The organism is Nocardia sp. NPDC004718, assembly GCF_053601535.1.
In genome coordinates this window covers 1-56403 of record NZ_JBSGCA010000028.1, presented here as the reverse complement: position 1 = coordinate 56403, position 56403 = coordinate 1, and the positions used below count along the sequence as shown (strand labels likewise).

The following is a 56403-nucleotide window of genomic DNA, read 5'->3' as shown; positions in this document are numbered from 1 at the left end:
GCTGCCCATCGCGCCGCTGCCCGGCATGTCCGAAGCGCTCTGGGCCAAGACCATGACGCTGTACTTCGGCGTCATGAAATCGCTTCGGCAGAAGTAATTCGCAGGACTCACGGATCAGGAAGCGGTACGGATGAAACTGGACACGGTGGCGGGCAAGAGGGTCCTGGTCACGGGGGCCGCGATGGGCCTGGGCAAGCTGTTCGCCGAGCGTGCGGTCCGCGAAGGCGCGGCGGCGGTGGTGCTGTGGGACATCAACGAGGCCGCGCTGAAGGAGACCGCCGCCGAGCTGACCGGCCGCGGCAGCGCCGTGCATCATCACGTGGTCGACGTGGCCTCGGCCGAGGCGATCACCGAGGCGGCGGCGAGCGTGCGCGAACAGGTCGGCGGCATCGACATCCTGGTCAACAACGCGGGCATCGTGCGCGGCAACGGCTACTTCTGGGAAACCGGCAACCGCGCCGACATCGACAAGACGATGGCGATCAATTCGCTCGGCCCGATGTACGTCACGCTCGAATTCCTGCCCGCGATGGTCGCCGGATCCACCGAGGCGCGAGTGCTGACCATCGCGTCCTCGGCGGGCCTGGTGTCCAACCCGCGCATGAGCGTCTACGCCGCGTCCAAGTGGGCGGCGCTCGGCTGGTCGGACTCCGTGCGCATCGAGCTGGAACAGGCCGGCCACGACCACGTGAAGATCACCACGGTGTGCCCGACCTACATCAACACCGGAATGTTCGAGGGCGTCAAGGGATTCCTGTTCACGCCGATCCTGGACCAGCAGAAGGTAGTCGACACCTCGTGGCGGGAGATGAAGAACGGCACCCCGCTGCTCGTACTGCCGTGGACCTCACGCTTGAACAAGGCGCTCTCCGGTCTGCTGCCGATCAAGCTGCGTGACCTGTTCCTCGACACCGTCGGCGTCTACCACTCGATGGACGAGTTCACCGGCCGCAAGAAGTAGCGCGGCGTCGGGTCGGCGCAGGGCGATGCGTCCTCGTCACCGGGGACGGGTGCCGATGACCACGGTCGCGTAGTGCTCGTCCGACTCGGCGACGCGCCCGGCGAGGCCGTGCTCGGCCAGGACGCCGAGCGCGATCGGCGCTTGGTCCTCGCTGGACTCGACGAGCAGTTGTCCGCCCGGGGCCAGCCACTCGGCAGCATCGGCCGCGACCCGGCGGAAGACATCCAATCCGTCCGGGCCGCCGTCGAGCGCGGTGCGCGGCTCGTGATCGCGTGCCTCCGGTGGCATCCGCGCGATCATCTCCGAGGGGACGTAGGGGGTGTTGCAGAGCAGGACGTCGACGCAGCCGCGCAATTCCTCCGGCAAGGGCTCGAAGAGGTCCCCTTCGTAGACCGGAGCGCCGAGCGGGGTGAGGTTGCGGCGGGCGCACGCGACCGCGACCGAATCGATGTCGGCGGCCGCCAGCGTGATCGAGCGGCCCGCGTCGGCGGCGGCCCGCGCCGCAGCGAGGCCGAGGGCGCCCGAGCCACAGCACAGATCGACCACCACCGGGTGGCCGGTGCGGTCGCGGATCAACTCGACCGCAAGATCGACGAGGAACGCGGTGCGCTGCCGCGGCACGAAGACGCCGGGCGACACCGCGACCCGCAGTCCGTGGAACTCCGCCCAGCCGAGCAGGTGCTCGAGCGGACTGCCGGTGACGCGCCGGGCGAGCAGCGATTCCAGGGGCACACCGGTCTCCGCGGCGGCGGCCGTGAGCAGCCGCGCCTCGTCCTCGGCGAACACGCAGCCCGCCGCCCGGAGCCGAGCCACCACATCGGTACTTCCCGCTGACGTCACCGGGCCATCCTGCCGCGCGCACGCGTGACGCCGCCAACGGATTTCCCCGGGCGATCGGGACCGGCGTTTCGGGCGCGGGTCCCGATCGCCCGGAGTCAGCGTGCCGTGTCGAGCTGGAAGGTGCGGGTGGCGTCGAGGTAGATGCCGCGCTGGCCCGCCCGGCCCGGCGGCGGCAGTTGCGAGACCAGCTGTTCGAGCGAGGTCGTCGCGCCGACGACCCTGGTGCCCGCGACGATGAAATCAGCCACGGCACGGCGGATGTGATTGGGCGAGGTGACCACGATCGCGCTCGTCGCGCCCACGTCCCGCAGCAGCCTCGTGCTGAACAAAGCGTTCTGCACGGTCGAGCCCGCGCGGCTCTCCACGTGGACGCGCGTTGGCGGCACGCCGTGGGTGACCAGCCAGTCGCGCATGGCCTCGGCCTCGGTGATGCCGTTCTGCGGATTGCCGCCGGTGACGACGATCGGCGACAACGGCGCGGCGATCGACTGCAACCAGGCCGCGGTGAGCCGGTTCACCAGCTCGGGACGCAGCGCCCCGTCCGGGAGCAGGCCGTAGCCGAGCACGACGATGCCGGTCTGCGGCCCCGCCAGCGCGGGCAGCGGGTTCGGCAGGGTGCCCACCGCGGCGCGGATGGCGCCGAGCACGTTGTCGGTGCCCTGTGCCAAGCCCGGATCAACCGCGTGCAGCCGGGCCATGGCGTCCACCAGCGCGGGCAGGTCACCGGCGTAGTCCGACCAGATCGCCTGCAGCGCCAGCGCTTCGGCGTCGGCGGGGTCGGCGCCGATCAGATTGCGCAGGTCGGCGCGGCCCGCGTTGTCGTCGCCGTTGGCGAAGTGCCGCTGGGCGGAGTTGTAGAGGGCGTCCGTTTCCGGCGCGGCGTGCGCGGGGACCCCGGCGAGCCCGGTGAGCGAGAACGCGGCGAACGCCGCCGCGACGAGAGATTTCCAATGCCTCGAGATCATCACTACAGTCGTCACCTTTCCGCTGCGGGACGGGTTGGCACGTGCTAGCAGTTAGCTGGGGCAAGCAGGAATTACCATACGGCCGAAGTTCCCGGTGATCCGGCAATTGGCGAACGGGTCATGCGCCGCCGTCATGGCTGCGTGTGCTCGGCGGAACGACAGGTCGCGAAATCCGCTGCCGGCGATCTTCGATGCCGAGTCGGCACAGTCATCTTCGCTCGGTACCACGAAGACGTTCAGTTCGGCGCACGGCGGCCTGCCCTGCCAATGCTCGTCCGCGTCGCTCTGCTCGGCCCTGCCGGCCCGGTGGTGGACGAGTGCCTTCCGGCGTGTCGGAACGGTCTTCGTTCGATTCGCCGAGCGTCCGCCCGCGGTCCGGCGTTCGATTGCCATGCATTAGCTCAACTCGACGTGGGCGCGGGAGGGATTCGTCCGGCCGCGCCCGTTAGGCTGTGTCAACGTGGATACCGTTTCGCTGTCCGGCAAGGAACTCGCCGCCGCCATCAACGCCGACACCAAGGCCCGCGCCGCCGCGCGCACCGAAGGCGGCGCCGCCCCGCGTCTTGCTCTGGTCGTGGCGAACGACGACCCTGCGAGCGCGTGGTATGTGAACTCACTTCGCAAAGCGGCCGAACGACTCGGAATCGCTTGCGACACGGTCGATCTGGGGGCAGCGGCCGGTGCGGCGGAGATCCGTGCCGAGCTCGCCGCGCGCGGTGTGGATCCGGCGACCGACGCGATCATGCTGCAGACCCCTCTCCCGAAGGGCGTCACCCTCGACGACGTGAGTTCCGCGATCGTCGCGTCCAAGGACGTCGACGGCGTCAGCCCGCTGTCGCTCGGCCTGTTGGCGGCCGGGCTGGACGGCTTCGTCCCCGCCACCTCCGAGGCCGTGGTCGAACTGCTCGAACACCACCAGATCCCGCTGGCAGGCCGCCACGTCGCGGTCGTCGGCCGGTCGAACGTCGTCGGGAAGCCCCTCGCTCAGCTGCTGCTGGCGAAGGACGCGACCGTCACGGTGTGCCATTCCCGCACCGCCGACCTCGCCGCGGTCACCGCCGCCGCCGACATCGTCGTCGCCGCGGCGGGCCGCATCGGCCTGATCTCCGGCAAGCACGTCCGGGAGGGCGCGGTGGTCATCGACGTCGGCACCAACGAGGCCCCCGACGGCAAGATCGTCGGCGATGTCGACGCTGACTCGGTACGCGGCAAGGCCGCCGGGCTCAGTCCCGTCCCCGGCGGCGTGGGCCCGGTCACCACAGCCCTCCTCATGCGCCACGTGGTCACCGCCGCCGAATCCGACTGAGCGGGCGCTCGCGCCTGCGGAGAGCTGCCTGATGGGTGCGGTCGGACGTAGTCCGTCGTCAGCCCACGCCTGGCCGGAGCGAAGGCGGAGGACGCAGCTTGCGCATGGCCGGAGCGAAGGCGGAGGTACGCAGTACGCGCATGGCCGGAGCGAAGGCGGAGGTACGCCTAACCGCGGGCGATGGCGCTGATGAGAGTGCGCTCGCCGTCCTTGGTGGTGGTGACGATCTGCGGATTGTAGGTCACCGGTTGCTGTCCTGGGCGGTGCTCGGTGATCACCACGATGTACTGGCCCGCGAAGGCGCCGGGACTGATCGCGACACAGTGGGTGGTGCCCGTGGGAATGCTGTCGATGCCGCGCTGGATCGCGTCGGCTGCTTGTACGGCGGCGTCCGCGGTGGTGGTGGCGCGGACCTGCTCGCCGGACCGGTCCACGTAATAGGCGTGCTGGAAAGCGAAGATCACCGCGGGACCGGAGTCGAAACCGCCGACGCCGTTGCCCTGGATCCGGTTGCCCACCCGCTCGGCGGGGCACTGCGCGGTCGGTGCGGCGGGCGCGGTGGCCTGCGCGGACGGAGCCGGTGCGGCGGCCTGCCGATCGGGACCGCCGGTCCCGACCAGCACATAGGCCACGAGGGCCAGCGCGGCGATACCGAGTATGCCGAGCAGTGGTACCGCCCATCGCCGTGCCGCACGCGGCGCGGGCGAGCGGTCGATCAGCCCGGCGAATTGGTCCTCGTACGGGTCCGTCTCGGGTTCCGGCGGCTGCCCGGGTTCGGACGGCGGCACGGGCGGCCGATCCACCCACGCGGCCCACTCGCCGCGGTAGTCCTCGCCGGACGGTGCCTGTACCGGCCGTTCGGCGCCGTACGGATGCCCCCGGTCGTAACCGGGTCGTGCGCTCATCTCCGGTCGATCCATCGCCCCACCCTTCATCAGGTCCCCGTCAGATTAACCGCATCGTCCCGAGGCGGGAACGCCCTGCCGCGTTCACAATTGAGCCGTCCCGCCCCCTGGAGGGTACCGCCCGGTACGTCGATCCGGCGCACGTGTGCCGCGCCATCCCCGCCCGGCTCGCTGATTCGCGCCGACCGCGACCGAGTCGCGCAACGCCGTTCCGCGGCGCCGAAAGTGCGGGCGCCGTTGCCCGAGAAGCCTTCGGGAAGCGGCACTACCGCAGTAGATCCAGCCATTCGTGCTCGGGATAGTGGTCGGTCACGTAGGTCCGCACCACCGCGCGCTGTGCGGCGCTCAGCTCCGGCCAGGTCCGCTCGAGATCCACGCGGTCTTTCGGCCTGCGCTGCTTGGCCTCGAAGATCAGCACCAGCTCCGGGTTGAGGTATCGGATGCCGTCGTCGGCGATCCAGGTCACCTCGTCGAGCGGTGCGACCATGGAGCGATCGCGCCGGTTGACCCATGCCCCGTCCTGTCCCGGATTCAGCAGAAGGTCGATCAGCCACGGGGATCGCGCGTTCGCGCGCAGCCACACTTGATCGGCGCTCTCGGCTACGTCGGGGCAGCGCTCGTCGACGGGGCGGATGCCGTCCGGGCCCGCCGACCAGATGTGCAGGCGGCCGCGCGCGGCGGTGCGCAGGGCGGGCAGATCGGCACGGAACATGGCCACGTCCACGTCGCTGTGCCGCCGCCGGGTGCCGGTGCAGGCGTCGATCGCCCAGCCTCCCGCGATCCACCAGGGAGCGTCGATGTCGCCGAGTATCTCGCCGACATCGCCCGGCGTGACGAATGCCCACGGGCCCCAAAGGTCCTGGAAATCGGCTTCTTTCGCGTCACGAGGCGGTGGGATCGGAAACTCGCGCAACGGTGGCCCTCCCTCGGGTACGTCTTCCGAACGCTACTCGGAGGAGGGCGCCGTTCACCAGTGCGTGATGACCGGGTCGCCGACGCCGATCGTGTGATAGACCCATTCGGCGTCGTCGCGAGCGAGGTTGATGCAGCCGTGGCTCACGTTCGAGTAACCTTGCTGGTCCACCGACCACGGAGCCGAGTGGATGAAAACACCGCCCCACGTGAGCCGTTCGGCGAACTCGCCGTTGATGATGTAGCCCTCCGGCGAACTCAGCGGAATGCCGATGGTGCGGGAGTCGAACACGACGGACCGGAATTTCTCCAGAACCGGCCATGTGCCGGTGGGCGTTTCGTATCCGGGCTTGCCCATCGAGGCGGGCATCGTCCGGACGACGGTGCCGCCGACGGTGAGCGTGAACGTGTGCGCCGACATGTTCGCTTCGCCGAAAACGCCTGCGTTGGTGGTGAATTCCGTGCGCACGCCGCCGACCGAGACGAGGATGTTCGAACCGGCGGGTAGGAACCCGCTGGGCGTCCACGTCACTTCGCGATCGTCGGTCCACGCGAATGTGCCCGGCAGTGGCCGGGTCGTTCTGATGTCGATGGATTGTTCCGTCTGCGCGCGATTCGCGACAGGTGCGGCGAAACGAACGGTCACGGGCTGGGCCACGCCCACCACCTGGCCGTTCGAGGGTCCGATCGCCGCCACCGCGGGCGTCGACGGCTTTCCGATCATCGTCGCTGTCGCCGCGCCCGACCCGAACGCGGCAAGTGCCACGATCACGGTCGCGAGGAACAGGTACCGAATGGCGCTCCTCATGGCGTCCACCCCTTCGAGCTGGTGTGGTAGGCAAGAGACAGTCTAAGCCCCCATGATCAACTCGGCCACGGATAGAACTTGGTCCGTGGTCCAGTTGTGATCGGGGACACGCCCACCACGGAGCGCTTACCCCGCGCGGTCGCGTCGAAACGGGCACACATACCGGTACCAGGGCTCCGGCTAGGGTCAGCGCGCGCCGCCGACGGGCAGCGGTTCCGGCGCGGCTGCCGCTCGCGCGTCGAAATCCGCTCGGGCGGCGAGGATCCGGTCCTGGTGCTCGACGGCCCAGATGCCCATGGCATGCGTGATCGCGCCGATGCTCGCGCCGAGTTCGGTGAGCGAGTACTCCACGCGGGGCGGCACCGTGGGGTAGACCGCGCGGTGCACCAGCCCCTCGCGCTCCAGGTCGCGCAGCGTGCGGGTGAGCATCTTCTGGGTGATGCCGTCCAGGCGGCGGCGCAGCTCGTTGAAGCGGATCGGCCCGCCATGGCCCCGCAGCACGCCGAGCACGAGCATCACCCATTTGTCGGCGAGCACGGTCAGTACTTCTCGTGCGGGGCAGTGGTGCAAGTAGTTGTCGACCAGGCTACCGGCCGCGGGCCGGTCACAGACAGTATCCATTGGGTACCTCGGTATCAAGAAGGTGCCTTCTTTCCGAAAGATACCACGGGTGGCCAGAATCGGTGCATGCTCGCAATCACGCAATACGCGTTCGGTGGCCCGGAAGTGCTCCAAGTGGTCGAGGTGGATCGGCCGCGGCCAGGTCCGGGGGAGGTGCTGGTGCGGGTCGCCGCGACCAGCGTCAACGCCGCCGACTGGAAGGTGCGCGCCGGACTGGTCGGAAAGCTCGGCGACCCACCGCTGACGCTGGGGCTCGACGTGTCGGGTGTCGTGGCCGAACTCGGACCCGGTGTGGACCGGTTCGCGGTCGGTGATCCGGTGTACGGCATGGTCTTCGGCGGCGCGAACGCGGAATACGTTGTGGCGCAAGCGCACGCCTTGGCACCGAAGCCGAGGAGCCTCGACCTGGTGCACGCCGCGGCACTGCCGACGGCGGCGCTGACCGCGTGGCAGGCACTGGCCGCTCTGGGGGCGGGGCAACGCCTGCTGGTGCACGCGGCCGCGGGAGGCGTGGGGCATCTGGCGGTGCAGATAGCCCGGCATCGCGGCGCGTACGTTATCGGCACCGCACGCGCGGTCAACCACGAATACCTGCGCGAACTCGGCGCCGACGAGGTGATCGACTACACCGCGGTCGATTTCGGCGCTGCGGTGCGCGACGTCGACGTTGTGCTCGACCTGGTCGGCGGTGCGTACGGTTCTCGCTCGGTCCCGGTGCTCCGGCCCGACGGCAGGTTGATCGACACCCAGGGCTCGGATGCGGAAGCCGATCCGCGTTACGAGCGGTTCTATGTCGAACCGTCCGGGGTATCGCTGCGCGAGATCACCACGATGGTCGAGCGCGGTCATCTGCGCGCGACCATCGACCAAGTGCTACCGCTCGCGGATGCCGCGAAGGCGCACGAGCTCAGCGAATCCGGACGGGTGCGCGGCAAGATCGTGCTGGTCGCTTGGAACCCGCCCGCCTGACGGAGCCGGGCCGCGCGAGCGAGTCAGCGGCGAACGGCGTGCACGACGTCGGCGTGCAGGGCGTCCGCCCGCGCGGTGAGCTCGTCGATCCGCACCAGGACCGCGGCGAACCGGTCGCCCTCGGCGGCGGGCAGCGATGCCACGTTGATCTCGATGTTGAGCTGCGAGGAGGTCGCGGCGGCGCGGCAGGCGTCGGCGGCCGCGCCGATGTCGGTGACTACGTTCGGATTCCCGATCGGGAACAGCTCCGCCGCCAGCGACAGCACCTCGTCCGCCTCGTCGACGACGGCGGCGGGCACGCGGGCGGCCTCGATCAGCGCGGCGTTGATCGCCGCGGTGCGGGCGGCGAGGTCCTCCGGGGTGTCCTTGGGCAGCTTGTAGGCGGCGCCGACAGCCGTGAACGCGGCGGCGTCGGCGTCGGCCAGCGCGAGAGCGCGCTCGCGGGCCGCGTCGGCGGCCTCGATGATCCGATCGACCACCGGCCGGTTCTCGGCGTCCTTGGCGCGGGTGGTGTAGCGCGCGACCATCGCGACGAGCGCGGCGGCCTGCGCGGCGTGCAGCGCGGCTACCGCGCCGCCGCCCGGCGCGGGAATCTTGGCGGCCAGATCGCTCAGATACTGCGCCAGGGCGGCCCCGCCGAAGGACGGCGCAGTTTCCGTGGACGACGAGCTGGTCTGCGACACGAGGGTGTTGCCTTTCGTTTACGGCGAGGATGGTCTACGAGTAGACGCTACCCCGTGACGCCGGTCGTACGGTCGTGACCACGCCTTGCCGAACCTTCTCCCGTGGCCGGTGCGCGGCCCGACCGTACCCGCCGTTATGTTGAGTGCCATGCGCATCGGATTGAGCATCAACTACTCGGGGGGCTTCAAAGAGGCGGCGGCCGAAGTCGCCGACCTCGAGCGGGCGGGCCTGGACATCGTGTTCGTGCCCGAGGCGTACTCGTTCGACGCGGTGAGCGCGCTCGGTTACCTGGCCGCGAAGACCACGCACCTGCAGTTGGCCTCCGGCATCCTGCAGCTCTACACGCGTACTCCGAGCCTGACCGCCATGACCGCGGCGGGCCTGGACTTCGTCTCCGACGGACGCTACGTGCTCGGGCTGGGCGCGTCGGGTCCGCAGGTGATCGAGGGCTTCCACGGCGTGCCCTATGACGCGCCGATCGGCCGGACCAGGGAACTGGTCGAGATCTGCCGGAAGGTCTGGCGGCGCGAGCGCCTGGAATACCAGGGCAAGTACTACCAGATCCCGCTGCCCGCCGAACGGGGCACCGGTCTCGGCAAGCCGCTCAAGCTGATCAACCACCCGGTGCGTGAGCGCATTCCGGTGCTGCTGGCCGCGCTCGGACCGAAGAACGTGGAACTGGCCGCCGAGATCGCCGAGGGCTGGCAGCCGATCTTCTTCCTGCCGGAGAAGGCGAAGGATGTGTGGGCGGACTCGCTCACCGCGGGTCTGGCCAAGCGCGACCCCGCCTTGGGCGACCTGGACGTGTACGCGGGTCCGGCCCTGGCCATCGGGGACAACGTCGAACCGCTGCTGCAGTTCGTGAAGCCGCATCTGGCGCTCTACATCGGCGGCATGGGCGCCAAGGGCAAGAACTTCTACCACACCCTGGCCACCAAGTACGGCTACGGCGCCGAGGCCGACCGCATCCAGGAGCTGTACCTGGCGGGGGAGAAGGAGGCCGCGACGAAGGCGGTCCCGGACCAGCTGGTCCGGGACATCTCCCTGGTCGGCTCGGCCGGATACGTCAAGGAGCGGGTCGCGGCCTTCAAGGAAGCCGGCGTGACGGTCTTGAACGTCGTTCCGATGGCGGCCACCGCCGCCGAGCGCGTCAAGCTGATCGAACAGCTGCGCGAACTGGTCTGAGAAAGGCGCTGCCGCCGTCGACGGGCGCGACGGCGGCAGCGGCAGGCGTCATCTCTGCCGGAGCGCCGCCAGCGCGGCGTCCAACGTCGAATGCAGCGCGAACACCTGATCAAGGCTGGTCATCTTCAGCTGCCGACTGGTCGCCGGGCCCTCGGCGACGACGGCGATCGCGGTGGTCGAGCCGGCGCGCTGGTGGGCCGCGACGAGCGTCGCCATGCCCGCCGAGGCGAGGAAGCTGACCGCGGTGAGGTCGATGATCAGGGCCGCGGGCTTGCCGCTGAGAATGGCATCGATCGCATTCTCCAGTGCGGGCGCCGTCGCCAGATCGACCTCGCCGGCCACCGTCAGCACCGTGGCGCCGTCGTGGGCCGCGACCGTGGTGGTCATCGTGTCCGCGAGGGGATACGCGTCTCCGGAAGTGTTGGTCACAACTTCACAACACACAAATCGCGGCGGATTCGCAACCTTTGGGTGTTCATAGAGCTAACCATACCCCGTTTCGCCGACCGGCCCGCCGAGCCGACGGCCGCGGGGGCAGCGCTCGCACGCCATCAGCTCGGCAGCCCCAGCCGATCGGCGAGCGTGCCGAGGATGCGATGCAGGTCGGCGATTTTTGGAGTGAACGATGCAAGACCAGAAGCTCAATCGAATCGCGGTGATTCTCAATGCGATCGGCGCGGCTACCGCCGTGGCGTTCAGCGTCGCGGCACTGGTCGATCCGACCGCCGCGATCTCCACCGGCGCGGACTCGCCCGGGATCGATCTGTATGCCCGGGCGTACGCGGTCCGCGCGATCCCGCTGGGTGCCGCGCTGCTGTTCAGCCTGGCCGGGCGCCGCAACCGGGCACTCCTCCCGCGCCTCACCGTGTCGGGCGCGGTACAGCTCGGTGACGTCGCGCTCCGCGCCGGTCGCGGCCTGAGCCGCGACTTCGGCGTGAGTCGGACATGCCCGGCGAAGCCGAGGTCGGCGACGACGGAAATCCCGGTTCGGATGGCTCGTGTCAGCAATCTCCGAGGAAACTTCTGTGGCAGGGTGGTCGGCTGTGCGGACAATCCTGATCACGGGGGCGACATCGGGTATCGGGCTGGAGTCGGCTCAGCAGCTGGCGGCGCAAGGGAATCGGCTCGTGTTGGTCGGGCGGAATCCGGAGAAGCTCTCCGCCGCGGCGAAGCTGGTCCGAGACGCGGGGGCGGCGGGAGTCGACACGCTGGAGTGCGATTTCGCGTCGCAGTCGTCGGTCCGGCAGCTGGCGAAGGAGGTTTCGTCCGCCTACGACCGGCTGGATGTGCTGGCCAACAACGCAGGTGGCTACCACAAGACCCGGAGCGAGACCGTGGACGGTATCGAGGCCACGTTCGCCGTCAACCATCTCGGTGGTTTCCTGCTCACCGAACTGCTGACGGATCTGATGGTGCGCAGCGCGCCGTCGCGCATCGTGTTCACCTCGTCGGTCATGCAATTCGGCGCCACCATCGATTTCGCCGATCTGGAGTTCCGGCAGAGTTATTCGGGAGAAAGGGCATACAGCCGGTCCAAGCTGGCGAACGTCCTGTACACCCGGGCGCTGGCGCGGCGTCTGGAGGGAACCGGCGTAACGGTCAACGCCTTTCACCCCGGTGCGGTGGCAACCGGGATCTGGGATTCGATGCCGTGGTTCGGGCAACCCTTCGTGGCGCTCGCCAAGCGATTGTTCATGATCTCCGCCGCGGAGGGAGGACGAGCGCTGACCTACCTGGCCGCCGGCCCGGAAGTCGCCGCGGTCAGCGGCTGTTACTTCCAGAACAACTGCGTCAAGGCTCCGTCCCGTCTCGCGCAGGACGACGCGCTCGGGCAGCGGCTGTGTGAAGTCAGCGCCGCTCTGGTCGGACTCACCGGGTAAGCGCACACACGACCAGCGACACCGTTATCGCTGAGCAACACGACAATCGACGCCGACTGAAGCGGGAAGCAGGGGAGCGTGCTTCGTACTCGTTTCGAGTCGATCGGCGCGTACACGCCGACGACTGTCCGCTCCACCGAGGATCTGATCGCCGAGCCGGCCCGTGCCGCGGTCGCTGGATCTGGAGCGCATCACCGGGATCAAGAATGGTCGTGTCTACGACTCGGATCCGGACCGGTACGAATCGTCCTTCGAGCTGGCGTTGCACGCGATCGAGGACTGTCTGTGGCATTCCGGGTATCGGGCCGACGAATTGGACGTCGTCATCTCGGCCTCTATCACGCGTACTCGCGGCGCGGGAATATTCTGCTACGCACTGTCTTTCGCGCCCATGCTCGGCAATGCGATCGGCGCGAACGCGGCTCGGCACTTCGATGTCTGTCTGACCTACAGGCCGCGGTCGGCGTTGCCCACGTGCGGCGAATCGCGCGGTGGAACCACGCGAGCCGGGACACCGACCGGCTCCGTGGACATCCGCGACAGCGCCGAACCGATACGTCCGGGCCTCGTCGAAGCGCGACGGGCTCAGGAATCCGCGATGGGGTCCGTCGGGGCGGCTGCCGCACCAGCGGACAGCAGTTTCTCGGCCAGCGCGCGGGCGCGGTGCACGAGCTCGGGCGGGTCGAGTATCTCGAAGTCGTGCCCCAGCAACAGCACATGCACGAGCACGATGTCCAGGCTGTGGTCGGCTCCGCTGCGGACCTCGCAGCGTCCGCTGCCGCACGGCCGTACGACGGCCGCCGACGCCGGAATCTGCGCGCGCACCGTGTCGGCGGAGGCGTGCACCAGGAAGCGTGCCCGCAGCGGGTACACCCGGCTCGCCACGCCTTCCTGCACGTAGGCCGCCGCCTCGGGCGCCGCACGCGGGCGGAAGCGCCACGTCCGTGCGGCGACATCGGTCATCCGGTCGACGCGGAAGCTGCGCCAGTCCTCGCGATCGAGGTCGAAGGCCAGCAGGTACCAGCGCCGGTCGGAGGCGACCAAACGGTACGGCTCGACCCGCCGCCGTCGCACCCCGTCTCCGGCGGGATAGTCGAAACCGGCCTCGACTTCGTCCCGGCACGCTCTGGCCAGCGTCATCAGCACCTCGGGGTCGACGGGCGGGTGGCCTCCGCCGAAGGACTCCACGGAGCCGGAGAGCGCCTGCACTTCGTGCCGCAAACGGGTGGGCAGCACCCGGTCGAGTTTGGCCAGCGCCCGGAGCGCGACATCCCCGGCGCCCGCGACCGCCGCGCCCGCGCCGCCGAGGAGCGAGACCGCGGTGACGATCGCTTCCTCGTCGTCGAGGAGCAGCGGCGGCAGCTCCTGCCCCCGGCCGAGCTGATAGCCGCCGCCGACGCCGTGGCAGGCGTGCACCGGGTAGCCGAGCGCGCGCAGGCGCTCGACATCGCGCCGTACCGTGCGCGGCGTAACACCCAGCCGCTCCGCGAGCTCGCGCGCGGTCCAGACCTGGCGTTGCTGCAGCAGTCCGAGCAGGGTCAGCACCCGCTCGGTCGTGCCCCGCTCGGCACCGCTCGCCGCTTCCATGTCGCTCAGCCTGCCAAATAGCGGACCGATTCTGTCCGCTAGGGGTGCCAGGGTGGGCGGCATGAACGCAGACGCACTCGACTGGAACAGGACACTGCGGGAGCAGTGGGAAGCCCACTGGAACCATCAGCTACGCGACCGGCTCCACGGTCTCACCGACGACGAGTATTTCTGGTCGCCGGTACCGGACGCCTGGAGCGTGCGGCCGCGTGGCAGTTCGACGGCGCCCGTGCAGGCAGGGGCCGGGGACTTCACGATCGACTACGCCTTCCCGAATCCCGTCCCCGCGCCGTTCACCACGATCGCCTGGCGACTCGGTCACGTCATCGTCGGCGTGCTCGCCGCGCGCAACGCGACCCATTTCGGCGCACCGGCTGCCGCGTACGAGACATGGGAATACGCGGGCGACGCGGCCACCGCGCTGGACCAGCTCGAAGCCCAGCTCGACATCTGGCTGACCGGAGTGCGTGGTCTCGGCGATGCCGGCCTGCGGGTCCCGATCGGCCCGAACGAGCCCTTCCCCGAGGCGCCCATGGCCGATCTGGTGCTGCACATCCATCGTGAGCTGATCCACCACCTGTCCGAGGTCTGCCTGATCCGCGACCTCTATACGCACTCCGACGCTGTCAGGAAACCCGTGATCACGAAGACGACCCACCTCGACCCCGAGGAACTGCAGCACAACCCGGCCTTCACACAGGGCGTGATCGCGCCCGCTGCCCAGACCGTCTATGTCGGCGGTCAGCTCGGCACCGACAGCACGGGAGAACTGCTGGACGGGTTGGAAGCGCAGACCATCCAAGCCATGCGCAACGTACTGACCGTGCTGGCGTCTGCGAATACCGGTCCCGAACACGTCGTCAAACTGACGATCTACCTTGTCGCCGGGACCGACGCTCAGGCGGGCTACGCGGCGGCGCGAAAAGTGTGGGGCGACCACCGCACCGCCATCACGGTCGTCTCCACCGCGGGACACGCTCGCCCCGGCGCGCTGGTGGAGATCGATGCTGTAGCGACCATCCCCGAATAGCCGCGCCTGTGGCCGATTCGCCGCGCGGTCGGGCGTCGCCGCGCGGAGAGATAGGCGGCTTCGCGGACTCCGGCGTTCAGCGGTGCGCCGCGCGGTCGGCGCTGATCTGGGATGCGACGATGCGGACCAGGTCGCCCAGTGCGATCTCCACGTCCCCGAGGTGCAGGCCCCAGGTCGCGTCCGGGACGGCGTACAACTCGGCGCTGCCGGGTTCCGGCGTCGCCAGTAGCGCCGCCGCGTCGCCGTCGCGGACGCATTGGAGCCGGTACTTCTCGGCGGGGACCAGCCACGGAGTCGGCGCGGCGACGGCGGACGGCCCGTGGCGCAGTGCCAGTTCGGCGGCGAGTGGGCTGGGCACGGGAGCGGTGCGGAGCACGGTGGCCGCGGTGCGGGACTCGTTGCCGCTCAACGAAGTCGGATTGGTGCAGGCGACCTCGTAGTCCGGGCCGTACGGACGCGGCAGCGGCTCCGGGGTCGTCGGGTTGCGGCCGAATCGGCTGTCCGGGGGCGGGGTCGCGCCGAAGGTCTGCCAGGCCAGGACGCACCGTGTCTGCTGTTCGCCGCGGCACAGCGGAAGGTGCTGGAAGTCGCCGCCGACGTCACCGTTCTTCGGCACCACCACATTGCCACCCAGCAGGATCGCCGACAGGATCCGCTCGCGCACCGCCTGCTGCGGGTCGATCTCCTCCCGGATCAGTTGGCGCAGCATGCGGGCACCCTGCGAATGCCCGAGAAGGACGATCGGCCTTCCGCTTTCGCGCTCCGCGAGGAACTGCCGCCACGCGCGCAGGACGTCCTCGTACGCGATACGCGCCATCTCGGCGCGCTCGTCGGGGGAGTATGCCCGTTCCCGCGCCAGCGCGGTGAGGGTCCGCTGCCGGTACACCGGCGCGAATACCTGACAGACCTGGGAGAATCGGGCGGCCTGTTGTTCGGCCACCGCCCGCACCTCCCGGGTCACCGCGGTATCGGAGTTCGGCGTGGGCTCCAAAGACACCGTCGGATACACATAGAAGCAGTCCACCCCGGAATCCCCAGCAGGCGTGGCGTCCTCCCGCACATCGGGTTGCCCCGCCTGCCGCACCGTGGTCGCCGAGCTGCCTCGACAGGGGTCGTCCGCTCGATCCGGCCTGCACAACCACACGACACCGGTGTCACCGGCCGGGTCCGCCACCGCGCCGACCGACGATCCCGCCAGCACTCCGACTCCGCACACGACGGATGCGACCGCCCGCCGCCACCGACTGTCCCGCATAGCGCATACCTCGCTTTTCCGCGCCCGACCGTTGAGGACGGCCTCGCCATACCGGGATCGGCCGTTCGGTCACCTTCGACGGCGTCAGCCTAATGGCGAACGCACCGGCTCACGCGCGCATCGTCTCGGACGGCGAAGAACTCGCTCGCGGTGGCGGATGGCTCCGAGAGCGGTCAGTCACGCCGGGTCAGTCGGCCGCCGCCGTTGCGGAAACGCGCTCGGCCGTCACGGATGTCGTGAAAGGAGACGAGCAGCAGTCGCAGGTATCCGTCGAACGTCTCGAACGGGTATCCGGCGGGCGCGAAAAGGCCGGGCCGGATCGGCACGTACCGCTGCGGAGGGGCGGCGGTCGTGCCCCCGGCGAACTCGGTGAAGATCCGCTCCTGCGACGGGTCCGCCGGTTCGTAGGTGACGCGCTCCTCGAGTTGGCCGTCGACGACGCCGACCTCGACGCGCAGCTGATCGGAACGGTAGGTGCCGATGTAGGGTGTGAGATCGATGTCCTGCGCCGATTCGGTGATCAGAGTGGGGATCCGAACGCCGAGGTGTTCGCTCAGCAGCCAGCGCAGGATCTGGTCGTGCAGCACGATCGCTGCCGGGGTGTTGCCGAAGGCGGTGAACACCAGGTCGTGCTCGGGCACGACGCACAGGATGGACACGCCACCGGGTGACGCGCCCGACATCGCGAGGACGATCGTGTCGCCGAACGGATACCGCACCCAACCCAGGCCCATCGGGGGGACGTTCGGGGTGGCCATGTCGTGCGAGACCTGTTGCATCAGTGCGGTCGACCCGGCCGAGAGGACGCGCGTTCCGGAGGGGGACACACCGCCCGCGAGATGGGTGCGTCCGAAGGCGAGCAGGTCGGCGACGGTGCCGATCGGCGTGCCGCCTGCCGGTCCCCAGGTGTCGGGCAGTGTGAACATTCCGGTGGGCTGGGCCGCCATGGTCTCGGGGTCCGGGAAGTGCCCGATGGCGGTGCTGCGCAGGATCGCCCGTTCGGCCGACGTGCTGGAGTCGGTCATGCCGACAGGTGCGTAGACATCGCGCTCGAGCAGGTCGGGGAAGGACAGACCGGTCACCACCTCCAGCAGGCGGCCCGCGACGATCATGCCGCCGTTGGAGTAGCTGAGCTGCTCGCCGGGCTCGAACAGGACACCGCAATTGCGCGCGAGACCCTCGACATAAGTTTTCAGGGAGTCGCGCCCTTTCGCATCGGGGAAGAACAAGTCCGCATCGATGCCGTTGGTATGCGAAATGAGGTGGCGAACCAAGATCTTCTGCGCGGCGCCCGGCGCGGTCAGGGCGAACTCGGGCAGGTACCGCACCACCGGCGCGTCCAGATCGAGCAGCCCCCGCTCGACCTGCTGGAGGACCAGCGTGGTGGTCAGCACCTTGGTCACCGAGCCGAAGAGGAACCCGGTGTCCGCGCGCATCGGCGCCCCGGAGGCGACGTTCGCGGTGCCGTGGGCGACGACGATCTGCTCGCCCGCACGGTAGACGCCCGCGACGAATCCGGGGACTTCGTTGGACATGCAGTAGGCGGCGATCTGCTCGCGGATCCGGGCTTCGGCGGTGTGCAGTGCGTTGTTGTTCATGCCGACCACCGTCCAACCTTGCCCCGGGGGCAAGGTCAAGCCCGTGCGACGGAGTCCATTCCCGCGTAGGCCTTACGTGGCGGCGTGGCGGGGTGCGCGGTGCAGGACCAGCTTGGTGGTGTGCGCCGTGTAGGCGTCCGGGGCGTCTTCCCCATCGGCGGTGATGGTGGTGTGCGGGCACAGTGTCGCGCATCAAGAAGAATGGTCATCAACATGGTCTGGTCGCCCGCTGCTCTCATGGGCTTATGACCTGCATATATCGAGATTATCGGTCCGTATCACTCAATATCTCTTCCATATATGAAAGAATATCGACTAACATACGGCGCGGATCTCGTTGACTGGCGCGTGCGGCCGGACGCCCCTTCCGGTGGAGTCCGATGCGTGTGCGGCGGCGTGGATCGAAGGGAAAGGATGCATCGACGCATGCTCAAGAAGCTGGACCGAATACTCGGTTACGAGATGAAGGTCTCCGAGTTCCTCGGCACTCTCATCATCATCGGCGTTCCCTACGGCCTGGCCGGGGTGATCTGGACGCTCACGCACACCGGTCATCTGCGCGATATGCACGGCATCGATCTGCTGATGTCGTTCCTGGGATCGATCGTGTGCTGGCCCGTGCTGACCTTCTCGAACGTGTGCATGACCTGATGATGGCTTTGGTGTGGCTCATCGACGTACTCGTGATCGTGGTCAAGATCCTCGGTGGGCAGATGAAGGTCGATCCCGTGCTCCGCTTCGGGCTGTGGGTGGCCGTACTCGGTCTTTTCCTGGCCGGCTGCGCGGTGCTCATCGCACTCGTGGTGCTGTTGCAACGTTGGCTGGAGGCTCTCGCCTAGCGGCTTCGCCGACTCAACTCGGATCGTTCGAGTTCGGAATATTCTATTACTTAAGACCGGAAGTCGTGTTCCGGTGGAGTCATCTATGTGCAGTCGCTGTACATATGAGCAGCAAGAAGGCGGTATCGGACGCAGTCGTAGGCGTGGATCGTGCTAGTCGGCCGATGTCGACTATCTGGAATAATCAATCACTTGTGACTTGTCTGGCGTCTATGAGGTGTGCAACACTTCACCCGCTCCGCGCCATCGAAGGGGCGGCCGCCGGCGCGGTGGACGAGAAATCGGAAAGGAACGGCTACCGGTGACTGCCTCGTTGCGAACGCCAGCCGACAAGCAACCGCCACTGGAACCGGGCGAGCTCGGGAAGATGATCGACAGCGCTTCGGGCTTGTGGCGGCGCCACCCCCAGCGGTCGCTGGAAACATTGGGCAGGCAGGTCACTCTGGGCCGCGAAGCCTTCGTCCAGCTGTTCGTCTCACTGGTGCGAGGACGATTCCCGTACCGGGAATTCATCAAGCAGTGCGCCTTCATGGCCAACGTGTCGGCGGCGCCGACGGTATTCGTGGCCATCCCGATCGCCGTCGTGGTCTCCATCCAGGTCGGCGCGCTCGTGAATCAAGTCGGCGCAACGACATTCATCGGCGCGGTCGCCGGATTGGGCATCATCCGCCAGGGCGCTCCGCTGGTGTCGGCGTTGATGGTCGCCGGTGCGGTCGGTTCGGCGATCTGTGCCGATCTGGGATCGCGAACCATCCGGGAAGAGATCGACGCGATGATGGTGATGGGCGTCGATCCGGTACGCCGCCTGGTCGCGCCCCGGCTCGCGGCGGCGGTGCTGGTGAGCGTCCTGCTCTGCGGATTCGTCGTGTTCGTCGGATTCGCCACCGCGTACATGTTCAACGTGTACGCCCAATCCGGTACGCCGGGCTCGTTCATCAGCTCCTTCGCGTCCTTCGCGGTGGCGAACGATCTGATCATCGCCTTGGTCAAGGCCGCGATCTTCGGGGTGCTGACCGCGGTCATCGCCTGTGATATCGGCTTGCACGCGCACGGCGGCCCTGGCGGTGTCGCGAACGCGGTGAACTCGGCGGTGGTCAGCTCGGCGCTGATGTTGTTCGCCACCAACATCATTCTCACTCAGCTGTACAACACGCTCTTCCCGGCGAAAGTGGTGTGAGCATGGCGAGCAGCTACACACCTCCGGCGCTGCGGCCCCTGCATGCCGCCGGGAAAGTCGCGCTGGCGCCGGTGCACGCCAATCAGCGTGTGGGGCATCAGGCCATCACGTTCTTCCAGGCGCTGATCGCCATCCCGTTCGTCCTGAAGCACTATCGCCGTGAGGTGGCCAGGCTGACGGCCGATGTCGGCTGGGGCAACGGCTCGCTCATCGTGGGCGGCGGCACGATCGGTGTGGTCGTCATCCTGTGCGCGTTCGGCGGCATCATCGTCGGCATGGAGTCGTTCACGGCTCTGAATCTGCTGACGATGTCTCCGCTCACCGGAGCGATCTCCGGATTCGCGACCACTCGTGAACTCGCGCCGATCCTGGCGACCTTGGCCTTCGCCATCCAGGCGGGATGCCGATTCACCGCACAACTGGGCTCGATGCGGATCTCCGAGGAGATCGACGCGCTGGAGTCCATCGCCATCCGCCCGCTGCCGTATCTGATCAGCACCCGCATGATCGCCGCGACCCTGACCATCATCCCGCTCTACAGTATCGGTCTCGCCACCGCCTACCTGGCCACCAAGATCACGGTGCTGTTCCTGGGCGGCACGGCGGCGGGCACCTACGACCACTACTTCTTCCAGTTCCTGATCGGCCCGGACGTCTTCTTCTCGCTGCTCAAGGTAGTGGTGTTCGTGCTGCTGTCGACGTTCATCCAGTGTTACTACGGCTACGTCGCCACCGGTGGCCCGGAAGGTGTCGGGGTCGCGGCCGGGCGCGCCATCAAGATGGTGATCGTCGTGATGGTGTTCGCGAATCTTTTTCTCACGCTGACGATCTGGGGCATTGATCCCGGATTCCGGATCTCGGGGTAAGGCCGACGATGATTCTTGACCCCAGTGGTCGCGGACCGACCGCGAGACAGCTGACCCTCGCCGGGTCGGCGGTGCTGACGACGGTAGCGGTCCTGCTGTACCTGCTCGCGCTGCGCTACACCGGCTACTTCGAGGACAAGGTCCCGGTGACCGTGGAGCTCACCAGCACCGGCGACGGCTTGCCCGGCCGTGCGGACGTCAAATTCCGCGGCATGGTCGTGGGCCGGGTGGCCGCGGTGGACGTGGTGGCCCGCGGCGCCCGGCAGCAGGCGCGCGTGGATCTGAAACCGGGTGTCGCCTCGACCATTCCGGTGAACGTGACGGCCAGGGTGATCCCGAACAACCTGTTCGGCGTCACGGCGATCGAATTCGTCGACAACGGTCCGGAACCGAGGACGCTGCGCGCCGGCGCCACCATCGCGGAGGACACCAGCAGCGAGACGGTGGCGTTGCAGACGACGTTGAATGTGCTGCGCAACGTGCTCGAGAACATCCAACCGGAGAAATTGGGCCGAGTGCTGGCCACTCTCGCGGCCGCGCTGGATCCCGCGGCGCGTGCGCCCGGCTCGACGGTGGAGCGCCTGGACCACTGGCTGACCGAAATTCGGGCGACGCCCGGCATCGACGCACTCCTCGGCGATCTCGGGCGGGCCTCGATCGCGTTGAGCCAGTCGGCTCCCGAACTGGTCGGGGTGCTGTCGGAGTCGGTGACCACCGCCCGCACGCTTGCCGAACGACGGTCGAAGCTCATCGACTTGCTGGCCACCGGCAACGCGACGGTCGAGTCGGTCAACGCACTGTTCGCCCGCAACCCCGACGCGGGCAAGTTCCTCGTCTCCGGTCTCGATGATCTGTTCGGCGGGCTGGCCAAGGATCCCGAGGCCATCCCGTACACGGCCGCGAATCTGAACGTGGCCCTGCAACGGCTGGCGACCACGTTCCACTTCGGTCCGTCCAGACAGATGGTGTGGAAGATGGATGTCTCGTTCACGCCGTTCCAGCAGTACACGGCGAAGGACTGCCCGCACTACGGCGACCAGTACGGTCCCCGCTGCGGAGGCGCCACGGTGCCCGAGGTGGCGCCGGAGCAGGACTACCCGCCGCAGCTGATGCCGAAGTGGCTCGACGCGGCGGGGCCCGCACCCGTACCGGTCGCGCCCGCGCCGCTGGGCGCGATGGGGCTGGTGCTGCCGGGCCTATCGGCGATACCCGGTCTCCCGTTCATCCCGGGTCTGCCGTCCATCCCCGGCCTCTCGCCGAGCGCCGTGGCACCCGGCGAGCCCGGCTCGCAGAGTGCGGGTCCCGAGGCGCGGCCCATCGCGTTGCGCGGTTCCGACGCCGTGGCGGCGATCGTGGGAGCGCGGCCGACCGTGGCCCAGTACCTGCTGCTGACTCCGGTGCTGGCGGGCGGATCGGTCACCGTGACCGCCGCCGACGAGGGAGGGACGCGCCGATGAGATCAGGCAAGGCGCTGGCGGGATTCAGCTTGTTCGCGGTACTGGCGATCGCGCTCACCGTCACCATCTGGTCCACGTTGCAGCGGTCGGTCAGTGGGGATACCGCGCGCTATTCGGCGGTCTTCTCCGACGTGCTCGGCCTGCGCGTCGGGGACGACGTACGCATGGCAGGCGTGCGGGTCGGTCGCGTGGACAAGATCGACTTCACCGACGGCTACCGCGCCGAGGTGGAGTTCCGGATCGATGCGCGCCAGCATCTCACCACCACGACGAAGGCGTTGGTGCGCTACCAGAATCTGATCGGTCAGCGCTATATCGCCCTGGCGCCGGGCAAGGAAGCGGGCGCCGTCGTCGCGGCGGGCGCGCGGATTCCGTTGGAGCGAACCGAGCCGTCGTTCGACGTGTCCGCGTTGTTGTCCGGCTTCGAGCCGTTGTTCAGCGTGCTGCAACCCGATCAGGTCAATTCCCTGTCCGAGACGTTGATCCAGGCCCTGCAAGGCAATCAGGTGTCGCTCAGCAGCCTGATCACCCAAGCCGCGGATCTGGCGGGCACCTTCGGGCAGCGGGACAAGATCCTCGGGGAGGTCCTGAGCAATCTCAGCTCCGTGATCGGCGGCCTGGCCAATCGCAGCGGCGAGCTGGAGACGCTGCTCACCCAGGCCAGGGCTCTGGTCGAGGCGCTCTACTCGCAGGGCGAGAGTCTGAAGCAGTCGGTGGATCGCGTCGCGCACACGACCGACTCGCTGACTCAGCTGATCATGCAGGTCAAGCCAGGTTTGTCGAAGGCGCAGAACGATGCCACCACAGGTGTGGCGTTGCTGCTGCTCAACGGCGCTTCCTTGGACCGGGCGGCGGTCGAACTGCCCGCCGTCCTCAACGGCGTCGCGCGCTTCACCAGCAACGGCGCCTACGGCAACGCGTATTTGTGCAGCCTCGACGTGTCGTTGTGGGGCGTGCTGCTGCCTCCTGGACTGTTCTCCCAGGTGGGCGGCAACTCGCATTCGGAGGTGTGCCGATGAGCAAGCGCATTCCGTGGCCGGGATTCCTGCGGAACCGGTATCTGCGGCTCGGCCTGATCGCCGCCGTAGCGGTGGCCGGTCTGTTGATCGGCTCCAGTGTCCTGACCCAGGCCCGGTTGGGCGACAAGACGATTCACGCCGAATTCGCCCAGGCCGCGGGTTTGCGTCCGGGCGCGACGGTGGACGTGTCGGGGATCGAAGTGGGTGCGGTGCGCGCGGTCCGTCTCGAAGGCGCCAAGGTGGTTGTCGATCTCAAAGTGCGTCGCGATCTCCGTCTCGGCCCCGACGCGCGTGCGGCGATCAAGATGTCGACGATTCTCGGCCGCCTGCACGTGGACCTGGTCCCGGGAGACGGAAAGGGTCTGCCGGGCAATCGCATCCGCATCGAGAACACGTCGGTGCCGTACAACCTGAGCAAGGTCATCCAGGACCCGAAATACAAGAACTCCTTCGAACGCATCGAACGCCTCGATCCGCAGAAGCTACGCCAGGCGCTCGACCTGGTCGACCAGCAGATGGGGGATTCTCCTCAGCTGGCGGTCCAGGCGCTCGACAGCATCGGCGCGCTCGCCAAGGTCGTGACCGATCGCCGCGACGAAGTGGACTCGCTGCTGAAGAGCATGGACCAGGTGTCCCAGCTGGTCTCGGACAATCAGAACAGCGTGCTGTTGCTGCTGACCCGCGGCGAGGCGATCGGTAACGCCGTCCAGAAGCGACAGGATCTGTTGAAACAGTTGCTCGACAACGTCGCGGCCCTGTCGAGATTGCTCCAGGAGATGGGTCTGGAGAACAACGGCCGGCTCGGGCCGTTGATCCACGACCTGAACACCATGTCCGAGGGATTGGTCAAGAACCGCGACAATCTGGACCGGCTCTACGAGAACATGCCGATCGCCTTGCGGCAGTTCAACAACGCCGTCGGCAACGGTCCGTACGGCGACGTCTGGGCGCCGTGGTTCTTCCCGGACAACTGGCTGTGCTTCGCTCGAGCCGTACAGGGGTGCAATTGATGAGAACACGACGATTCGCGCAGCTCGGCGTGCTGATCGTGGCCGCGCTGGTCACCGCCGGTTGCGGGCTCGTACCGGACAGCCTGACCGCGCTGCCGAGGCAGTACCTCGGCGAGCACATCCGCGTCAGCGCCGATTTCGAGAACGTCGCCGGGCTGTACGCGGGCAACGAGGTCGCGGTGCTGGGCGTTCCGGTCGGCCGGGTCGACACCGTGGAGGCCAAGGGCAGCTACGTCCAGGTCACCATGAGCCTGGAACAGGGAACCAAGGTCCCGGCCGATGCCATCGCCGCCTTGGTGTCGCCGCAGCTGATCACCAATCGGCATGTCGAACTCGCCCCCGCGTACAGCGGGGACGGGCCGTTGCTCACCGACGGGACGCACATCCCGCTGGCCAGGACGCGCACACCGGTCGAGCTCGACCGCATCCTGCAGAATTTCGACCAGCTCGGCGCCGCGCTCAAAGGCGACGACCGGAACGGACCGATGGCCAGCCGTGTCCTGTTCCCGCTCTTGGACGGCAACGGCGACAAACTGCGCGCGACCCTGGACGCGCTGTCCTCGGCGTTCGAGGTGACCTTCGCCAACAAGGACCAGATCTCGAACACGATCATCGAACTCAACGAGATCACGCAGATCATCGCCCAGAACGACCAGACGGTACGTGATTTCAGCGGCCGCCTCACCGAGCTGGTACAGCTGATGGGCGACCAGGCGCCCGGTCTGGAGGCGGTGCTGCGGCAGTTGGACCAGTTCGTCACCAACACCGCCACGCTGGTCGGCGAGAACTCCGATCAGCTCGCGGGTGCGCTGGAGCGATTCACGACCATCACCGAACAGATGCGGGCCAACGCCCGCGGCCTCACCGAGATCGTCGACGTCGGGCCGTTGCTGTTCGAGAACTTGTCCAACGCGGTCAGCCGGGAACACCAAGCGCTGCGCCTGCACGCGCTGACCGACAAGGTCCTGCTCGACAACGAGGTCGTGTCCCAGTTCTGCGAACGCATCCAGATGCGCCTCGATGGCTGTCGCACCGGGAAGATCCAGGACTTCGGTCCCGACTTCGGCCTCACCGCGGCACTACTGGGGATTTCGAAATGATCGGGACGAACCCGCTTCGACGCACCGCGGTGGCGGCGGCGCTGGTCGCGGTCATGGGCGCCGCGACCGGCTGCGGCGTGACGGTGGCGAATCTGCCGATGCCCGAACCGGGTATCGGCGCACCCGGTTACACCATTCGCGCGGCCTTTCGTGACGCGCTCAATCTGCCCGATCACGCGCACGTGAAGATCGGTGGCACCGATATCGGCGTCGTCACCGCGATCAGCACGACCAACTTCATCGCGGAGGTGGAGATGCTGATCAGGGTGGACATCCCGCTGCCACGCGGCACCACCGCGGAGTTGCGTCAGGCGACGCCGCTCGGCGACATCTTCGTCGCGATGACATTGCCCGCGGCCACATCCGGCGGCGAGAATCTGCGCGCCGGTGAGGTCATCGGAACAGAGCACACGTCGGCCGCCGCGTCCGTCGAGCAGCTGATGATGTCGGTCTCGATGTTGATCAACGGCGGCGGCATCAACCAGGCCGCGAAGATCACCTCCGAGATGGATTCGATGTTCGCGGGCCGCGCGCCACAGCTCGCGCACCTGCTCAGCGAACTGACCGATGTCATCGCCGCGCTGAATCGACGCACCGGCGACATCGATAGCGTCCTGACCGGCCTGAACGTGCTCACCGGTGAATTGGCCAGGCGGAAGGCCGAGTTGGGCGACGCCGCGGATACCTTCCCCGGGCTGCTGGCTCTGCTCGCGGAGAACAACCAGTCCATCGTGGACCTGCTCGACAAAGTCTCGACCACGATGACCGCGCTCGGCGATTTCACCGAGACGACCGGTCCGCAGGCGGTCGGCTTGTTCGACAGCATCCAGCGGTTGATGGCGGGTTTCACCCAGATGGGCGACGACCTGGGCGGAACGTTGAACGGCCTGCACACCATCTATCCCTCGCTGATGGCGAGCCTGGACGGGCCCGCCCTGGCCGTCGCGGCGACGGTGTCCTACCTCAGCGTCGGGGCCTTGACCGATCCCAGCGGCAGCAGGCTGCCCGAGATCGGCGACGTACCCGCGTTCATCGGCAGCTTGGCGCAGGTGATCGAGAAGGTGATCGGCCGGGTCACCAGTCCGCCACAGCAACCTCAGCAGCCCCAGCAAGGAGGAGACCGATGAATCCCCCCTTGTGGCGATGGCTGGTCCGCCGCCGCGTCGCGGTGGCGAATTTCGGATTGATCGTGGTGCTGCTCCTCGGCGCGGCCTATCTCGGCGCCGAAGTCCTGCGGTTCGATCCGCTGTCCGACGACTACACGGTGACCGTGGAATTGCAATCGTCCGGCGGCTTGTCGGCGGGCAACGACGTCACCTTTCGCGGCACCAGGGTCGGCACGGTCCGCGAGGTGAAAGTCGCGGGCAGCGGCGTCGCGGCCGTGGCCTTGATCGACTCCGCGGCCAAGATTCCCGTGGGCGGCACGGTCGCCGTCGGCCGGTTGTCGGCGGCGGGCGAGCAGTACCTGGATTTCCGCCCGGATTCCGACACCGGCCCCTACCTCACCGACGGAGCGCTGGTGGAACGCTCCCAGACGACCGTGCCGGTGACCGTGCAGTCGGTACTGACCAATCTCAGCGGTTTCATCGGGGGATTGAACCCGGACCGGTTGAACGTGATCATCGACGAACTCGACAAGGCGCTCGCCGGAGGCCCCGACCAGTTGCGCAACATGGTGTCGGGCATCAGCCGCGCCATGGCCGGGCTGTCCGACCTGCTGCCGCAGACACGTCAGCTGATCGAGAACCTCGAAGTGATCGCGGAGACGACCTCGCATGCGCAACCGGACCTCGCGACACTCACGCGCACGGGCGGCGTGCTGTTCGAGCAGCTGACCGCGGCGGATCTGGAAGTACGTCACCTCCTGGACGAAGGGCCGGCCCAGCTCAGCACACTCGGCGGCTTCGTGTCCCGCACCCAGGATCCCATCACGAACCTGGTGACGAACTTCGTCGCGATCACCAAGGCGGCCAAGCTGCGCGCCCCGGCGATCGCGGCGCTGTTCCCCGCGTTGCGGGTCGGCTCGGAGGCGCTGGGCATACCCGCCCACGACAACGCCTTCCACACCCTGGTCGACATCTGGCCGCGCCCCACATGCGAATACGACACCATCCCCGTGGTGCCCACGGACAAGATGACCGACACCCGGGTCCGGCTCTACAACTACTGCGTCACCAACGATCCCGCCTTGCAGGTGCGTGGTTCGGCGAACGCGCCGCGTCCCTGGATTCCGGACAACGGGGCCGCCCGGCCGCCTGGTGTCCGTGGCGACGAACTGTCCCGCCCGGTCCCCGGCAACTAGGAGATTTCCGATGAAGAGTCAAGACGTCGATCCGGCCGCCGAAACCGGCGCGCCCGCAAGACAACCGGACGGGAAGGACGCCGAGTCCGTGCGCACCGACTCCGCGGGCACGACTGCGCCGGACGCGAATCCCGCCGGAACCGGCACAGCGAAATCCGGTGATCGGTGGCGCCGGCTGCGCGGTCTGCCGATCCGCCGTCCCGGTCCGATCGCCCTGCGTTCGGCGGCCGCGATCCTCGTGGGTGTGTCGGTGGCGTCGGCCGGTTACTGGTGCGTCCAGGATCACAACAGCAAGAATCTGCTGACGGCACAGGAAGACGCACGCGCCGCGGCCTGCCGCTACGCGCCCGTCCTGGCGAACTACGACTCGAAGAATCTCGACGCCTACTTCGCCGCCGTCAGCGACGGCGCCACCGGCGACTGGAAGAAACAATTCGAGTCCACCAGCACGGAGCTGCGTACGGTGCTCGGCGAAGGACAGGTCACTTCGGCCACGCGCGACGTGCAGTGCGCGATTCGCGCCGGTGACGAACACTCCGCCGAAGCGATCGTGGTCATCGGCCAGACCATCACCAGTCTCGGCACCAAGGGCAAGCCCGCGCCGGGGCAGTTGTCGATGGTGATGCGCTTGGAGAAGGTCGGGGACCGGTGGCTGGTGAACAAGGTCAACTCGCCGTTGGCATTACCCGCGCAGCCCTGACGCCGGTGCCGTGAAGAGCGCGAGAACAGAATCCGCCGAGCCCGGCTCGGAACGGGTGGTACGCAGGCGCCCGCGTAACCGGCGGGCACAGGTCGCCGAATCCTCCGTCGCGCAGCCGTCGACGGACCCGCCGATACTTCGGCCACTCCCTCCGCGGCGCTGACGGAATTGATCGCACTCTACGTCGCGGGCTTCTTCGCCGAGCGGGAACTGACATTCGTGTACTACACGGAGTTCTCGCACGTCCCGGCCGAAGACCGAGTCGTGTTGCGTTCGGTATGGTCGTCGACCTCGGCAGGGCTCTGGGGGACGGCAGGCGCGGCTGTCCGCAGGATGCCGTGGCGCGCTTGATGCAGGTCACCTTGTTCGATACGGCGACACAGCCGCCCGGCGTGCGGAAATGAGCGACCTGACACGGCGATTCCGGCGGCCTTGCGAACTAGGTGAAAACTGAGAACGTAGGCCCACTTATGACATCATGTGACCGAGAAATATCGCTTTTATTACCAGTTTTGTTGTGTCGGCAACATCGAGTCGAGTAGAATAGTCGATAACATATTCACGGTGGCCGGTCCCGGTCACCGAACGCAGGAGAGTCCGATGCGCGCCGATGTTCTCGTGGAGGAGCGGCCGAAGTGTGAACGCAGATGGAAGGACATCCCGATGACCGCAGTCGCTCATCAACCCGATCGCGACCACAGCGCGCCGCTGACGAAGGACCACACCCGCATCGGTATCAGCGTCACGCATCGGCCGTACACCAAGCGGCCGATCGAACTCACCGACGCATTGGACTTCTGGTCCTTCGCCGGCGCCGCAGCCAACGTCGTGATGCAGATGGCCCGGCCGGGCGTCGGCTACGGCGTGGCCGAAAGCAAGGTGGAGTCCGGCTCGCTGATGAAGCACCCGTGGAAAAGGGCGCGCACGACCACGCAATATCTCGCGGTCGCCATCCTCGGTACCGACGAAGAGCGCACGGCATATCGCGAAGCGGTGAATGTGGCGCACCGGCAGGTGCATTCGGCCCCGGGCGCCGCCGTGAAGTACAACGCCTTCGACCGCAACCTCCAACTGTGGGTCGCCGCCTGCCTTTACATCGGTTTCGAGGACACCTACCAGCTGTTGCACGGGAGAATGAACGACGAGCAGGCCGAAGCGTTCTACACCTCGTCCTCCACCCTGGGCACCACCTTGCAGGTCACGGAGGACATGTGGCCTGCCACCCGCGCGGAATTCGACGAATATTGGAACACCGCGTGCGAGCAAGTCGCGCTGGACGACTACGTCCGGGGCTACCTCGAGAGCCTGCTGAATCTTCGCATGATCCACTGGTACCTGCGGCTGCCTTTCCGGAACCTGCTCCGGTTCCTCACCATCGGATTCCTGGCCCCGATTTTCCGGGAACAGCTCCGGGTCGAGTGGACCGACGCCGACCAGCGGAGGTTCGAGAACCTGTTCGTATTCGTTTCCTTTGTCAACCGCTTCATTCCGCGCTTCGTGCGGCACGGCGGATCGCACGCGCTGATGGTCGATCTGCGGCGGCGAATCCGCAAGCAGAAGAACCTCATATGAGTCCGAACAAGTTGCTCGTTGAACTATTCCGCCCCCGCGGAACCAGGGTTTGGTGATTTCGCGTACAGCCCGGTACATTCGTCTTGTCAAACTACCGAGCGATCGGTGGATAGGCGCGAATACCCCCGAGCGAGCCCCGAACCGATGTATACCGGTTCGGGGCTCGGTTGGTTTCCGCGCGCTTTTCGGTCAGTCTTGCCGAGGTACGGCCGTGTGGTCGTCGTCGGCGAGAAAATCGCTGAGCAGCGACACCAGTTCCGTCGGTGCGTGCAGCGGGATGATATGCCCGCAGCCCGGAATCTCATGGTGGATCAGCGCATCGGTAATGGGAGCCAATTGCCGGGCCAGCGCGTCACCCACCGGGTGTGCGCCGACGGCCATGGTCGGCACCTTGAGCCGTGCGGTGGCCACCGCGTCGTGTATCTGCCGGGCGCTGGCCGGCATCGCACGGTAGTAGGAGAACGCGCATCGCAACGCCTCCGGGTCGCCGTAGGCCTCGACGAAAGCGTCCCGAATCGGCGCGGGGACACCGTGGCCCAAAGTGCCCGCGGCCAGAAACCAGTCGATATACGCCGCCTCGTTTCCGGCGATGACCTTCTCCGCGAGGCCGGGCACCGCATGGAACCCGAACCACCAGGGCGGCCCGGCGGACAGGAAATCCTCGGCGCCGGGCAGCGTGCCCAGCAGCGATCCATCAGCACCAGTCGCCGCACCCGGTGCTGGTGCCGCATGGCCAGCAGAAAGGCGGGTGGCGTGCCCGCGTCGATTCCGACCACCGCCGCGGTCGGCTCGCCGAGCGCGTCCAGCAGTCCTGCGGCGTCGACGGCCAGATTCCCCGCGTCATAGCCGTCGGCCGCGCGCGTGCTCGCCCCGAGGCCGCGCAGGTCCGGTGCGATCACTCGGTGCCCTCGCGCGAGCGGCCCGATCACCTCGGACCACAGCTGCCAGGTGTGCGGGAACCCGTGCAACAGCAGGACCGCGGGCCCACGTCCGGCGATCGCGACATTCACCTCGATGCCATTGGTCGCGATGCGGCGCAACGAGATCTCGGAAGACAAGGTGGTCATCACCTACTCCTGGTCACTATTGGATATCAGGTGACCGTAGGTAAGCTATGCGGCGCTGCCAAGACCGCACCTTCGAATCAGGTGGTGAGCCCGAGGTGACTACCGATCCCCTGCGGAAGCACGTCGAAGCCGCCGGTGACCTGTTCGATCCCGCCTGTCCCACCCGGCGGCTGCTCGACCGCATCGGCACGAAATGGGTCTCCATGGTGGTGAAACTGCTCGCCGAGGCCGCGCCCGGCGAGGTGCGCTTCGCCGAACTCCAGCGCCGCATGCCCGGTGTCTCGCAGAAGATGCTCTCCGTGACACTGCGGAATCTGACCGGGGACGGGCTGGTCGCACGGCGCGTGGAACCCACCGTGCCGCCGCGCGTGTACTACCGGCTCACCGAACTCGGTCTGTCGCTGGAAGTTCCGCTGGCGGCGCTACGCGCGTGGGCCGAAGCGCACATGGCCGAGATCGACCACGGCCGTCCGGACAACCACTGACACGACGGGGAAGCCGAGACCCGACGACATCGGGTCAAGGGCAGCCCTGGACATGACGTTCGTGCGCGGTGAGCAGCACGTGGTCGAAGCGCGTGCGGGTCTGCACATCCGCACCGCCGGAATCGATCAGCGCGGCCACGAGTTCCTCGGCCAGAACACGCAGTTTCGTATTCGTCTCCTGCGACCGCCAGGTGAGCACACGGAATGCCTGATCGGCCGAAATCCCGTACACCATCATCAAGGCGCCCTTCGCCTGCTCGATCACTTCGCGGGCGGCGACCATCTCCGGCAGCGTGGCGTCGATGATCTCCTGGCGCTCCTCGTCGACGGTGTCGGTGACATCGATGTAGTACCCCGCCGTGCCGACCACCGCACCGATGGCGTCACGCATCTGATCGCCGACGACCAGCACGTGGTGCGTGACGCCCGCGGTATCGACGATGCGGTGGCGGCCGCTGAACGGCAGCCCGGTCTGCACCGCCGTGGCCAAGGTGTCGGCGACCTCCGCCCGGTCGTCCGGATGCTTGTGCGCCAGGAGCAGTTCCGTCGTCGGTGTCACCTCACCCGGCGCGTACCCGTGTAGGGCCGCGACCTCGTCCGACCATTCCCAGCGTTGATCGGCGAACCAGAACTGGAAACTTCCCGTCCTTTTGGAGACCGGGACCGTGGGCACGGCCCCCGATGGTGCGTTGTCGTTCACTGATTCGGCATTCCCCGCCGCGTAATGGGTATGCGTGTGTACCGCGGGAGGCGTGAACCGCCTCACAACGCCAGGACGCATCCGCGGGCGGCCGAGCGTCACAGCTTGTAAGCACCTGCGCGACCATCGTGCCCTGGCACGGGAAGACCGACCATGCGCGCCGTCGCTCCGGCAGCAGGCACACTGTGCGAGGCATTCGATCGAATGTCACAGTGGCGTGGTCTGCTCCGTCTGCCCGGAGAGAACGCGGGGCGCGAGCGGCGAAGCGAGGAGCGGGAAGTGGTCGATACGAAGAGGATTCCGGACGAACGGTCCGACAGCGGACGGCCGGTGCGCGCGGATGACGCTGTCCCCAGTGCGGCCGCGCGTCCGGCGAAGTGGAAGATCTGGTTGCTGACGATCGCCGGTCTCTACCCGTTGCTCACGGGATTGGTGACGATCGCCGCGCCACTGCTCGACCAGCTGCCGTCGCCGCTCCGGCTGGCCTGTATCGTGCCGGTTGCGGTGGCCGCGATGGTGTGGGTGATCATGCCGCTGCTGTCCCGGTGGTTCGCGGGGTGGTTGTCCCGCTGAGGATGTCGGTACCGATCGGCCGAACGTGATCGGCGCGATTGTCGCTGCGAAATTATGCTGGGGCCGTGCGGATCGGACTGCGGCGGCGGGTGTATCCGGGCGCCGAGTACGCGACACTGTTCTTCGGTTCACGGTCGGTCTGGGCAGGCACTTCTATCACGGCGCCGTGCAGGCGGCCCCCGGCCGGATGATCGGGGCGACACCAGCGTGACAAGGCGCGAGCTTCAGCGTCGATGACGCGGGTATCCGCCGCCCTGTGGTGGATACTCTGCGACGGGCGGTGAGCACGCCTCTGCTGTACTTCTTCATTCTCGGTGACATCCTGGGCGCGGGCGTCTACGTGCTGGTCGGCAACATCGCGCGGGAGTCCGGTGGTGCGATCTGGTTACCGCTTCTGGTGGCCCTCGGTATGTCCTGCCTCACTGCCGGTTCCTATGCCGAGTTGGCGACGAAGTATCCCAAGGCGGGCGGCTCGGCCCACTACGCGGGCCGTGCGCTCGGGCCGGCCGCGGGATCGCTCGTCGGCTTCTGCATGCTCGCGGCCGGTGTCGTGTCGGTGGCCGCGCTGAGCAGGGCGTTCGCCGCGGACTACCTCCGCGCCTTGGTCACATTGCCGACCGCGCTGGTCGTGGTGGTGTTCATCGGCGCGTTGGCGCTGCTCAACATCTATGGCATCAAGGAGTCGCTCGGCGCCAATGTGGCCGCGACCGTGGTCGAACTCGGCGGCCTCGTCGTGGTCATCGGGCTCGGCGCATGGGTGATCGTTCGGGGAGACGCCGAACCGGCCCGGCTCGCCGAGGTGGGGACCGAGCAGCACGGGGTCGTCGGCGCGACCCTGGCGGGCGCGGTACTGGCCTTCTACTCTTTCGTCGGGTTCGAGACCTCGGTGAATCTGGCGGAGGAAGTCGCCGAGCCGCGCAGGTCCTATCCGCGCGCGCTCTTCGGGGCGCTGCTTACCGCCGGTGGCGTGTACCTGCTGATCGGCTTCGTGGCCGGTGCGGCGGTACCCACCGATCGGCTGGCGAATTCGAGCGGTCCGCTGCTGGAGGTGGTGCGCCTGGCCGGTGGCGTTCCGGACGAGTTGTTCGCCGTGGTCGCCCTGGTGGCCGTCGCGAACGGGGCGCTGCTGACCGGCATCATGTCCTCGCGGCTGGCCTACGGCATGGCTCGCGAGGAGCTGCTTCCGCGCGCGCTGGGCCGGATTCTGCCGGGCCGCCGGACGCCGTGGGTGGCGATCGTCGTGACCGCGGCGGCGTCGTTGTCGCTCGCACTGACCGGCGAGGTGGCCTCCCTCGCGGAGACATTGGTGTTGTTGCTGCTGGTCGTTTTCGCGGCGGTCAATACGTCGGTGCTGATCCTGCGGCGGGAGCCCGACGGGGCCGAGCATTTTCGCGTGCCCCGCGTCGTGCCTTGGCTGGGTCTGGCTTCCTGTCTGTTCCTGTTCACGCGGATCGACGGGGTCGTGTGGTTGCGGGGTTTCATTCTGATCGGCGTCGGATTGCTGTTCGCGGCCGTGAACGCGGTTCGCGCCCATCGGTCCGAGCCGGACGGCGAGAGCGCTTTCTCGGCCGGGTGCGGTGCATGACGATTCGCTCTCCATTGCGCGGCGACACGGACAGGTCGTTGCACCCGGATGCGCCCGGTGGTACTTCTTCACGGCGCCACGGCGCCGATCGCAGTACGGAGATCGGATCGGTACCCCCTGAACTCGCCCCTGTCCCGGAGGTTCCACGCGATGACTTATCCAGTGCACGGCGGCTCCTCGCTCCGCAGCAGACTCCGCGGCTACACCCCGCGGCGGTACAACCGGCTCCCGGCGGCGCATCGCGTTCTCGCCGTCCCGAATCGTCCCAGCGAATGGCATCCGGGGATGCTGTGGTGGGATGCGAGCACAGTGCGCGTGACGTACCCACGGCCGGAGGCCACGGGGCGTTGGACCACCGTGCCGCACCTCGTGTTACCGGTCGACCACGGGCGTCTGGCCTTCTGTATCTCGTCGCATTCCAGCGAGGCTCGGCACCTGGCCCGCGAACCACGGGTCATCGTGCAGGCCGCGGACTGGCGAGGTGCGCCGGCTCTCGGGTCGCGGCAGCATCAGGGCACGGCCGAAGTGCTCCGTACCGGGCCACTGTTCCACCAGGTCCGGACCGGTATGCCGACCAAATACGGACGATGGCTCGGTCTGGCGCGTCTGGGCCACAGACTGGCCATGGGCGCGGCGCCCTACGGCGACATCGTGGTCGTCGTCACCGTGAGCGAGAACTCGCTGCTCGGCACGTGACCTCACCCTTCGGGAGTTCCGCTGTCCCGCGGTGACATCGCCCGCAGCCGATCCGAGAGCGGTTTGCTCGAACTGGACACGTGCACAGAGCGCTGTCCATACGATGGGGGCGTCGTGTCGCGGAAAGCGTGACGCACCGAGACCGACGGAGGTCGGCCTGCGTCAGGGCCCGCTTCGGCGCCGGGATCGAAGAGGTGTGCTGCTACTTCCCCGGCTACCCACCGGATGCGGCGGACGTCGCCGACTGGGTGCGCGCATCGCACCGGAGCGGTGAGGTGCACCCGTCGCTCGACGCGGCCCAGGGCCGACAGCGAAGTTAGCAACCACAGACCACCGGGTCATCCGTTCGGCGCACGATGCGCGAAAGAGTGGTGACCCGGGCAAAGGTGGCTTTGACTGCACGAATGCCTGTTCCACCCCATGCTCGCGGCTATGACGACTTCGGCGGCTCCGTCGGCCGCACCACGGCCGATTCGACGCCGGAGTGGAGCTATCCGCCCACCGCTCCCGAGGGGGCTCCGAACATCGTCGTGGTGCTGATCGACGACATGGGGTACAGCGATATCGGCCCGTTCGGCTCCGAGATCGAGACGCCGACGCTGGACCGCCTGGCCGCCGACGGCCTCCGGCTGACCAACTACCACACCACTCCGCTGTGCTCGCCGTCGCGCGCGTCGCTGCTGACCGGCATCAACGCCCACCGCGCCGGCTTCGGCTTCGTCGCCAACGCCGATCCCGGGTATCCGGGGCTGCGCCTGGAACTGGCGGACGACGTGCTGACACTGCCGGAGATCCTGCGCGGCAACGGTTACGCCACCTATGCCGTCGGCAAATGGCACCTGGTGCGCGACGCCACGATGAACCCGGCCGCGCACCGGGATTCCTGGCCGACCCAGCGTGGCTTCGACCGCTACTACGGCTCGCTCGAGGGCCTCAACTCCTTCTACTACCCCAACCAGCTGGTCTCGGACTCCTCGGTCGTCGACATCGAGGAGTACCCGGAGGGGTACTACCTCACCGACGATCTGACCGACAAGGCCATCGCCTACATCAAGGATCTGCGCGCGCACGACGCCGCCAAGCCGTTCTTCTTGTACTTCGCGCACGTCGCCATGCACGGGCCGTTGCAGGCCAAGCCCGCGGACCTGGCCAAGTACCGCGGCCGCTACGCGAAGGGGTGGGACGATCTGCGCAGGAGCCGGTTCGCCGCCCAACTCGCCCAGGGCCTCTTTCCCGCGGGCACGCAGCAGAAGCCCCGCAACACCGAGCCGGGTTACGAAGCGGCGGAGTGGGATTCGCTGACTCCCGCGCAGCAGCGGCGATTCGCGCGGTACATGGAGGTGTACGCGGGCATGGTCGACAGCATCGACCAAAGCCTGGGGCGCCTCGTCGACACGCTCGAACAACTCGGCGAGCTCGACAACACCATCGTGGTGTTCACCTCGGACAACGGCGGCACCGCCGAGGGCGGCCCGGAAGGCACCCGCACCTACTTCGCGGAGTTCGCCCACATCACCGATCCGGACTGGATCGGCGACGTCCCGCACGACGAGGACCTGATCGGCACCGCGAAGCTGGGTGTCCACTATCCGCGCGGGTGGGGCCAGGCGTCCAATACGCCGTTCCGCTTCTACAAGGGCCAGACCTTCGCGGGCGGCGTACGCGTGCCGTTCGTGATCTCCTGGCCCAAGGGGCTGCCGCGCGGCGCGGGCGACAACGGCATCCGGCACGAGTACACCTACGTCACCGATCTCGCGCCGACCTTGCTGGAACTGGCCGGATTGCGGCGGCCGGGCGTACGCAACGGACTGCCCGCCAAGGAGTTCGACGGCGTCTCGGCCGTGCGGACGCTGCGTGACCCCCAGGCGGTGTCCGAGCACACCGAGCAGTACTCGGAGATGGTGGGCAATCGCGGCTTCTATCGCGACGGATGGAAACTGCTGTCGCTGTACGAGCCCGGGACCGATATCGATGAGCCGAGATGGCAGCTGTTCGACGTTCGCGCCGATCCGACGGAGTTGCACGATCTTTCCGAGCGGTTCCCGGAGAAGGTCGCGGAACTGGCCGCCGCATGGGACGAATCCGCCTGGGCGAATACCGTGTTCCCCTTGCTCACGCGCCAGGATCTGGCACGGCGGCGGCCGGAGGAGGACCGATTCTCCGCGCCGGTCCGGCTGCTGCCGGGCACCCCGACCCTGGAGCGGTATCGCTCGCAGCGACTGATCGCCTATCGGGACTTCGTCATCGAGGCGGAACTCGCCGGGTACGCGTCCGGCGACGAAGGGGTTCTCGTCGCGCACGGTGACCCGCTTGGCGGCTACGTGCTCTACCTCGAGAACGGCCGGGTGACGTTCGGTGTCAACAGCTACGGCCGCTACGACAGCGTCACCACGCGCACCCTCGCGGAAGGAACGCGGCACATCACCGTGCGCGCCACGGTGCGGCCCAGGCTGCGGTGGGATTTCGTCATCGAGCTCGATGGCGTCCAGGTCGCGCGGCTGGTGGATCGAGTCCAGCTGGTCGGTATGTCGCCGTGGACCGGGATTTCCGTCGGCGTCGACGCTCGCGGTCCTGTGGCGTGGGAACTGCGCGAACGCCGCGGCACTTTCCGCTACACCGGCGCGCTGCGAGCTGTCACCTACACGCCCGGTCCGATCCAGGTGCCGCGCCGGACCATCGAGGCGGTGGAGCGCGAGGCGGAGTTCGTCGCCGAATGAACCCCTTGGGACCGGGCGTCGGTGCACCGGTTCGATCAACCGGCCGCGCCGCCGCCGGGGCGGCACGAAGGTGCTCGGCATCCCGTGAGCGGTCGGGGAAGGCGGGTGCATTCGGAGGGGATCGACCGCACCCACCCTCGCGCCTCGGCGACAGCTGAGCAGCGGGCACAGCCGACGCGGGCAGCGTCGGGACTGACCGACGGAAACGATTGCGAAAACCCCCGGAAACCCCGACCCGTCACCGACCTTAACGCCGTCGGCCCGACAATGACAGAGAAACGCTTGCCTGAAACGGTTTTCAGGCGACTTCAGGCTGTCTCGAGCCAACGCTTGCGAAGGTGATCTTCGTCTTCGAGATCACTGTTCCCGCAGGCTGAAGGACACCATCGCGACGGGCGCCGCGATCGGCACCGTCGCCGGTGGCCTCGGTGGCGGCTGGTCGGCTGCGTGCTCGGCGGCATCGCGGGAGCGACCGTCGCGGCCGCGACGATCGTCGGCATGTTCGGCCCGTTCATCCCGGCCGCCGCCGTCGGCTGTCTGGGCGGAATCCTGGCCGTGGGGGCTCTGGGCGCACTCGCCGGTCAGCTGTTCGTCACCGCGCCGATCGCCGTCGCCGCTCTGGTGCAGTACTTCACCACCGTCAAGCAGCCCTTCGTCCCGCCGGCCCCGTAGCTCTCCGGCTGGAGCACCGGACACGTGCCGCGCCAGGTCGTCCTGCCGGGTCTTGGCCTCGAACTGTTTCGCCCGTCCAGGAGAGGGCAGCTATGTGATGTGAGCATGCGATTGCGCCGTAGCCGACCGTACGACGGCGGACTCCAACGCGTCCGGCGTGGACGCGGGTTCGGCTATCGCACCGTGCACGGCGAACCGGTGCGGGACGACGCCACACTGGAGCGCGTCCGCGGGCTGGCGATTCCGCCGGCCTGGCGAAAGGTGTGGATCTGCGCGCACGAGAACGGTCACATCCAAGCCGTCGGCGTCGATGCCGCGGGCCGCCGCCAGTACCTCTACCACGAGCAGTGGCGCAAGGAGCGAGACGAGGAGAAGTTCGACCGGGTCCTGGCCTTGGCAGGCCGCCTGCCGGAGGTCCGCGCGCAGGTCCGGGAGGATCTCGCCCTGCGCGGCTCGGCCCGGCGGCGGGTGGAAGCGGTGGCCATCGATCTGGTGGATCGCGGAGTGTTCCGGGTCGGGGGCGAGGAGTACGCCGAGGAGCACGGCACCCGGGGAGTCGCGACACTGCTGCGCGAGCAGGTCCGTGTGTCGGGGGAGCAGATGCTCTTCGACTATCGCGCCAAGGGCGGTATCCGGCGACGAGTGAGCGTCCGAGACCCATTGCTGGCCGAAGCCGTTCGATCACTGCGGCGCGGCGGGACGGAATCCGATCGGCTCTTGGTGTACCGGGACGGCGACCGCTACGGCGAACTGCGCGCCGACGACGTCAACGCGCGCTTCCAAGAACTCGCCGCCTGCGAGTGCAGCGTCAAAGACCTGCGCACCTGGCAGGCGACCGTCCTGGCCGCGGCCGCGCTCGGTTCGATCGAACGGCCGTCGAACCTCCGTGCGCGCAAGCGTGCGGTCCGGGAGGTCATGGACGAGGTCGCAGCCGCACTCGGCAATACCCCGGCCGTCGCCCAGGCGTCCTATGTCGATCCACGGGTGGTGACCGCCTTCGAGAACGGTACGACCGTCGCCGCGGCGCTGCGGCGCGCGAAGCGGGCCGGATCCGCCGACGCGGAGCGGGCGGTCATCGACAGCGCGGTCATCCGCATGCTGCGCCGGACACGGTGATGCCGAGGTACCGGGAACGCGATGCGGCCGCACCCGGTCTCGCTCATCGCTCGTCGAGTGAGGGCAGGACGGTCTCGCGCATGATCAACAGGACGGCCGCGGCGACGGGGATGGCCAGCAACGCCCCGATGATCCCGAGCAACGCGCCACCGAGCAGCACCGCCACCACGGTCACGAGCGCGGGTACGTGCACCGCCCGGCCGATGATGCGTGGCACCAGAACGTAGTCCTCGACCAGGCGCAACGCGATGAAGAACGCGACGGTCGCCACCGCGACCGGCAGGGAGACGGTCAACGCGACCAGCGCGACGATCACCCCGGCGAGCGTCGAACCTACGATCGGGATCAGGTCGAGCACAGCTACCAGCACCGCCAGCAGCAGTGGGTACGGCACGTCGAAGATGAGCAGCCAGATGCCGGTCAGAACGGCGGTGATCAGCGAGATGACCAGGTTGCCCAGGATGTAGCCGCCGACCTTGGCGAAGATCTCGTCGCCGATCAGAATGGCGCGGGAGCGGCGCGAGTGGGGAAAGAGCCGGTAGACCGAAGCGCGCACACGGGTGAAGTTCGCCATGAAGTAGGCGGTCAGCACCGCGATGACGACCGTGCTGCTGACGATCGAGAACACCGCGCGCCCGGCGTCGAGCACCCCGGTGGTCAGACCGGAGGAGTCCGATTCGAGTGTTCGCCGCAGCCGGTCTTGCAGGTGGAATCGCTGGTCGAGGCTGCCGATGTAGGGATAGCGGTCGGCCAGATGAGTGACGTAATCGGGCGCGTTGTGCGCGAGCGCCTCACCCTGCGTGACCAGCGGTGGTATCGCCGCGGCGAGAAGTCCGGCGAACAGGCCGAGCCCGACCAGGTAGACGGTCGTCACCGCGGCCCAGCGCGGGAACCGGGGCCGTACCAGCCGGGACACCAACGGCTCCATCCCGACGGCCAGGAACAACGCCACCACGATCAGGATCAGCGTCTGGCCCGCCGCGAGCACGGTGCGAATGGCGGCGTAGGTCACCGCGACACCGGCGGCTCCGGTCATCCCGACCATGAACGGCGAGCGCCGATCGAAGGGACGTCCTGGTCGGCCCAGGGGGAACTCCGCACTGCGCGCACGGGCGGCTTCGGCCTCGGCGGCGACGATCGGACCGGATTCGTCGGTGCCGTGGGGTTGTGCGATGTTGCCGCTGTGTCCGCTGTCCGCGACATCGGGGGCGGGATGTTCTTCGTCGGGAGTGTCTCTTTCGGACATACCTTCCGTCCGATCCGTGGGTGTGCTGGCCCGGTATGGCAGTGCGCGATTTACCCGCTGCGCGGCCGCCCAAACACGGCACCGGAGCGGTGATGGCCGGTCTACGCGCCGAGGGTGTCGCACCGGCGCGGAATCGCACGCGGCGTCGGCACGCCCGCACGGCATCGGGGGTCCAGGGATGCCGCGGCCCGATGGAATCGACACCGTCGGGTCGTTCGATCGGCACCGGCTGATCCCGCGCGTTTCCCAGCCGTGGGCGAACACCGCGCACCTCCGAAGCGGCACCCGAAAAGCGGCCTCAGCCACCGCTATCGCGCGGACTGTCACCGAATCGAGCTGCCGGAATACAAGCTGCACAGTCGGTTTCCGCATTCTCGCTTGTCCTCGTCGCCCGAATCAGCAACGTCGCAGCCATCGGCAGCCGATACTGATGGATATCCCGTGCACACTCGCGGCGATCCCTACGAGCCGATCCATCAGCGACGCTCCGAGAATCGACAGGATCCGGCGATGCCCAAGATCGCGAACCTGAACCCGCTGCCGATGGCCGACATCGGAGGCTCGGATCTGTTCATCCCCTTCCGCATGCCGAGCGGTGAGATCGGATACCTGCTCGGTGACACGTTCTCCGGCGCCGAACCCGCGGTGGGAGGGCCGAATTGGCGTTCGCCGATGCTGTTGCGCAGCGGCACCCACGACATGTCCGGACCGATCGAATTCCGATCGGCGGCGCGGGATGCCCGGCAACTCTGGGACTACCGGCACGACAATCCGCAGTACTCCACGGTGCTGCCCTGCGACGCCATCACGATCGGCAGCCGGATCTATCTGTGGGTGATGGTCACCCAGGGATTGGCGAACGAGCGGTGGTGCGAGATCCGGTATTCCGACGACAACGGCGACAGCTGGACCGATACCGCCGTGCGGTGGTCGACCAGCGCCTACGGCGGCAAACGCACGATGATCTCGTGGGAACGCGGTGGCGACGGCTACGTCTACGTCATCTCCACCGGCGGACTGGCCCGGAACAAGAACATGCTGCTGTGGCGAGTACGCGAGAGCCATGCCGCGCTCATCGACCCGGCGGCCTGGCAAGGATGGGGTTGGAACGGACAGGATTGGGGCTGGGGCCGGGATCCGGGCGGCGATCCGCGTTTCGGCATCCTGGCCGACGACACGAAACTAGGCGAGATCGGATTGCGGCGGATCCAAGGAAATTGGGTGATGTCGGGATTCGACGCCGGTGCCTACGGCGCCTTCGTCAAGGTGGCCAGGAGGATCACCGACAACTGGCGCACAGCCTGGACCTACCGCCCGGTGAAAGGATCTTTCTGGGCGCCGGGCGGTCCCGATATCGTGCCGCGCCTCTATGGTTGTTATGTCCACCCGGACAGCAGGTTCGACGGCGCGTTCTGCATGATCGTCAGCGAATGGGCGGAATCCGGTAACCCGTATCGGGGCATGCAATACCGGATCTACGGAGTCCGGCCCGCCGCTGCGCTCAGCACCAGGCGGGTCCTCAGCCGGGAACGCGCCGGTTCGTCCCGCGCAACGGATTTGCCACCGGGAAGGTGATCGCGGGCAGCGTCACCGACATCCGCACGGTCGTCCCCGATTCCGAGTGGTCGATGTCGAGTTCCTCGGTCAGGGCGCGCATCATGTCGATACCGCGGCCGCGATACCCGGGATCGGATGCCCGTGGCTTCCAGCCGCCCGCGTCGGCGACCACGATGACGACGGTGTCGATGTCGCAGGTGGCCGACATCCGCACCCGGCCGGTGTCGTCGTTGCGGTAGGCGTGCTCGATGCTGTTGCTGCACGCCTCGTTGGCCGCCGCGACCAGATCGGCGGCCAGGTCGTGCGGCACCGCCGCGGCGGCCAGCCAGCCCTTCAGCGTGCGCCGCAGCGCCGCGAGCTCGTCCGCGCGCGCGGGCACGTCCAGCCGCAGCGGCGCGGGCGGCTGGCGGTAGACCACCATGGCGACGTCGTCGTCGTACCCCGCGGACGGCCGCAGGCGCGACAGCACCGCGTCGGCCACTTCGCGCGGCAGCCGTCCCGAGGTGTCGGCGAGCACCGCGGCGATCTTCGCGAATCCATCGTCGATGTCGACGCCGCGCTGTTCGACCAAACCGTCGGTGAACAGCACCAGGGTCGAACCGGGTGTGAGCGCCGTGGTGGCCTCCGGCCTGCGCGGCGGATCGAAGGTCGCCAGCGGCACCGAGCGCCCGCCTTCCAGCAGTCTGCCGGTCCTGGCGACGTCGGCGAGGATCGGTGGCATGTGACCGGCGCTGCTGTAGCGGACCAGACCGCGCACCGGGTCCAGCACAGCGGCGCAGACGGTGGTGCACATGGCGCCGGGGATGCGCGCGGCGACGGTGTCGAGTTCGGCGAGCAGCTGCGCAGGGCCCGCGCCGCGCAGCAGCAGCGCACGGGCGGCGGTCCGCAACTGTCCCATCACGACCGCGGCGGACAAGCCGCGACCCACGCAGTCGCCGACCACGACGCCGATGGTGCCGTCGCGCAGCGGCACCACGTCGTACCAATCGCCGCCGATCTCCAGCGGCGGCAGCGCCGGCTCGTAGTGCACCGAGAAACGCGGCGGCAGATCGATCGGGCCGAGCATGGCGCGCTGGAGGGTCAGCGAGGTGGCGCGGGCCTGGTCGAAGTTGCGCGCCCGCTGCACGGCGAGACTGAGATGACCGATCAACAAGGAGAACAGCGTCCAGTCCGCGGCACTGATCGCCCGGGGTGCGGCGAAGCGCAACCACACCGCCGCGTCGCCGGTCTCACCGAGCGGAGCGACAATGCCCTCGGAGCTCTCGGCTCCGTCCGGAATGGCCAGCAGGCTGCGTGGCGGCCTGCGTCTGGCCCGCTCCAGCAGGGCGCGCGACCCGTCGTCGAGGGACGCGGCGCCGTCGTGCGAAGTGCGGTCGGCGCCCGTACCGGAGACGTACACCTCCGGCACCGCGTTGCGGCTGGGCCACACCGCCACCACCGCGGTTTCCGCGCCCACCGTGCGGCGCAGCTCGTCGAGCCCGACGGCGAGCACTTCGACCACACTGGTGGCCGCGCCGACAGCGGTGGCGAGCCGGGACGCGGCCTGGTCGCGCGCCTGCGCGTCGTATTCGGCGGTGATGTCGCGGAGCGTGCCGACGAAGATCCGCTCGTTGTCCTCCGGCTTGATCAGGGCGCTGGTGCTCACCGCGAGCCATACATTGCGCCCGTCGCGGTGCCGGATCGGGATGACGAAGCGCTGTGCCTCGGTACCGAGGTCGGGATAGCGCGGACCGTCCGGGCTCGACCACGGATGCGGCAGCGGATAGGGGACGCCCGCGGCGCCGTAGCCGGTCAAGGCGCCGAAGGCGGTGTTGACCTCGATGATGGTGCCCTGCGCGTCGGCGACGAAGAAGCCGTCCTGCAGCGATTCCACCAGCGCCGTGCGGAACGCGTCGCGTCCGGCGAGATCGTCGGCGCGGGTGCGCTGCTGCTCGTAGCGGCGGGTGCCGTCCAGATAGCCGCGGGTCGCGATGTCCAGCGGAACGAGGGTCTGCAACAGGAATTCCAGCGCGGTTTCCGGTAGGCGTGCCGCGGGTTCGCCGCCCCCGGTGGCAGCGTCCTTCGGTAGCTGTTCCTCCGCTTCCTGGACCACGCGGAAGTGGTTCTCCGTGAGGTCGAGCAGACTGATGCCTTCGACCAGGGCCCGCCTGCCCAGCTCGTAACCCTCGGCGAGACCGGCCTGGGTCGGCGAATCCATGTGCCGCCGTAGCGCATCGCCATAGTCGCCCAGGAAGTCGGCCAGCAGGGCGCTCATTTGGCCGTCCCTCCCGCACCGCGGTGCCGCGCCGCGAGCACCAGCGCGTCGTCGGTGTCCTTGGCGTGCCGGGCGAGCATGTCGGCGGTGATGTCGGCGGTGGACTTGGAAAGGTCGATGGCGGAGGCGGATTCGGTGACGATACCGTCGGTGGACATCAACAGCAGGTCACCGGGACGGACCGCGACCGACTGCGGCTGGAGGTTGGCCGGAAGGCGATAGCCGACGATGCCCGCGGTCAGCAGGACGGTGGCGTGCACCTTCAGGCTGCCCGCCGGACCCGCGGTGAGCACTTGGGATTCGACATTGCCGACGCCGAGCCAGCGCACCGTGTCGCCCTCGTCGAACAGGGCAAGCGAGATCGCCGCACCCCGGGTGTCGGCCATCGCCCGATGGCACAGCACCATCAGCACGTCCAGCGGTTCGGCGCGGTTCTCCGACAGCACCCGCGCGGCGCGATCGGCCGCGTCCGCCGCGGCGGCGCCGTGCCCGAGCCCGTCGAGGACCGCGAAGAGGACGGTGCCGCCACCGGCGTCGAGGACGACACCGCGGTCACCGGAGACCTGTTGACCCGGCAGTGCGCGTCCGGCCACCGCCCACTCGATCCGGCCGATGAACCCGTCCTCATGCACCGTTCGGTACCCACTTCCACATCTCCACCAGCGTGCCGCGACCCGGCGCGGAATCCACGGTCAGCCGGTCCATCAACCGCCGGGCGCCGGGCAGACCGAGCCCGAGCCCGCGTCCGGTGGAGTAGCCGTCCTCCAATGCTCTGGCGATGTCGATGATGCCGGGCCCCTGGTCCTCGGCCTGCACCACCAGGGCCTGACGGCCCTCCCGGTCGTCGACGAGCAGACGGATCTCGCCGCTGCCCGCGTAACTGGTGATGTTGCGGGCGATCTCGGAGATCGCCGTGGAGATCATCGTGCGGTCGGTGAGGGTGAATCCGAGTTTCGCTGCCAGTTCGCGTCCGGCTTGACGTGCGGTCACGATGTCTCCGGACACCCTGACCGCGATCACCACGTTCTCAGCGGCCACTGTCACGACCGTCTCGCTGGCGACGGGCTGGGATCTTGCGGTCCAACCAGGCGAGTCCCTCTTCCAGATCGAGGGCGGTGTGCATGTCCTCGAAGGTGAGACCGAGCTGCACCATGGCGAACGCGACTTCCGGTTGCAGACCGACGATCACCGTTTCGGCGCCGCGCAGCTGCGTCATGTGCGCGATGGTACGCAACGATCTCGCGGCGAACGAATCCATCACGTCGATTGCGGTGACATCGACGATGATGCCGTGTGCCCGGTATTTGCTGACCTGTTTCATCAGGTCGTCCTGTAGGCGCTCGGTATCGGCGTCGGTCAGCGCCGACTGCACCGACGCGATGAGATACGTCCCTTGTTTGAGAATCGGAACCGGCATGTGGCGCGCCTGATCAGCGGCCGTCGCGTTCGGTGACCCGTTCGGTCACGCGGGAAACCTCGTAGCCCAGCAGCCGTTCCGCTTCTTCGATACCGCCCTGCAGGTCGCCGACCGCGTTCATCTTCGACAGATCCAGGCCGATGGTGACCAGGGTGAGCGCGATCTCCGAGGACAACCCGGTGATGATCACGTTCGCGCCCATCAGGCCGGACGCGTCGACGGTCTGCACCAGATGGTTGGCCACGGTGGAGTCGATTTGAGGCACACCGGTGATGTCGATGACGACGACCTTCGCGCGGTTGGCCCGGATGGCGCGCAGCAACTGCTCGGTGAGCTGGCGGGCGCGCTGACTGTCCAGCACGCCGATGATGGGCAGGATCAACAGCTGTTCGCGCACCTGCAGCACCGGCGTGGACAGCTCGCGGATGGCTTCCTGCTGCTGCCGGATGACGCGCTCGCGCTCCTGGACGAAGGACACGGTCACGGTGTTGGCGATGCGGTTGGCGGCCGGTTCGTAGGCGTCGAGCACCTTGTTGAGGAGTTCGAAGTCCGACTGATACTTCTCGAAAAGGCTGCGTGCGAGCACGTCGCGCAGCAGAAGCACGATGCCGATGACCTCGTCGGTCTCGACGCCTCTCGGGATGATGCGTTCGGACAGGTCCCGCGCGTACGCCTGCAGCGCTTCGACGCTACCGGTCTCGAGCACGTCGACGTAGCCGTCGTAGATCGAGGTCGCCTCGGAGAAGATCTCCTCCGGGGTCATGGCGGTGAGCAGTTGGGCGTCGGCGATGCGGCGGGCCCACTCTTCACGCAGCGCGGTGCGGTTCTGGCGCAGGTGCTCGACGAGTTGCGGGAGCAATTGATCGATGGGTCCCGCGGTCAGGGAATCCGCCGAAAGGCTCATGGACACCTCGGACATGGACTCCTGCCCCTTTCGACGGTTCAGTCGGGATCTGTGTGCATTCGGCGCGTGCCGATTCCGAGCCTAGTCATACCCCACCCGAGTCGCCGACGAAACCTGCCGGTTGTTCGCCTGATGTTCGAGTGCGGAGTTCCTCACGGCACCGTAGCGAATCCGCGTTCCAGCGCTGCGAGCGCCTCGTCCAAATACACCGTGAGGTCCGCGTCGGCGCGGGTCAGCCAGGCGTCGAACGCGGCGCGCGCCGCCGCCAGCGTGGTCCGGCCGACGGCGAGCGGGATGAGCCCGTCCTCCGGTTCGCCGAGCCGGCCCGCCGCGAACGCGCTCACGGCGCGCTCCCAGGCGTCGTAGTGCGCGCCCGCGGTGGCGGCCAGCGCGGGGACGTTCGCGACCAACTGCATCCGGGTGCGCAGTTCCGGAACGTCCTCGGCGCGATATTTGTTGGCGTCGACCACGACTCGGCGCACCGCGGTCATCATCGGAACGTCGTCGGGCACCGTCGCGAACGCGGCGCGCAGCGCGGCGACCTCGTCGTCGAACTGCGACCAGAGCACCTCCGCCTTGGTGGGGAAGTACCGGAAGAAAGTGCGTCCGCTGATGCCTGCGGCGACGGCGATCTGCTCGACGGTGGTCTCGTCGAAGCCCTGTTCGCTGAACAGTCGCATCGCGATCAGTTCGAGTTCGCGTTTGGTGGTGCCGCGTGGGCGGCCGCGCGTGGCCCGGTTCTCCAGCATTGTTCGATTGTGCTCGGCCGCCGCGACCCTTGATTTTGTCAGTGACTGACGATAATCTCGCCGCATGTTGGCGGATCTCACCTGGCCCGAGGCGGGCGCGCGCGCCACCGCGGGTGCGATCCTGGCCGTCGCGGTCGGCGCGACCGAGCAACACGGCCCGCATCTGCCGCTGTCCACCGACACCGACATCGCCGCGGCATTGTGCGCCCGGCTGGCCGCGGCGCGCGCGGACGTGCTCGCCGGACCGGCGATCCCGTACGGCGCCAGCGGCGAGCACGCGGGCTTTCCCGGCACGCTGTCGGTCGGGCAGGCGGCGCTGGAACTGCTTGTGGTCGAGCTGTGCCGCTCGGCGACCGAAACCTTCGAGCGGATCCTGCTGGTCAACTGGCACGGCGGCAACATCGAACCGCTGCGCCGGGCCGAGGATCTGCTGCGCGCCGAATCGCGTGACGTGCGCGTCTACTTGCCGCGCTTCGATGGCGACCCGCACGCGGGCCGGTCGGAGACGGCACTACAACTGGCCCTCGCGCCCGAGCGCGTGCACGCCGACCGCGCCGCGGCCGGGGACACCCGCCCGCTGGCCGAACTGCTGCCGCTGCTGCGTAGCGGCGGAGTGCGCGCGGTCAGCGCCAACGGCGTGCTCGGCGACCCGGCGGGCGCGACCGCCGCCGAGGGCGCGGCACTGCTCGATCACCTGAGCGCCGACCTGCTCGACCGAACCCGGCACTGGTGGCCGGAGAACTCCCGGGAAAGGACCGGAACATGAATCCGTGGTTCGAGACCGTCGCCGAAGCGCAGCGGCGGGCGAAGAAGCGCCTGCCGAAATCGGTGTACGGCGCGTTGATCGCAGGCTCCGAGCGCGGCCAGACCATCGAGGACAATCAACGGGCGTTCACCGAACTGGGTTTCGCGCCGCACGTGGCCGGGCCGATCGGCGCGCGCGACCAGTCCACGACCGTACTGGGGCAACAGCTTTCGATGCCGGTGCTGATCTCCCCGACCGGTGTGCAGGCGGTGCATCCCGACGGTGAGGTCGCCGTCGCCAGGGCGGCCGCGGCGCGCGGCATCGCGATGGGCCTGAGTTCGTTCGCCAGCAAGCCGATCGAAGAGGTGATCGCGGCCAACCCGACGACCTTCTTCCAGTTGTACTGGTGTGGCGGCAAGGACGAGATCCTGCAGCGGATGGACCGGGCTAAGCGGGCCGGCGCGGTCGGGTTGATCCTGACGCTGGACTGGTCGTTCTCGCACGGGCGGGACTGGGGCAGCCCGGTCATCCCGGAGAAGCTGGACCTGCGCACGATGCTGAAGTTCGCGCCGCAGACCCTGGCGCGTCCCCGGTGGCTGGCGACCTATGCGCGGTCGGGCAGCATTCCGGATCTCACCGCGCCCAACATGGCCATCGGCGACGCGCCCGCGCCGGGTTTCTTCGGCGCCTACGGCGAATGGATGGGCACGCCCCCGCCGGACTGGGCGGATGTGCGCTGGGTCTGCGAGCAGTGGGAAGGGCCGGTGCTGCTCAAGGGCGTCATGCGGGTGGACGACGCGCTGCGTGCGGTCGACGCGGGTGTGGCGGCGATCTCGGTGTCCAACCACGGCGGCAACAACCTGGACGGCACCCCCGCCGCGATCCGCGCGCTGCCGGTGCTGGCGGACGCGGTCGGCTCGCAGATCGAGGTGCTGCTCGACGGCGGCATCCGGCGCGGCAGCGACGTGGTGAAGGCCGTGGCGCTGGGTGCGCGGGCGGTCATGATCGGGCGCGCCTATCTCTGGGGCCTGGCCGCGAACGGGCAGGCCGGCGTGGAAAACGTGCTGGATATCCTGCGCGGCGGCATCGATTCGGCGCTGCTGGGTCTGCGCAAGACGAGCGTCAGCGATCTCGAGCGCTCGGACGTGGTGGTGCCCGCCGGTTTCGAGCGAGCGCTCGGGCTGCCCGGAAACCGCTCCGCGGCAAGCGGTCCGGCGGACCACGCGGCCACGCCCGGCTGAGCGGTCAGTTCTCGGCCGCCACCCGCCGGTGGTGCGCGAGCAAGGTGTCGTAGATGTCGGCCAAGTCGGCCAGCTGCTGGCGATCGAGGATGTCGATCATGTGCCTGCGCACGCTCTGTACGTGCGCGGGGGCGGCGGCGGTGAGCACATCGGCGCCGAACGGGGTGAGCTTGGCCGCGGTGCGGCGAGCGTCGTCGGGGATCGGCTCACGGACGACCAGTTCCCGTTTCTCCATGCGGGTGATCTGGTGGGAGAGCCTGCTCTGCGACCACTCGAGTTTGGCCGCCAGATCGGCGAAGGTGAGCCGGTGGTCCGGTGACTCGGCCAGATAGGCCAGCACCGAGTATTCGACGTAGGTGAGGTTGGACTCCTTGGTGGAATCCCGCCCGACCGCCGCGGCGATGAGGTCGCGGGTGCGCACGAAACCCAGCCAGGCGCGCATCTCGACGTCATCGAGCCAATGGGGATCGGTCACGACAGCGCTCCAAACTCCGATTTGTCCCAAGATCGTTCCGTGTCGCGATGTGCGGCGCGGAACGGTCCGCGCGCGGCCGGACTCGGCCGCTTGTGCGCTTTCTCAGAGATGAGAGGTAGCATCACCGGGGTTGAACGTGCAACCTTTGCTGGCCAACTGTCCGAGATAGGGTTGCCTAACCAGCAGGGGTCTGTGCGGCGGTGACTAGGCTCGCTGTGCTCGTGACCAGCCCGGCCGTTCGCGGTGTTCGGGCCCGTTCGAAGGAGTGCGACTGGTGACCGCGCCGGAGTTCCGTTATTCAGACCTGCTGCCCATCGGCGCGGACGACACCCCCTACCGGTTGCTCACGACGGAGGGCGTCAGCACGTTCGAGCACAACGGGCGCACCTTCCTGCAGGTCGCGCCGGAGGCGCTGCGGCTGCTCACCGAAACGGCGATGCACGACATCAGTCACTTCCTGCGTCCGGCGCATCTGGGCCAGTTGCGCAAGATCATCGACGACCCCGAGTCCAGCGGCAACGACCGCTTCGTCGCGCTGGATCTGCTCAAGAACGTCAACATCTCCGCGGGCGGCGTCCTGCCGATGTGCCAGGACACCGGCACGGCGATCGTGATGGGCAAGAAGTCCGAGGGCGTGCTGACCGGCGCCGACGACGCGGAATGGATCAGCAGGGGCGTGTTCGACGCCTACACCAAGCTGAATCTGCGGTACTCGCAGCTGGCGCCGATCACCATGTGGGAGGAGAAGAACACCGGTTCGAACCTGCCCGCGCAGATCGAGTTGTACTCCACCGCGGGCGATCCGGCGAACCCCGCCTACAAGTTCCTGTTCATGGCCAAGGGCGGCGGGTCGGCGAACAAGTCGTTCCTGTACCAGGAGACCAAAGCCGTCCTGAACCCCACGCGGATGCTGGAGTTCCTGGACGAGAAGATCCGCTCGCTCGGCACCGCGGCTTGCCCGCCGTACCACCTCGCTGTCGTGATCGGCGGCACCAGCGCCGAGTTCGCTTTGAAGACGGCGAAATACGCCTCCGCGCACTACCTCGACAACCTGCCCACCGAGGGCTCGCTGTCGGCGCACGCCTTCCGCGATCTGGAACTGGAGGAAGAGGTCTTCAAGCTGACCCAGTCCTTCGGTATCGGCGCCCAGTTCGGCGGCAAGTACTTCTGCCACGACGTGCGGGTCGTGCGCCTGCCCCGGCACGGCGCCAGCTGCCCGGTCGCCATCGCGGTGTCCTGCTCGGCGGACCGGCAGGCGCTGGCCAAGATCACCGCCGAGGGTGTGTTCCTGGAGCAGCTCGAGCGCGAGCCCGCGCAGTACCTGCCCGAGCAGACCGACGCGATTCTCGGTGGCGACGTGGTGCGCGTGGACCTGAACCGGCCGATGGACGAGATCCGTGCCGAATTGTCCAAATATCCGGTGAAAACCAGGCTTTCGCTGACCGGTCCGCTGGTCGTCGCCCGGGACATCGCGCACGCCAAGATCAAGGAGCGGCTCGACGCGGGCGAGCCGATGCCGGACTATCTGCGGGACATGGCCGTCTACTACGCGGGCCCGGCCAAGACGCCGGAGGGTTACGCGTCCGGCTCGTTCGGCCCGACCACCGCGGGCCGGATGGACTCCTACGTCGACCAGTTCCAGGCGGCGGGCGGCTCGTTCGTCATGCTCGCCAAGGGCAACCGTTCCGCGCAGGTCACCAAGGCGTGCAAGGAACACGGCGGCTTCTATCTCGGTTCGATCGGCGGGCCCGCGGCGCGGCTGGCGCTGGACTGCATCAAGTCGGTCGAGGTGCTCGAATACCCCGAACTGGGCATGGAAGCCGTCTGGAAGATCGAGGTCGAGGACTTCCCGGCGTTCATCGTCGTCGACGACAAAGGCAACGACTTCTTCGCCGAAACGCAGAAGCCGATCGCGCTGCGCGTGCGCACCCGCTCCAAAGAGCGCGTCTGAGCCGTCCTCCGTGCCCGCCTCGGCGGGCCCGGACACGACGATGTCACCCCGATCGCCGGGGCTGTGGTGCGGTCGCAGCGGGCACGCTTAGCGAAGAACTTCGTCGATTTCCGCACCGATGCAGGTCGAGGAGAGCTATGAGCACGTCCAGGCCAGTACCGACGGCGTTGTGTATCACCGAGTCGGCCGCCTCCCGGTTGGCCGATCGCGCTGCCCGTGAGGGAACCAGCTGTACCACACTGCTCGATCGGCTGATCCACGAAGGCGTCGACCAGCTCGACCACCCCGGAATCGTCTTCCGCGGTCCGCTGCACGACCGGCGTGCCGCGCTGACGGCCGGTCCGGAGGTTTGGGAAGTCGTTGCGCGCCTGCGCGAATTGGACGGACCGCTGGAACGCCGGATCGCCGTGCTCAGCGCCAAATCGGACCTGCACGCGAGCAAGATCAGGCTGGCGCTCGCGTATGCCCGCGCGCACGGCGGCGAGATCCTGGAGCGGATCGCGCGCAACAGGGAAGCGGCGGAGTCGATTCGCCGGGCAGGTGTGCGGATGACCGCGCCGCCGTCGCGTCCGGGCGCGCTGGGCGGCCCGCCGGGAGTGTGACCGGTCCGCATCGTCTGATGCGGCCGGTCTTCACATGGCTGGGGAGGGAATGTGAAATTCCCGACATCTGTGGATGATTCACCCGATTCACGGGCGGCTGGCGGCGCGAGCCACAGCCGCCCGCGGTGTGTCCGCGGCTCGAAATGGTTCGCCGCGTCCGGATCGCGGGGATTCGCGGAATATGTCCGTACTGATGTCCGGGCTCGGATATGCCTGACATACAGGCTGAAAGGGACACATCGCCTCGCGAAAGTTGCTCGCGAGGGCTCGATCTCATTCCGCCGGTCGTCCACAATAGGGCGCAAATCACCCAAAGGCCGCTTATCGGCGGCCAATTCGAGATTAGTAGCAGGTTGAATGCCATGGTGATCCACAACACATCCACAGATTGTGGACATCACTTGTTCCAGGATGGGCGAAATGTTTGCCGCAATGCGGCAATTGAGCGCATACCGGACATAGCAGATGAGCATTATCCCAAGTTGTGGAGTTTCCTGTGGAATTCGCTGAATGTTGTCCACAGGTGAAGTGCACTGCATGTGGAGTGGCGCGCCAGTTGGATGCACCGGCTGTAGTCGACCTTGTGTCTCGAACCCCGGCTGAGCCGGGAAGCGGATGATTTGTTCGCTCACGCACCGTTCGAAGCCGAATGAACTTGTCCGGTACCCCGAACCGTACGACTATGGCAGTGGATCGAGATCCGCCTCGGTCGGACGCAGGGGGCGAAGTGTCGGAATTACGGCGCGAAGACCGAGTTCGGTACCGCGATCTGGTCGCTCTACTGCGAGGGCACGCAAGGGAAGTCGGTGCCGGTGCCGTGCTGCTGCTGGCGGGTACCGGCGCGGGACTCGTGCAGCCTTGGGTGACCATGCGGATCATCGACGCGGTAGCCGGCCGGCACGCGGTAGCCGGGCTCGTGGCATCGCTCATCGTGGTGTTCGTCGCACAGGCGCTGTTCGAGACCTGCGGCGACTTTCTCGTATCGCGCACCAGCGAACGAGTGGTATTCGATCTCGCTGGTTTCGAGGATGTCCTCGCCCGACTCGATGGCGGCATGGACGCGCAGGTCGGCGAGCACGGACAGTCCCTGTCGGGCGGCGAGCGGCAGCGTTTGGCGATCGCACGCGCGTTGCTGACCGAGCCCGACCTGCTTCTGCTGGACGAACCGACGTCGAACCTGGACCCGATCAGCGAAGCGGCTGTCTTGCGGACGTTGCGCGAACTGCGCGGACGTTGCACCGTTCTCGTGGCCGCCCATCGGTATTCGACGATTCGGGACGTGGACAGTGTCGTGGTGCTCGACGGCGGACGCGTGGAAGCGATCGGAACCCATGACGAACTGATGGCCTCGAGCGAGTACTACCGCGAGCTCGCGAAGGACACGATCACCGCGTCCGCGTGAAGCTCTCGCACCGCCTTCTGCCGTGCGCCGGTCACCGCGAAAGTCCTGCTCCGTTGGCACGGGAGCGCGTTGCGATCGGGGCATATCCGGCATAGGTGATCGCAGGCGATAGCATCGGCGCATGGTGTTCGGGAATGCTGGGCGGAGCCGGGTGGCGGCGGGACTATCGGTGGCAGTGCTTCCGGCGCTGGTCGCGGTCGGTTTTTCGGCGGGGGAGGCGCAGGCCGACATGGCAGTCGCCATCGAACAGCGCGAATCGGTGGGTTCGGCGACGGGGACCGAAGGCCTCGATCCCGCGCTGGCGCTGGCCTACACCTTGGCCGAACGCGAGGCGCACACGCAGGGGGTGCCGCTGTCCATCACGTCCGGGTACCGGACGCCCGCCGAGCAGCAGGCGCTGTGGGAGGACGGTGTGGCGACCTACGGGCCGGACAATGCGCGCCGCTGGGTCCTGCCGCCGGAGGAGTCCACCCACGTGTCCGGAGACGCCATCGATGTCGGTCCGCAGCAGGGCGCGCGGTGGCTGGAGGCGAACGGCTACCGATGGGGGCTCTGCCGGTCGTTCGAGAACGAGTACTGGCATTTCGAGTTGCAGACCGCGCCAGGCTCACCGTGCCCGCCCATGCTCCCCGACGCCAGCGTGCGGTGATCGGGTCGGTTCGGCAGAATACGGCCACTTCGAAAACCATTGGCGGCGCAGCGAATCGCCCCACGCCGCGCGCGAACTGACCGGCGTGGGAGCCAGCGCGCACGCTGCCTGCCGCTGCTGCGCGCGCTGGACCACCGATCTGGAATGGCGGTGATCAGACTGCGGTCGGCCCGCTGCGACCTCCCGGACCGAGCCGTCGATCAACCCGGCCCGGAGGCGATCAGCTCACCGGCGTGAGTTCCAGCCCGCCCTCGATCGTGGTGGGAAGCCTGCGGCGATCGGGGGAGCCGAGGGCGGCGGTGAGATCGGTTCCGTCGTGTTCGGCGAGCAGGTCGCCGCTGTCCCACACCAGCAGGGTCGCGCTGACGGTGTTCTCGGCCGCCGAGTGCGCCAAGTCGTAGTGCGCGCATGCCGGGACGTGGGGGTAAGTGATCCACAGGTCGTAGCCGGTCATGAACAGATCGAGGTCGAATTGCACACTCAGTCCGAGCAATTCGCTGCGGCCGTTGTCGTCGACACCCGCGAACGCCTCGTCCAGCGCCAGCAGGCGCGGGGCCTGCGGATCGGCGGAATCGAGCATGACGTGCGCCGCGGCGAACAGCGGCAAGTGCAGCGACACCGACTGCTCACCGCCGGACAGCGCGCTGTGCCTGGCCACGGTGAGCTTGTCCTCGCTACCGTCAGCGGAGATCAAGGTGAACGAGAACACCCGCCAGATGCGGTAATCCAGGGTCGCGGCGAGGATCTCGGGGTAGGAGCGTTCCGGGTGCGCCGCCCGCGCCGCCCTGATCTCGGAGGCGAAGTGCGCCCGGATCGCCGCGAGATCCTCCGCCGTCAGCGCCGACGCGTCCCGGTCGAGCAGCTTGCACATCGCCCGCGCCGCGTCGGACAGGCTGTCGGCCAGCACCCAGTGCACGCCGATGGTGTTGCCCGAGGACATCCGCCGCTGCTTCATCTCCGCGCCCATCCTGGCGATGAGATCGCGCGCGTCGCTGGTGCGTTCGTGGATCTGCTGGGCCAGGCCGGTCAACAGGGCATCCTCCAGGATGCGGCGCTCGGCGTCGGTGAGCAGCAGTTCCTGATCCCGCCGGGCGGCGTCGACGCGGGCGGCGAAGTCGGCCAGCGCGGAAACCCCGTGTTCGTCGTGCACCTGGACGACGGTGAGGCCGTCGGCGGCGTCCCATTGCAACCGGTAATCGCGGCCCGAGCCGGCCAACGCCGCGTCGAACTCCTGCAACGCCCCGGTCACCGCCGTGCGCGTGGACTTGCGGGTCGCCTCGCTCGCGCGCACCGCCGCCGTGGCCGCGGTGAGGCTGTCGAACAGCGCGGCGACTTCGTCCGGCAGCACCCGCGGTGATGCCTCCGGCCCCGCCGTCGCGATCCGGTACAGCAGTTGCTCGGGCGTCGACCACGCGGCGTCGCTGCTGGGCCAGCGTCCGTCGGCGGGGGCGCCGAGCAGCGTGAGCAGATCCGGCTGAGCGTATGGCGCGAGGGCTTTCACCTCCGCCAGCACCTCGGTCAGCGCGGTGGCCAGCGACTCGTGCGCGGTACGGTAGGCGGCTTCGGCGTCGCCGACCGCCTCGATGGCCTGGTTGGCGGCCTTGCGCGCGGACTTCTGCTCGGCCTTGGTCGCCTCGATCCGCTGCCGGGCCTGCCCCAATTCACGGTCGATGTCTGCCGCGCCGGCGCCGAGGGCATCGCGCAGGGTCTCGAGCTTGCGCAATTGCTCCTGGTATCCGGTGCGCGCGGCCTCGGCCTCTTCCGCGAACGCCTCGGCCAGGTCGGTGGCTTCGGTCAAGCGGTCGTCGGCTTCGCGTTCGCGCTCTCGTTCCCGCTCGTGGTCGCCGCGCAGCCGCAGCAATCCCGTGCCGGTGTTCTCGAAGTGCCGGATGGCGGCGGCGAGGGCGTCGATCTCGCGCGCCGTGCGCGGTGTGCGGTGCGCGGTGGCGGCGGCGCGCAGTTTCTTCTCCGCGGCGGACACGTCCGCGACCGCCTGGTCGAGTTCGCGCTCGGCGTGGGCGGCGGCCTCCGCACGCGATCGCAGCACGCCCG

The 56403-nt window shown here is 68.1% G+C and carries 56 protein-coding genes and 2 pseudogenes (1 of these 58 only partly in view); 35 read left to right on the top strand and 23 right to left on the bottom strand.

The genetic code is table 11. From position 1 onward, the window contains the following. Positions 1–97: the end of a succinic semialdehyde dehydrogenase gene (locus tag ACWEH3_RS21795; RefSeq protein ID WP_450014872.1), read on the top strand. The gene continues 1475 nt to the left of window position 1, outside the view; the window shows 97 of its 1572 coding nt (coding positions 1476–1572); its start codon lies off the left edge, out of view; its stop codon occupies positions 95–97. A 33-nt stretch (positions 98–130) separates the two neighbouring features. Further along, a complete protein-coding gene (locus ACWEH3_RS21790; RefSeq protein ID WP_450014871.1) occupies positions 131–961 on the top strand; it encodes an SDR family NAD(P)-dependent oxidoreductase in 831 nt (276 codons plus the stop codon). Between the two features lie 36 nt (positions 962–997). Here ACWEH3_RS21790 and ACWEH3_RS21785 read toward each other — a convergent pair whose 3' ends face one another. The 3 genes from ACWEH3_RS21785 to ACWEH3_RS21775 form a co-directional block, all read right to left on the bottom strand. Then, on the bottom strand, positions 998–1801 hold the full coding sequence (locus tag ACWEH3_RS21785) for a putative protein N(5)-glutamine methyltransferase (protein ID WP_450014870.1): 804 nt from the start codon (positions 1799–1801) through the stop codon (positions 998–1000). A 95-nt stretch (positions 1802–1896) separates the two neighbouring features. Continuing rightward, a complete protein-coding gene (locus ACWEH3_RS21780; RefSeq protein ID WP_450014869.1) occupies positions 1897–2766 on the bottom strand; it encodes an ElyC/SanA/YdcF family protein in 870 nt (289 codons plus the stop codon). A gap of 51 nt (positions 2767–2817) precedes the next feature. After that, positions 2818–3159 (bottom strand): hypothetical protein, encoded by a 342-nt coding sequence (locus ACWEH3_RS21775; protein WP_450014868.1) that lies wholly within the window; start codon positions 3157–3159, stop codon positions 2818–2820. Positions 3160–3226: 67 nt separating this feature from the next. Here ACWEH3_RS21775 and ACWEH3_RS21770 point away from each other — a divergent pair, with 67 nt between their 5' ends. Continuing rightward, positions 3227–4072: a bifunctional 5,10-methylenetetrahydrofolate dehydrogenase/5,10-methenyltetrahydrofolate cyclohydrolase gene (locus tag ACWEH3_RS21770; protein ID WP_450014867.1), complete on the top strand. Its 846-nt coding sequence runs from the start codon at positions 3227–3229 to the stop codon at positions 4070–4072. Positions 4073–4239: 167 nt separating this feature from the next. Here the strand turns inward: ACWEH3_RS21770 and ACWEH3_RS21765 are convergent, their stop codons facing one another. The 4 genes from ACWEH3_RS21765 to ACWEH3_RS21750 form a co-directional block, all read right to left on the bottom strand. Continuing rightward, positions 4240–4977 carry a hypothetical protein gene (locus ACWEH3_RS21765; protein ID WP_450014866.1) on the bottom strand — a complete coding sequence of 246 codons (738 nt, stop codon included), beginning with the start codon at positions 4975–4977 and terminating at the stop codon, positions 4240–4242. A gap of 265 nt (positions 4978–5242) precedes the next feature. After that, positions 5243–5890 (bottom strand): nucleotidyltransferase domain-containing protein, encoded by a 648-nt coding sequence (locus ACWEH3_RS21760; protein ID WP_450014865.1) that lies wholly within the window; start codon positions 5888–5890, stop codon positions 5243–5245. 54 nt (positions 5891–5944) lie between these two features. Next, complete coding sequence (locus ACWEH3_RS21755; RefSeq protein ID WP_450014864.1) at positions 5945–6697, bottom strand: L,D-transpeptidase; 753 nt, start codon at positions 6695–6697, stop codon at positions 5945–5947. A 186-nt stretch (positions 6698–6883) separates the two neighbouring features. Further along, positions 6884–7318, bottom strand: coding sequence for a winged helix-turn-helix transcriptional regulator (locus ACWEH3_RS21750; RefSeq protein ID WP_450014863.1), 435 nt, complete (start codon positions 7316–7318; stop codon positions 6884–6886). A gap of 66 nt (positions 7319–7384) precedes the next feature. Here ACWEH3_RS21750 and ACWEH3_RS21745 point away from each other — a divergent pair, with 66 nt between their 5' ends. Then, positions 7385–8287 (top strand): NADP-dependent oxidoreductase, encoded by a 903-nt coding sequence (locus ACWEH3_RS21745; protein ID WP_450014862.1) that lies wholly within the window; start codon positions 7385–7387, stop codon positions 8285–8287. A 23-nt stretch (positions 8288–8310) separates the two neighbouring features. Here the strand turns inward: ACWEH3_RS21745 and ACWEH3_RS21740 are convergent, their stop codons facing one another. Then, the gene (locus ACWEH3_RS21740; RefSeq protein ID WP_450014861.1) at positions 8311–8970 is read right to left on the bottom strand and encodes a cyclodeaminase/cyclohydrolase family protein; all 660 of its coding nucleotides are present in this window, start codon (positions 8968–8970) and stop codon (positions 8311–8313) included. 148 nt (positions 8971–9118) lie between these two features. Here ACWEH3_RS21740 and ACWEH3_RS21735 point away from each other — a divergent pair, with 148 nt between their 5' ends. Further along, entirely contained in the window at positions 9119–10156 is a 1038-nt protein-coding gene (locus ACWEH3_RS21735) for an LLM class F420-dependent oxidoreductase (protein WP_450014860.1), read from the top strand. Between the two features lie 48 nt (positions 10157–10204). On the opposite strand, the gene ACWEH3_RS21730 is transcribed toward ACWEH3_RS21735, so the two are convergent. Then, a complete protein-coding gene (locus ACWEH3_RS21730; RefSeq protein ID WP_355077676.1) occupies positions 10205–10543 on the bottom strand; it encodes an STAS domain-containing protein in 339 nt (112 codons plus the stop codon). A 656-nt stretch (positions 10544–11199) separates the two neighbouring features. Between ACWEH3_RS21730 and ACWEH3_RS21725 the strand changes: the two genes are divergently transcribed. Beyond that, entirely contained in the window at positions 11200–12036 is an 837-nt protein-coding gene (locus ACWEH3_RS21725) for an SDR family oxidoreductase (protein WP_450014859.1), read from the top strand. Between the two features lie 585 nt (positions 12037–12621). Here ACWEH3_RS21725 and ACWEH3_RS21720 read toward each other — a convergent pair. Next, positions 12622–13623 carry a helix-turn-helix transcriptional regulator gene (locus ACWEH3_RS21720; RefSeq protein WP_450014858.1) on the bottom strand — a complete coding sequence of 334 codons (1002 nt, stop codon included), beginning with the start codon at positions 13621–13623 and terminating at the stop codon, positions 12622–12624. A gap of 61 nt (positions 13624–13684) precedes the next feature. Between ACWEH3_RS21720 and ACWEH3_RS21715 the strand changes: the two are divergent. Continuing rightward, positions 13685–14242, top strand: a pseudogene (locus ACWEH3_RS21715) (DinB family protein); the annotation flags it as partial. 18 nt (positions 14243–14260) lie between these two features. Beyond that, positions 14261–14653 carry a RidA family protein gene (locus ACWEH3_RS21710; protein ID WP_450014986.1) on the top strand — a complete coding sequence of 131 codons (393 nt, stop codon included), beginning with the start codon at positions 14261–14263 and terminating at the stop codon, positions 14651–14653. A gap of 76 nt (positions 14654–14729) precedes the next feature. On the opposite strand, the gene ACWEH3_RS21705 is transcribed toward ACWEH3_RS21710, so the two are convergent. Together ACWEH3_RS21705 and ACWEH3_RS21700 are read right to left on the bottom strand one after the other, a co-directional pair. Next, entirely contained in the window at positions 14730–15908 is a 1179-nt protein-coding gene (locus ACWEH3_RS21705; protein ID WP_450014857.1) for a DUF3089 domain-containing protein, read from the bottom strand. 173 nt (positions 15909–16081) lie between these two features. Next, positions 16082–17506 (bottom strand): serine hydrolase domain-containing protein, encoded by a 1425-nt coding sequence (locus ACWEH3_RS21700; RefSeq protein ID WP_450014856.1) that lies wholly within the window; start codon positions 17504–17506, stop codon positions 16082–16084. A 426-nt stretch (positions 17507–17932) separates the two neighbouring features. Between ACWEH3_RS21700 and ACWEH3_RS21695 the strand changes: the two genes are divergently transcribed. The 13 genes from ACWEH3_RS21695 (at position 17933) to ACWEH3_RS21635 (ending at position 29548) form a co-directional block, all read left to right on the top strand. Continuing rightward, complete coding sequence (locus ACWEH3_RS21695) at positions 17933–18157, top strand: hypothetical protein (protein WP_195080102.1); 225 nt, start codon at positions 17933–17935, stop codon at positions 18155–18157. Beyond that, positions 18157–18345: a hypothetical protein gene (locus tag ACWEH3_RS21690; protein WP_450014855.1), complete on the top strand. Its 189-nt coding sequence runs from the start codon at positions 18157–18159 to the stop codon at positions 18343–18345. The genes ACWEH3_RS21695 and ACWEH3_RS21690 overlap by 1 nt, the downstream gene beginning before the upstream one ends. Before the next feature lie 367 nt (positions 18346–18712). Then, the gene (locus ACWEH3_RS21685) at positions 18713–19522 is read left to right on the top strand and encodes an MlaE family ABC transporter permease (protein WP_397077333.1); all 810 of its coding nucleotides are present in this window, start codon (positions 18713–18715) and stop codon (positions 19520–19522) included. A 2-nt stretch (positions 19523–19524) separates the two neighbouring features. Continuing rightward, the gene (locus ACWEH3_RS21680; RefSeq protein ID WP_450014854.1) at positions 19525–20388 is read left to right on the top strand and encodes an ABC transporter permease; all 864 of its coding nucleotides are present in this window, start codon (positions 19525–19527) and stop codon (positions 20386–20388) included. 8 nt (positions 20389–20396) lie between these two features. Beyond that, a complete protein-coding gene (locus tag ACWEH3_RS21675) occupies positions 20397–21845 on the top strand; it encodes an MlaD family protein (protein WP_450014853.1) in 1449 nt (482 codons plus the stop codon). Next, positions 21842–22864 carry an MlaD family protein gene (locus tag ACWEH3_RS21670; protein ID WP_450014852.1) on the top strand — a complete coding sequence of 341 codons (1023 nt, stop codon included), beginning with the start codon at positions 21842–21844 and terminating at the stop codon, positions 22862–22864. Before ACWEH3_RS21675 ends, ACWEH3_RS21670 begins: the two co-directional genes overlap by 4 nt. Next, complete coding sequence (locus ACWEH3_RS21665) at positions 22861–23874, top strand: MlaD family protein (RefSeq protein ID WP_450014851.1); 1014 nt, start codon at positions 22861–22863, stop codon at positions 23872–23874. Before ACWEH3_RS21670 ends, ACWEH3_RS21665 begins: the two co-directional genes overlap by 4 nt. Further along, positions 23874–24974: an MCE family protein gene (locus ACWEH3_RS21660; protein WP_450014850.1), complete on the top strand. Its 1101-nt coding sequence runs from the start codon at positions 23874–23876 to the stop codon at positions 24972–24974. The genes ACWEH3_RS21665 and ACWEH3_RS21660 overlap by 1 nt, the downstream gene beginning before the upstream one ends. Beyond that, complete coding sequence (locus tag ACWEH3_RS21655; RefSeq protein ID WP_450014849.1) at positions 24971–26101, top strand: MCE family protein; 1131 nt, start codon at positions 24971–24973, stop codon at positions 26099–26101. Before ACWEH3_RS21660 ends, ACWEH3_RS21655 begins: the two co-directional genes overlap by 4 nt. Then, positions 26098–27276 (top strand): MCE family protein, encoded by a 1179-nt coding sequence (locus ACWEH3_RS21650; protein ID WP_450014848.1) that lies wholly within the window; start codon positions 26098–26100, stop codon positions 27274–27276. The genes ACWEH3_RS21655 and ACWEH3_RS21650 overlap by 4 nt, the downstream gene beginning before the upstream one ends. 10 nt (positions 27277–27286) lie before the next feature. Continuing rightward, entirely contained in the window at positions 27287–27976 is a 690-nt protein-coding gene (locus ACWEH3_RS21645) for a hypothetical protein (protein ID WP_450014847.1), read from the top strand. Positions 27977–28144: 168 nt separating this feature from the next. Then, the gene (locus ACWEH3_RS21640; RefSeq protein WP_450014846.1) at positions 28145–28327 is read left to right on the top strand and encodes a hypothetical protein; all 183 of its coding nucleotides are present in this window, start codon (positions 28145–28147) and stop codon (positions 28325–28327) included. A 312-nt stretch (positions 28328–28639) separates the two neighbouring features. Then, positions 28640–29548 carry an oxygenase MpaB family protein gene (locus tag ACWEH3_RS21635; protein ID WP_450014845.1) on the top strand — a complete coding sequence of 303 codons (909 nt, stop codon included), beginning with the start codon at positions 28640–28642 and terminating at the stop codon, positions 29546–29548. A gap of 311 nt (positions 29549–29859) precedes the next feature. Here the strand turns inward: ACWEH3_RS21635 and ACWEH3_RS21630 are convergent, their stop codons facing one another. Next, on the bottom strand, positions 29860–30615 hold the full coding sequence (locus ACWEH3_RS21630) for an alpha/beta fold hydrolase (RefSeq protein WP_450014844.1): 756 nt from the start codon (positions 30613–30615) through the stop codon (positions 29860–29862). Between the two features lie 95 nt (positions 30616–30710). Here ACWEH3_RS21630 and ACWEH3_RS21625 point away from each other — a divergent pair, with 95 nt between their 5' ends. Next, positions 30711–31100, top strand: coding sequence for a winged helix-turn-helix transcriptional regulator (locus ACWEH3_RS21625; RefSeq protein WP_450014843.1), 390 nt, complete (start codon positions 30711–30713; stop codon positions 31098–31100). Positions 31101–31134: 34 nt separating this feature from the next. Here the strand turns inward: ACWEH3_RS21625 and ACWEH3_RS21620 are convergent, their stop codons facing one another. Further along, positions 31135–31773: a PAS and ANTAR domain-containing protein gene (locus ACWEH3_RS21620; protein WP_450014842.1), complete on the bottom strand. Its 639-nt coding sequence runs from the start codon at positions 31771–31773 to the stop codon at positions 31135–31137. Positions 31774–32079: 306 nt separating this feature from the next. Here ACWEH3_RS21620 and ACWEH3_RS21615 point away from each other — a divergent pair, with 306 nt between their 5' ends. The 6 genes and pseudogenes from ACWEH3_RS21615 to ACWEH3_RS21590 all read left to right on the top strand — a co-directional run bounded on the left by ACWEH3_RS21615 (position 32080) and on the right by ACWEH3_RS21590 (position 39159). After that, positions 32080–32373 carry a hypothetical protein gene (locus ACWEH3_RS21615; RefSeq protein ID WP_450014841.1) on the top strand — a complete coding sequence of 98 codons (294 nt, stop codon included), beginning with the start codon at positions 32080–32082 and terminating at the stop codon, positions 32371–32373. Between the two features lie 280 nt (positions 32374–32653). After that, entirely contained in the window at positions 32654–33958 is a 1305-nt protein-coding gene (locus tag ACWEH3_RS21610; RefSeq protein ID WP_450014840.1) for an APC family permease, read from the top strand. A gap of 150 nt (positions 33959–34108) precedes the next feature. Further along, complete coding sequence (locus ACWEH3_RS21605; protein ID WP_450014839.1) at positions 34109–34654, top strand: hypothetical protein; 546 nt, start codon at positions 34109–34111, stop codon at positions 34652–34654. Between the two features lie 404 nt (positions 34655–35058). Then, positions 35059–37371, top strand: a complete 2313-nt coding sequence (locus ACWEH3_RS21600; RefSeq protein ID WP_450014838.1) for an arylsulfatase — start codon at positions 35059–35061, stop codon at positions 37369–37371. Between the two features lie 370 nt (positions 37372–37741). Then, positions 37742–38043 (top strand): annotated as a pseudogene (locus tag ACWEH3_RS21595) (hypothetical protein); the annotation flags it as partial. Positions 38044–38148: 105 nt separating this feature from the next. Then, positions 38149–39159 carry a DNA topoisomerase IB gene (locus tag ACWEH3_RS21590; protein WP_450014837.1) on the top strand — a complete coding sequence of 337 codons (1011 nt, stop codon included), beginning with the start codon at positions 38149–38151 and terminating at the stop codon, positions 39157–39159. Positions 39160–39202: 43 nt separating this feature from the next. Here the strand turns inward: ACWEH3_RS21590 and ACWEH3_RS21585 are convergent, their stop codons facing one another. Continuing rightward, the gene (locus ACWEH3_RS21585) at positions 39203–40405 is read right to left on the bottom strand and encodes an AI-2E family transporter (protein WP_450014836.1); all 1203 of its coding nucleotides are present in this window, start codon (positions 40403–40405) and stop codon (positions 39203–39205) included. Between the two features lie 510 nt (positions 40406–40915). Between ACWEH3_RS21585 and ACWEH3_RS21580 the strand changes: the two genes are divergently transcribed. Next, positions 40916–41980, top strand: a complete 1065-nt coding sequence (locus ACWEH3_RS21580) for a DUF4185 domain-containing protein (protein WP_450014835.1) — start codon at positions 40916–40918, stop codon at positions 41978–41980. Here the strand turns inward: ACWEH3_RS21580 and ACWEH3_RS21575 are convergent. The 6 genes from ACWEH3_RS21575 to mftR all read right to left on the bottom strand — a co-directional run bounded on the left by ACWEH3_RS21575 (position 41925) and on the right by mftR (position 47286). Then, on the bottom strand, positions 41925–44216 hold the full coding sequence (locus ACWEH3_RS21575) for a SpoIIE family protein phosphatase (RefSeq protein ID WP_450014834.1): 2292 nt from the start codon (positions 44214–44216) through the stop codon (positions 41925–41927). The two genes, ACWEH3_RS21580 and ACWEH3_RS21575, sit on opposite strands and share 56 nt — an antisense overlap. Next, positions 44213–44848 carry a SpoIIE family protein phosphatase gene (locus ACWEH3_RS21570; RefSeq protein ID WP_355077479.1) on the bottom strand — a complete coding sequence of 212 codons (636 nt, stop codon included), beginning with the start codon at positions 44846–44848 and terminating at the stop codon, positions 44213–44215. The genes ACWEH3_RS21575 and ACWEH3_RS21570 overlap by 4 nt, the downstream gene beginning before the upstream one ends. Beyond that, positions 44841–45254, bottom strand: a complete 414-nt coding sequence (locus ACWEH3_RS21565) for an ATP-binding protein (RefSeq protein ID WP_051020806.1) — start codon at positions 45252–45254, stop codon at positions 44841–44843. The genes ACWEH3_RS21570 and ACWEH3_RS21565 overlap by 8 nt, the downstream gene beginning before the upstream one ends. After that, on the bottom strand, positions 45244–45633 hold the full coding sequence (locus tag ACWEH3_RS21560) for an STAS domain-containing protein (RefSeq protein WP_039798459.1): 390 nt from the start codon (positions 45631–45633) through the stop codon (positions 45244–45246). The genes ACWEH3_RS21565 and ACWEH3_RS21560 overlap by 11 nt, the downstream gene beginning before the upstream one ends. A 13-nt stretch (positions 45634–45646) precedes the next feature. Next, entirely contained in the window at positions 45647–46552 is a 906-nt protein-coding gene (locus ACWEH3_RS21555) for an STAS domain-containing protein (RefSeq protein ID WP_039798458.1), read from the bottom strand. 137 nt (positions 46553–46689) lie between these two features. Next, positions 46690–47286, bottom strand: coding sequence for a mycofactocin system transcriptional regulator (mftR, locus tag ACWEH3_RS21550; protein WP_450014833.1), 597 nt, complete (start codon positions 47284–47286; stop codon positions 46690–46692). Between the two features lie 64 nt (positions 47287–47350). Between mftR and mftE the strand changes: the two genes are divergently transcribed. Then, a complete protein-coding gene (gene mftE, locus ACWEH3_RS21545) occupies positions 47351–48052 on the top strand; it encodes a mycofactocin biosynthesis peptidyl-dipeptidase MftE (RefSeq protein ID WP_450014832.1) in 702 nt (233 codons plus the stop codon). Beyond that, a complete protein-coding gene (gene mftD, locus ACWEH3_RS21540) occupies positions 48049–49272 on the top strand; it encodes a pre-mycofactocin synthase MftD (RefSeq protein ID WP_450014831.1) in 1224 nt (407 codons plus the stop codon). Before mftE ends, mftD begins: the two co-directional genes overlap by 4 nt. 4 nt (positions 49273–49276) lie before the next feature. On the opposite strand, the gene ACWEH3_RS21535 is transcribed toward mftD, so the two are convergent. After that, positions 49277–49747, bottom strand: a complete 471-nt coding sequence (locus ACWEH3_RS21535; protein WP_450014830.1) for a MarR family winged helix-turn-helix transcriptional regulator — start codon at positions 49745–49747, stop codon at positions 49277–49279. Positions 49748–50021: 274 nt separating this feature from the next. Here ACWEH3_RS21535 and ACWEH3_RS21530 point away from each other — a divergent pair, with 274 nt between their 5' ends. The 4 genes from ACWEH3_RS21530 to ACWEH3_RS21515 all read left to right on the top strand — a co-directional run bounded on the left by ACWEH3_RS21530 (position 50022) and on the right by ACWEH3_RS21515 (position 54351). After that, a complete protein-coding gene (locus tag ACWEH3_RS21530; RefSeq protein ID WP_355077486.1) occupies positions 50022–51698 on the top strand; it encodes a fumarate hydratase in 1677 nt (558 codons plus the stop codon). 137 nt (positions 51699–51835) lie between these two features. After that, positions 51836–52300 (top strand): hypothetical protein, encoded by a 465-nt coding sequence (locus ACWEH3_RS21525; RefSeq protein WP_450014829.1) that lies wholly within the window; start codon positions 51836–51838, stop codon positions 52298–52300. 817 nt (positions 52301–53117) lie between these two features. Next, a complete protein-coding gene (locus ACWEH3_RS21520) occupies positions 53118–53702 on the top strand; it encodes an ATP-binding cassette domain-containing protein (RefSeq protein WP_450014828.1) in 585 nt (194 codons plus the stop codon). Between the two features lie 229 nt (positions 53703–53931). Next, positions 53932–54351 (top strand): M15 family metallopeptidase, encoded by a 420-nt coding sequence (locus tag ACWEH3_RS21515; RefSeq protein WP_450014985.1) that lies wholly within the window; start codon positions 53932–53934, stop codon positions 54349–54351. Positions 54352–54571: 220 nt separating this feature from the next. Here the strand turns inward: ACWEH3_RS21515 and ACWEH3_RS21510 are convergent. Then, the coding region (locus ACWEH3_RS21510) for an SbcC/MukB-like Walker B domain-containing protein (RefSeq protein ID WP_452358375.1) at positions 54572–56403 on the bottom strand (1832 nt) is incomplete at its 5' end.

Bases quoted from the DNA above. Each gene is read 5' to 3' on its own strand.
- ACWEH3_RS21720 (WP_450014858.1), bottom strand. From the start codon at position 13,623: ATGGAAGCGGCGAGCGGTGCCGAGCGGGGCACGACCGAGCGGGTGCTG.
- ACWEH3_RS21695 (WP_195080102.1), top strand. From the start codon at position 17,933: ATGCTCAAGAAGCTGGACCGAATACTCGGTTACGAGATGAAGGTCTCC.
- ACWEH3_RS21560 (WP_039798459.1), bottom strand. From the start codon at position 45,633: ATGCCGGTTCCGATTCTCAAACAAGGGACGTATCTCATCGCGTCGGTG.
- ACWEH3_RS21755 (WP_450014864.1), bottom strand. From the start codon at position 6,697: ATGAGGAGCGCCATTCGGTACCTGTTCCTCGCGACCGTGATCGTGGCA.
- ACWEH3_RS21705 (WP_450014857.1), bottom strand. From the start codon at position 15,908: ATGCGGGACAGTCGGTGGCGGCGGGCGGTCGCATCCGTCGTGTGCGGA.
- ACWEH3_RS21675 (WP_450014853.1), top strand. From the start codon at position 20,397: ATGATTCTTGACCCCAGTGGTCGCGGACCGACCGCGAGACAGCTGACC.
- ACWEH3_RS21585 (WP_450014836.1), bottom strand. From the start codon at position 40,405: ATGTCCGAAAGAGACACTCCCGACGAAGAACATCCCGCCCCCGATGTC.
- mftE (WP_450014832.1), top strand. From the start codon at position 47,351: ATGTTGGCGGATCTCACCTGGCCCGAGGCGGGCGCGCGCGCCACCGCG.
- ACWEH3_RS21750 (WP_450014863.1), bottom strand. From the start codon at position 7,318: ATGGATACTGTCTGTGACCGGCCCGCGGCCGGTAGCCTGGTCGACAAC.
- ACWEH3_RS21790 (WP_450014871.1), top strand. From the start codon at position 131: ATGAAACTGGACACGGTGGCGGGCAAGAGGGTCCTGGTCACGGGGGCC.
- ACWEH3_RS21655 (WP_450014849.1), top strand. From the start codon at position 24,971: ATGATCGGGACGAACCCGCTTCGACGCACCGCGGTGGCGGCGGCGCTG.
- ACWEH3_RS21665 (WP_450014851.1), top strand. From the start codon at position 22,861: ATGAGCAAGCGCATTCCGTGGCCGGGATTCCTGCGGAACCGGTATCTG.
- ACWEH3_RS21515 (WP_450014985.1), top strand. From the start codon at position 53,932: ATGGCAGTCGCCATCGAACAGCGCGAATCGGTGGGTTCGGCGACGGGG.
- ACWEH3_RS21635 (WP_450014845.1), top strand. From the start codon at position 28,640: ATGACCGCAGTCGCTCATCAACCCGATCGCGACCACAGCGCGCCGCTG.
- ACWEH3_RS21660 (WP_450014850.1), top strand. From the start codon at position 23,874: ATGAGAACACGACGATTCGCGCAGCTCGGCGTGCTGATCGTGGCCGCG.
- ACWEH3_RS21700 (WP_450014856.1), bottom strand. From the start codon at position 17,506: ATGAACAACAACGCACTGCACACCGCCGAAGCCCGGATCCGCGAGCAG.
- mftR (WP_450014833.1), bottom strand. From the start codon at position 47,286: ATGCTGGAGAACCGGGCCACGCGCGGCCGCCCACGCGGCACCACCAAA.
- mftD (WP_450014831.1), top strand. From the start codon at position 48,049: ATGAATCCGTGGTTCGAGACCGTCGCCGAAGCGCAGCGGCGGGCGAAG.
- ACWEH3_RS21680 (WP_450014854.1), top strand. From the start codon at position 19,525: ATGGCGAGCAGCTACACACCTCCGGCGCTGCGGCCCCTGCATGCCGCC.
- ACWEH3_RS21590 (WP_450014837.1), top strand. From the start codon at position 38,149: ATGCGATTGCGCCGTAGCCGACCGTACGACGGCGGACTCCAACGCGTC.
- ACWEH3_RS21690 (WP_450014855.1), top strand. From the start codon at position 18,157: ATGATGGCTTTGGTGTGGCTCATCGACGTACTCGTGATCGTGGTCAAG.
- ACWEH3_RS21630 (WP_450014844.1), bottom strand. From the start codon at position 30,615: ATGACCACCTTGTCTTCCGAGATCTCGTTGCGCCGCATCGCGACCAAT.
- ACWEH3_RS21685 (WP_397077333.1), top strand. From the start codon at position 18,713: ATGATCGACAGCGCTTCGGGCTTGTGGCGGCGCCACCCCCAGCGGTCG.
- ACWEH3_RS21575 (WP_450014834.1), bottom strand. From the start codon at position 44,216: ATGAGCGCCCTGCTGGCCGACTTCCTGGGCGACTATGGCGATGCGCTA.
- ACWEH3_RS21555 (WP_039798458.1), bottom strand. From the start codon at position 46,552: ATGTCCGAGGTGTCCATGAGCCTTTCGGCGGATTCCCTGACCGCGGGA.
- ACWEH3_RS21525 (WP_450014829.1), top strand. From the start codon at position 51,836: ATGAGCACGTCCAGGCCAGTACCGACGGCGTTGTGTATCACCGAGTCG.
- ACWEH3_RS21775 (WP_450014868.1), bottom strand. From the start codon at position 3,159: ATGGCAATCGAACGCCGGACCGCGGGCGGACGCTCGGCGAATCGAACG.
- ACWEH3_RS21580 (WP_450014835.1), top strand. From the start codon at position 40,916: ATGCCCAAGATCGCGAACCTGAACCCGCTGCCGATGGCCGACATCGGA.
- ACWEH3_RS21605 (WP_450014839.1), top strand. From the start codon at position 34,109: ATGACTTATCCAGTGCACGGCGGCTCCTCGCTCCGCAGCAGACTCCGC.
- ACWEH3_RS21745 (WP_450014862.1), top strand. From the start codon at position 7,385: ATGCTCGCAATCACGCAATACGCGTTCGGTGGCCCGGAAGTGCTCCAA.
- ACWEH3_RS21670 (WP_450014852.1), top strand. From the start codon at position 21,842: ATGAGATCAGGCAAGGCGCTGGCGGGATTCAGCTTGTTCGCGGTACTG.
- ACWEH3_RS21600 (WP_450014838.1), top strand. From the start codon at position 35,059: ATGCCTGTTCCACCCCATGCTCGCGGCTATGACGACTTCGGCGGCTCC.
- ACWEH3_RS21730 (WP_355077676.1), bottom strand. From the start codon at position 10,543: ATGACCACCACGGTCGCGGCCCACGACGGCGCCACGGTGCTGACGGTG.
- ACWEH3_RS21735 (WP_450014860.1), top strand. From the start codon at position 9,119: ATGCGCATCGGATTGAGCATCAACTACTCGGGGGGCTTCAAAGAGGCG.
- ACWEH3_RS21780 (WP_450014869.1), bottom strand. From the start codon at position 2,766: ATGATCTCGAGGCATTGGAAATCTCTCGTCGCGGCGGCGTTCGCCGCG.
- ACWEH3_RS21765 (WP_450014866.1), bottom strand. From the start codon at position 4,977: ATGAGCGCACGACCCGGTTACGACCGGGGGCATCCGTACGGCGCCGAA.
- ACWEH3_RS21650 (WP_450014848.1), top strand. From the start codon at position 26,098: ATGAATCCCCCCTTGTGGCGATGGCTGGTCCGCCGCCGCGTCGCGGTG.
- ACWEH3_RS21645 (WP_450014847.1), top strand. From the start codon at position 27,287: ATGAAGAGTCAAGACGTCGATCCGGCCGCCGAAACCGGCGCGCCCGCA.